At 32.2% G+C, this 57,671-nt stretch carries 39 protein-coding genes (1 of these 39 running past the window's edge); 24 read left to right on the plus strand and 15 right to left on the minus strand.

The window, feature by feature from the left end:
- From KQA_RS0205935 to KQA_RS0205945, 3 genes are all read left to right on the plus strand, one after another.
- Positions 1-4,232: T9SS type B sorting domain-containing protein (locus KQA_RS0205935; protein WP_010179071.1), on the plus strand; the 4,232-nt coding region annotated here is incomplete at its 5' end.
- Between the two features lie 57 nt (positions 4,233-4,289).
- A complete protein-coding gene (locus KQA_RS0205940) occupies positions 4,290-5,243 on the plus strand; it encodes a PorP/SprF family type IX secretion system membrane protein (RefSeq protein ID WP_029209478.1) in 954 nt (317 codons plus the stop codon).
- A gap of 13 nt (positions 5,244-5,256) precedes the next feature.
- Entirely contained in the window at positions 5,257-7,239 is a 1,983-nt protein-coding gene (locus KQA_RS0205945; protein WP_010179076.1) for an OmpA family protein, read from the plus strand.
- Between the two features lie 281 nt (positions 7,240-7,520).
- On the opposite strand, the gene KQA_RS0205950 is transcribed toward KQA_RS0205945, so the two are convergent.
- The 7 genes from KQA_RS0205950 to KQA_RS0205980 form a co-directional block, all read right to left on the minus strand.
- Positions 7,521-9,005, minus strand: a complete 1,485-nt coding sequence (locus tag KQA_RS0205950; RefSeq protein ID WP_010179078.1) for a cryptochrome/deoxyribodipyrimidine photo-lyase family protein — start codon at positions 9,003-9,005, stop codon at positions 7,521-7,523.
- Entirely contained in the window at positions 8,995-10,527 is a 1,533-nt protein-coding gene (locus KQA_RS0205955; RefSeq protein ID WP_010179080.1) for a cryptochrome/photolyase family protein, read from the minus strand. The genes KQA_RS0205950 and KQA_RS0205955 overlap by 11 nt, the downstream gene beginning before the upstream one ends.
- A gap of 4 nt (positions 10,528-10,531) precedes the next feature.
- The gene (locus tag KQA_RS0205960; RefSeq protein WP_010179082.1) at positions 10,532-11,830 is read right to left on the minus strand and encodes a DASH family cryptochrome; all 1,299 of its coding nucleotides are present in this window, start codon (positions 11,828-11,830) and stop codon (positions 10,532-10,534) included.
- A 5-nt stretch (positions 11,831-11,835) separates the two neighbouring features.
- Positions 11,836-11,964, minus strand: a complete 129-nt coding sequence (locus KQA_RS19855) for a DUF2256 domain-containing protein (protein ID WP_010179084.1) — start codon at positions 11,962-11,964, stop codon at positions 11,836-11,838.
- Complete coding sequence (locus KQA_RS0205970; protein WP_010179086.1) at positions 11,961-12,599, minus strand: flavin reductase family protein; 639 nt, start codon at positions 12,597-12,599, stop codon at positions 11,961-11,963. Before KQA_RS0205970 ends, KQA_RS19855 begins: the two co-directional genes overlap by 4 nt.
- 94 nt (positions 12,600-12,693) lie before the next feature.
- A complete protein-coding gene (locus KQA_RS0205975) occupies positions 12,694-12,978 on the minus strand; it encodes a TIGR03643 family protein (RefSeq protein ID WP_010179088.1) in 285 nt (94 codons plus the stop codon).
- 188 nt (positions 12,979-13,166) lie between these two features.
- Complete coding sequence (locus KQA_RS0205980; RefSeq protein ID WP_010179090.1) at positions 13,167-13,754, minus strand: acyl carrier protein phosphodiesterase; 588 nt, start codon at positions 13,752-13,754, stop codon at positions 13,167-13,169.
- A 197-nt stretch (positions 13,755-13,951) separates the two neighbouring features.
- Here KQA_RS0205980 and glmM point away from each other — a divergent pair, with 197 nt between their 5' ends.
- Positions 13,952-15,340: a phosphoglucosamine mutase gene (glmM, locus tag KQA_RS0205985; protein WP_010179092.1), complete on the plus strand. Its 1,389-nt coding sequence runs from the start codon at positions 13,952-13,954 to the stop codon at positions 15,338-15,340.
- Positions 15,341-15,419: 79 nt separating this feature from the next.
- Here glmM and panB read toward each other — a convergent pair whose 3' ends face one another.
- The 3 genes from panB to KQA_RS0206000 form a co-directional block, all read right to left on the minus strand.
- Entirely contained in the window at positions 15,420-16,238 is an 819-nt protein-coding gene (gene panB, locus KQA_RS0205990) for a 3-methyl-2-oxobutanoate hydroxymethyltransferase (RefSeq protein WP_010179094.1), read from the minus strand.
- A 204-nt stretch (positions 16,239-16,442) separates the two neighbouring features.
- Positions 16,443-17,120 carry a tRNA (guanosine(37)-N1)-methyltransferase TrmD gene (trmD, locus tag KQA_RS0205995; RefSeq protein ID WP_010179097.1) on the minus strand — a complete coding sequence of 226 codons (678 nt, stop codon included), beginning with the start codon at positions 17,118-17,120 and terminating at the stop codon, positions 16,443-16,445.
- A gap of 73 nt (positions 17,121-17,193) precedes the next feature.
- The gene (locus tag KQA_RS0206000; protein ID WP_010179099.1) at positions 17,194-17,781 is read right to left on the minus strand and encodes a hypothetical protein; all 588 of its coding nucleotides are present in this window, start codon (positions 17,779-17,781) and stop codon (positions 17,194-17,196) included.
- A 242-nt stretch (positions 17,782-18,023) separates the two neighbouring features.
- On the opposite strand from KQA_RS0206000, the gene KQA_RS0206005 reads away from it, so the two are divergent.
- The 3 genes from KQA_RS0206005 (at position 18,024) to KQA_RS0206015 (ending at position 24,488) form a co-directional block, all read left to right on the plus strand.
- Positions 18,024-19,079, plus strand: a complete 1,056-nt coding sequence (locus tag KQA_RS0206005) for a Ca2+-dependent phosphoinositide-specific phospholipase C (RefSeq protein WP_010179101.1) — start codon at positions 18,024-18,026, stop codon at positions 19,077-19,079.
- A 433-nt stretch (positions 19,080-19,512) separates the two neighbouring features.
- Positions 19,513-23,034, plus strand: a complete 3,522-nt coding sequence (locus KQA_RS0206010) for a nitrate reductase (protein WP_010179103.1) — start codon at positions 19,513-19,515, stop codon at positions 23,032-23,034.
- Positions 23,035-23,036: 2 nt separating this feature from the next.
- Positions 23,037-24,488 carry a rubredoxin gene (locus tag KQA_RS0206015; RefSeq protein WP_010179105.1) on the plus strand — a complete coding sequence of 484 codons (1,452 nt, stop codon included), beginning with the start codon at positions 23,037-23,039 and terminating at the stop codon, positions 24,486-24,488.
- A gap of 103 nt (positions 24,489-24,591) precedes the next feature.
- On the opposite strand, the gene KQA_RS0206020 is transcribed toward KQA_RS0206015, so the two are convergent.
- Together KQA_RS0206020 and KQA_RS0206025 are read right to left on the minus strand one after the other, a co-directional pair.
- Positions 24,592-25,284, minus strand: coding sequence for a hypothetical protein (locus KQA_RS0206020; protein ID WP_010179107.1), 693 nt, complete (start codon positions 25,282-25,284; stop codon positions 24,592-24,594).
- A gap of 135 nt (positions 25,285-25,419) precedes the next feature.
- Positions 25,420-26,550: a pentapeptide repeat-containing protein gene (locus tag KQA_RS0206025; RefSeq protein WP_010179110.1), complete on the minus strand. Its 1,131-nt coding sequence runs from the start codon at positions 26,548-26,550 to the stop codon at positions 25,420-25,422.
- Positions 26,551-26,791: 241 nt separating this feature from the next.
- Here KQA_RS0206025 and KQA_RS0206030 point away from each other — a divergent pair, with 241 nt between their 5' ends.
- Both KQA_RS0206030 and KQA_RS0206035 read left to right on the plus strand, forming a co-directional pair.
- A complete protein-coding gene (locus KQA_RS0206030; RefSeq protein WP_010179112.1) occupies positions 26,792-27,553 on the plus strand; it encodes a lipopolysaccharide kinase InaA family protein in 762 nt (253 codons plus the stop codon).
- 56 nt (positions 27,554-27,609) lie between these two features.
- Positions 27,610-28,437: a glycosyltransferase family 2 protein gene (locus tag KQA_RS0206035; RefSeq protein WP_010179114.1), complete on the plus strand. Its 828-nt coding sequence runs from the start codon at positions 27,610-27,612 to the stop codon at positions 28,435-28,437.
- Here the strand turns inward: KQA_RS0206035 and KQA_RS0206040 are convergent.
- Positions 28,432-29,499, minus strand: coding sequence for a glycosyltransferase family 9 protein (locus tag KQA_RS0206040; RefSeq protein ID WP_010179116.1), 1,068 nt, complete (start codon positions 29,497-29,499; stop codon positions 28,432-28,434). The two genes, KQA_RS0206035 and KQA_RS0206040, sit on opposite strands and share 6 nt — an antisense overlap.
- Positions 29,500-29,754: 255 nt before the next feature.
- Between KQA_RS0206040 and KQA_RS0206050 the strand changes: the two genes are divergently transcribed.
- The 3 genes from KQA_RS0206050 to KQA_RS0206060 all read left to right on the plus strand — a co-directional run bounded on the left by KQA_RS0206050 (position 29,755) and on the right by KQA_RS0206060 (position 32,890).
- Entirely contained in the window at positions 29,755-30,300 is a 546-nt protein-coding gene (locus KQA_RS0206050; RefSeq protein WP_010179117.1) for a helix-turn-helix domain-containing protein, read from the plus strand.
- Positions 30,301-30,397: 97 nt separating this feature from the next.
- On the plus strand, positions 30,398-31,843 hold the full coding sequence (locus tag KQA_RS18610) for a serine hydrolase (RefSeq protein ID WP_010179119.1): 1,446 nt from the start codon (positions 30,398-30,400) through the stop codon (positions 31,841-31,843).
- Between the two features lie 69 nt (positions 31,844-31,912).
- Entirely contained in the window at positions 31,913-32,890 is a 978-nt protein-coding gene (locus KQA_RS0206060) for a Gfo/Idh/MocA family protein (RefSeq protein ID WP_010179121.1), read from the plus strand.
- A 3-nt stretch (positions 32,891-32,893) separates the two neighbouring features.
- Here the strand turns inward: KQA_RS0206060 and KQA_RS0206065 are convergent, their stop codons facing one another.
- Both KQA_RS0206065 and KQA_RS0206070 read right to left on the minus strand, forming a co-directional pair.
- The gene (locus KQA_RS0206065) at positions 32,894-34,852 is read right to left on the minus strand and encodes a tetratricopeptide repeat-containing sensor histidine kinase (protein ID WP_010179123.1); all 1,959 of its coding nucleotides are present in this window, start codon (positions 34,850-34,852) and stop codon (positions 32,894-32,896) included.
- 178 nt (positions 34,853-35,030) lie between these two features.
- Complete coding sequence (locus KQA_RS0206070) at positions 35,031-36,680, minus strand: tetratricopeptide repeat protein (protein WP_010179124.1); 1,650 nt, start codon at positions 36,678-36,680, stop codon at positions 35,031-35,033.
- Positions 36,681-36,845: 165 nt separating this feature from the next.
- On the opposite strand from KQA_RS0206070, the gene KQA_RS0206075 reads away from it, so the two are divergent.
- The 12 genes from KQA_RS0206075 to KQA_RS0206130 all read left to right on the plus strand — a co-directional run.
- Complete coding sequence (locus tag KQA_RS0206075) at positions 36,846-40,106, plus strand: DUF1553 domain-containing protein (protein ID WP_010179126.1); 3,261 nt, start codon at positions 36,846-36,848, stop codon at positions 40,104-40,106.
- A 5-nt stretch (positions 40,107-40,111) separates the two neighbouring features.
- Positions 40,112-41,662, plus strand: a complete 1,551-nt coding sequence (locus KQA_RS0206080; protein ID WP_029209479.1) for a DUF1501 domain-containing protein — start codon at positions 40,112-40,114, stop codon at positions 41,660-41,662.
- Positions 41,663-41,670: 8 nt separating this feature from the next.
- Positions 41,671-42,786 carry a twin-arginine translocation signal domain-containing protein gene (locus KQA_RS0206085; RefSeq protein ID WP_010179131.1) on the plus strand — a complete coding sequence of 372 codons (1,116 nt, stop codon included), beginning with the start codon at positions 41,671-41,673 and terminating at the stop codon, positions 42,784-42,786.
- Positions 42,787-42,802: 16 nt separating this feature from the next.
- Entirely contained in the window at positions 42,803-44,179 is a 1,377-nt protein-coding gene (locus KQA_RS0206090) for a c-type cytochrome domain-containing protein (RefSeq protein ID WP_010179133.1), read from the plus strand.
- Between the two features lie 310 nt (positions 44,180-44,489).
- Positions 44,490-45,686 (plus strand): HYR domain-containing protein, encoded by a 1,197-nt coding sequence (locus tag KQA_RS0206095; RefSeq protein WP_010179135.1) that lies wholly within the window; start codon positions 44,490-44,492, stop codon positions 45,684-45,686.
- Between the two features lie 320 nt (positions 45,687-46,006).
- Complete coding sequence (locus KQA_RS0206100; RefSeq protein WP_010179137.1) at positions 46,007-49,303, plus strand: toxin-antitoxin system YwqK family antitoxin; 3,297 nt, start codon at positions 46,007-46,009, stop codon at positions 49,301-49,303.
- Position 49,304: 1 nt separating this feature from the next.
- Positions 49,305-51,239: a DUF3857 domain-containing protein gene (locus KQA_RS0206105; RefSeq protein WP_010179139.1), complete on the plus strand. Its 1,935-nt coding sequence runs from the start codon at positions 49,305-49,307 to the stop codon at positions 51,237-51,239.
- 71 nt (positions 51,240-51,310) lie between these two features.
- A complete protein-coding gene (locus tag KQA_RS0206110; RefSeq protein ID WP_232285859.1) occupies positions 51,311-53,272 on the plus strand; it encodes a DUF3857 domain-containing protein in 1,962 nt (653 codons plus the stop codon).
- A 358-nt stretch (positions 53,273-53,630) separates the two neighbouring features.
- Complete coding sequence (locus tag KQA_RS0206115) at positions 53,631-54,938, plus strand: MFS transporter (RefSeq protein WP_010179142.1); 1,308 nt, start codon at positions 53,631-53,633, stop codon at positions 54,936-54,938.
- Entirely contained in the window at positions 54,935-56,089 is a 1,155-nt protein-coding gene (locus KQA_RS0206120) for a mandelate racemase/muconate lactonizing enzyme family protein (RefSeq protein ID WP_010179144.1), read from the plus strand. Before KQA_RS0206115 ends, KQA_RS0206120 begins: the two co-directional genes overlap by 4 nt.
- Before the next feature lie 12 nt (positions 56,090-56,101).
- The gene (locus KQA_RS0206125) at positions 56,102-57,109 is read left to right on the plus strand and encodes a sugar kinase (RefSeq protein WP_010179146.1); all 1,008 of its coding nucleotides are present in this window, start codon (positions 56,102-56,104) and stop codon (positions 57,107-57,109) included.
- Positions 57,106-57,671 carry the 5' portion of a bifunctional 4-hydroxy-2-oxoglutarate aldolase/2-dehydro-3-deoxy-phosphogluconate aldolase gene (locus KQA_RS0206130; protein ID WP_010179148.1) on the plus strand. 70 nt of this gene lie beyond the right edge of the window, so the window shows 566 of its 636 coding nt (coding positions 1-566); it begins with the start codon at positions 57,106-57,108; its stop codon lies beyond the right edge, outside the window. The genes KQA_RS0206125 and KQA_RS0206130 overlap by 4 nt, the downstream gene beginning before the upstream one ends.

Here is a 57,671-nt window from a genome sequence, read left to right on the forward strand (position 1 = left end):
CAGGTCAACCAGACTTCTTGGATATCGATAGTGATGATGATGGAATTCCAGACAATGTAGAAGCGCAACCAACAGTAGGATATGTTGAACCTACAAATAATGACGATGATGGAGATGGTATTGACAATGCATACGATCCTGATTTTGCAGGTAGTACACCATTAAATAATCCTGAGGATACAAATACGGATGGTGTTCCAGATTTCCAAGAGGAGGATAGTGATGGCGATGGAGTTCCTGATACCATAGAAGCATTTGATATGAATAAAGATGGTCAACCAGATATTGTATTATCAGGAAATGATCAAGATGGAGATGGATTAGATGATGCTTTTGAGGATGGTACTCCAAATGATGGTTTTGATGTTAATGATGGATTAAATGATGGAAGTGAAGAAACAGAAAATACGGATGGTACTGATGAAGTAGATTATAGAGATACTGATGATGATAATGACGGAGTGGACACCATAGCAGAAATGACCGATGTTGATGGTGACCCTAATACAATTGATCCTTCAGATCAAGATGGAAATGGTATTCCTGATTACTTAGATATGAATGATAATGATGGGGACGGTATTCAAGATAATGTAGATATAGATGATGATAATGATGGTATTTTAGATCAAAATGAAGTACCAGTAGGGACAACATTAAGTCCTGTGGCTGATGATGATAATGACACGATTCTAAATTATCAAGATACAGATCTAGGACCAGATGCGAATGCAGATGGAATAGTAGATATATTTGACGCAGATGGAGATGGTATTCCAGATTTCCAAGATTTGGATTCGGATAATGATGGTATTCCAGATAATGTAGAAGCTCAGCCAACAATAGGTTATATAGCACCTCTTGCAGGAAATGTGGATGCAGATATGGATGGATTAAATGATGCTTATGATATGGATACAACTTCAACTGATCCAACTTCATCAGCAGGATTAACTCCAGTGGATAGTGAAGTTGATCAAGCGGGTACTAGTATTCCAGACGGTATTCCAGATTATTTAGATACGGATTCGGATAATGATAATGTGAACGATACCGATGATGCTGGTTTGACTACAGCAAATGATGCTGGTGATCAGGATATGGATGGTATATTAGATGATTATGAAAATGGAACAATTAATGACGGGTATACAGATGTTAATGAAGGTTTAGATACAGGAGCAATAGGAACAGATGATACAGATGGGACTGAAGATGTAAACTTCCGTGATGTAGACGATGATGGTGATGGATTATTGACAAGTACAGAAGCTTACGGACCAAATGGACCAGTAAACCCTGGTGATCCTAGTAATCCTCAAGCAGAAGACACTGATATGGATGGTATTCCTGATTATCGAGATGATGATGATGATAACGATGGTCTTCCAACAGCAACTGAACAGCCAGATAACAATGGTGACGGTACCCCAGATGACGCTGTTGATACTGATGGAGATGGTACACCAGATTATAGAGATGTAGATGATAATGACGGTGATGGGATTCCTGATAGTGCAGATTTAGATGATGATAATGATGGTATTTTAGATGTAAATGAAACTCCAGGTTTGGATGAGTTTGCAGATGTAGACGGAGATGGTATACCAGCTTATCTAGACGACGACGACAATGATCCTGTAATAGGCAATGATGATGGAGAGGTTGAGGATGCATTTGATGTGGATAATGATGGTATTCCTAATTTCCAAGATATTGACAGTGATAATGATGGTATTCCAGATAATGTAGAAGTGCAACCAACAGTTGGCTATGTGGCACCAAGTGGACTTGATGTAGATATGAATGGTGTTGATGATGTATATGATGCCACTCCTTTAGGAACTCCAGTAGATAGTGGAGATACTACCGATGGTATTCCAGATTACTTAAATACAGATGCGGATGGTGACGGAGTATTGGATGTAGTTGAATCAGGAAATGTGCCGACAACATCAATGACAGATACTGATGGCGATGGGTTGTTAGATGTATATGAAGGTGATGATCCTAATGATGGTTTTGATGTTAACGATGAGTTAGATAATGGATCGGTTGATACACCAAATTCAGATACTACCGACGAGGTTGATTATCGAGATACAGATGATGATAATGATGGAGTAGCTACAGTTCTTGAAAACTACGATCCAACAAATACGGACCCTACAGATCAAGATACTGATGCAGATGGTATTCCAGATTATTTAGATGTGGATGATGATAATGATGGTGTGTTAACTGAAAATGAGAATCCTGATCCTAATAATGACGGAGATATTAGTGACGCTCAAAATACAGATGGCACAACACCAACTAATAACCCAGATTATCCAACGGATACCATTCCAGATTATTTAGATGTGGATGATGATAATGATGGGGTAGATACAGAGTTTGAAAATCCAGATCCAGCAGGTAATGTACCAGCATCTCAAGATACAGATATGGATGGTATACCAGATTACTTAGACAACGATGATGATGATGATGGATTGTTTACTGTATTTGAAGAATCAAATCCAGATAATGATAGTAATCCAAATACAGGAACTCCACCAAGAGACACTGATGGTGATGGTACACCAGATTATTTAGAAGCTGATGATGATAATGACGGTATACCTACTGTAGATGAAAATCCAGATCCAGATGGAAATGGTGATCCAAATACGGGAATACCTCCAGTAGATGGTGATAATGACATGGTTCCTGATTATCTTGATATTGATGACAGAGATAACGATGGTATTCCAGATAGTGCAGATATTGATGATGATAATGATGGTATTATAGATGAAGTAGAATTAGGGTTCTCTCCAGAAAGAGATACTGATGGTGATGGTATCCCAGATTTTATTGATACTGATTTTGGTTCTGATGCGAATGGAGATGGAGTTGTAGATCAATTTGATACCGATAGTGATGGAATTCCTGATTTCCAAGATATGGATGCAGATAATGATGGATTACCAGATAACATAGAAGCACAAACTACTGCAGATTACATTTTACCAGGAGCAAATGATGTAGATATGGACGGATTAAATGATGCTTATGATGCTGATATTACATCAACTGATCCAAGTGCGTCAGCAGGCTTAACACCTGTTGATACAAGTGATGCGGATAATACAGGTCAACCAGATTACTTAGACACGGATTCAGATGATGATGGAGTAGTTGATACTATTGATGCAGGGTTAATGTTAGCGGATATGAACGGTGGTGATGATGATATGGATGGATTACTAGATGATTATGAAGGAGCAGTATTGGATGATGGTTATTCAGATGTAAATGAATCATTTAATTTAGGAGCAAGAAGTACTCTAGATACAGATGGTACCGAAGATGTTAACTTCCGTGATGTAGATGATGATGGTGATGGAGTGTTGACTTCTAGTGAGAATTATAATGGAGGAGATCCTTCGGATGATGATACAGATGGAGATGGTATTCCAGATTTCTTAGATACGGATGATGATGGAGACGGGGTATTAACAACAGACGAAAACCCTGATCCAGCCGGTAACGTACCTGCATCACAAAATACTGATGGTGATGGCTTGCCAGATTATTTAGATGTGGATGATGATGGTGATGGTGTTGAGACTTTATTAGAATTACCTGAAGGTGATACAGATGATGATACCATTCCTAATTATCTTGATGTAGATGATGACAATGATGGAATATTGACTGAATTTGAAGATGTAGATGATGACGGAGATTCTTTGGGCGATGATACAGATGGCGATGGTATTCCAAACTTTTTAGATGACGATGATGATGGCGACGAGATACTTACTATTGATGAAAATCCTGATCCAAATGGAGATGGTAATCCTAATGATGCTTCAGATGCAGATGCAAATGGTATCCCAGATTACTTAGAACCTAATGGAGTTAGTAATGATAATGCTGATGGTATTGGAGTATTCAACGCGGTTTCACCTAATGGTGATGGTGAAAATGATACGTTAATAATCACCGGTTTAGATAAAGCATCATCTAATGATATTACCATTTATAATAGATGGGGTGTTAAAGTTTTTGAAACCCAAGATTATAATACTAAAGGAAATGTATTTAGAGGCTTCTCTAACGGTAGAACTACCATAAGTGAAGAAGATAGATTACCAACAGGTACTTACTATTATATATTAAATTATACTCTAGAAAGTACAGGAAAATCAGTAAGTAGAGCAGGTTACTTATATATCAATTAAAAGTGAGTTTAAAGTCAGGGCTCTGTCATGAGCCCTGAAAAACTAAATATTTTAGATATGAAAAAATATTATTTAAAAGCAGTGATCCTAATTTTGTTGATATGCACGGGTACTAGCCTGTTCGCTCAGCAAGATGCACAATACACTCAGTATATGTATAATACGATTTCAATTAATCCAGCTTATGCAGGTTCAAGAGGTGTGCTTAGTGTGGTTGGGCTACACAGAAGTCAATGGGTGGGATTACCTGGTGCTCCAAGGACACAAACATTAGCATTACATTCACCAATTGGATTAGGACGTGTTGGTTTAGGTGGATCGGTAATTCAAGATGAATTAGGTCCAGCGGAAGAAACTTATATGAATATTGATTTTTCATATACCATACCCACTTCTCAGGATGGAAAGTTAAGTTTTGGTTTAAAAGCAGGGGCACACTTATTAAATGTAGATTTTAATAAATTAAATAAATTTACTGAAAATGATACTCGATTTGAAACCAACATTGATAATAAGTTTAGTCCAAATGTTGGTATAGGATTATATTACCATACTCCAAAATATTACTTAGGTCTAAGTGTTCCTAATCTTTTAGAAACAAATCATTTTGATGAAACTAACGTTAATGTGTCAAATAATGCTAGTTTTTTAGCAGAGGAACGTATCAACTATTACTTGATGACGGGATATACTTTTACGATTTCTGAGAATGTTTTATTTAAACCCGCTTTATTAACAAAATTAGTATTTGGAACACCCTTGCAAGTAGATATTTCAGCAAATTTCTTATTATACGAAAAGCTTACTTTAGGAGCTGCTTATCGTTGGAGTGCAGCCTTTAGTGGTTTGGTAGGCTTTCAGTTATCCGATAGTTTAATGGTCGGTTTTGCATATGATAGAGAAACCACAGAACTAGGAAATACAAAGTTTAATGACGGAAGTTATGAGCTTTTACTAAGGTTTGAATTATTTAAAAAGTATTCTCGTATAATTACCCCAAGATTCTTTTAAAATTAACTGTCTTATGAAAAAAATATACATATATAAAGGTATTCTTATTCTAAGTTTATTGTTTAGTGCAAGCTTAGTTGGTCAAGAAAAACAACTGTTAAAGGCAGATAAAGAGTATGATCAATTATCTTATATTGATGCAAGAAAAATATATATTGATGTGGTAAATAATGGGTATAAGTCTCAAGATATTTATCAAAAAATAGGAGATTCTTATTATTTTAATGCTCAATTGGCAGATGCATCTGTTTGGTATGAAAAATTATATAATGAGTACAAAGAATCCTTAGATCCAGAGTATTTATTCCGTTATAGTCAAACTTTAAAAAATTTAAGAAACTATGATAGGGCCGACAAAATAATGGTAGATTTTGATCAAGCTACTGGTAGGTCTGAAAGTAGAGTGAAACTTTTTAAAAAAGAGCGTAATTATTTAGATTTGATTGAATTACAATCTGGAAAGTTTGATATCGTAAACTTACCAATAAATTCAGCTGGATCGGATTTTGGACCAAGTTTTTATCAGGATGATCAGATTATTTTTGCTTCTTCCAGAGCTTCGGGAGGTTCACGAATAGTACATGAATGGAATGAAGCTCCTTTCTTAGATTTATTTAGAACTTTTAGAGAAGGTAAAGAATCCATAGCGGTAGAAGGTTTAGAAGAGCTTAAAGGGGGAATAAATACAAAATTACACGAATCATCAACAGTAGTTACCAAAGATGGAAGTACAATGTATTTCACTCGTAATAATTACACTAATAAACAACGTAAAGCGGATGCTAGTGGTACAACAAAGTTAAAATTGTATAAGGCTTCATTTAAAAAAAATAAGTGGACAGATATAAAAGAACTTCCTTTTAATAGTGATGAATATTCAGTAGCACATCCAGCCTTATCGGTAGATGAGAAAAAACTATATTTTGCTAGTGATATGCCTGGAACCAAAGGAATGTCGGATCTTTTTGTAGTAGATATAACAGGTAAGGATACTTATAGCGAGCCAAAGAATTTAGGAGATAAAATAAATACCGAAGGGAGAGAGACTTTTCCTTTTATATCTAAAAGTGGGAAATTATTTTTTGCCAGTGATGGTCATGTTGGTTTAGGAGGTTTAGATGTATTTGTATCTGAACCAAATGAAGTTAGACGCAAATTTTTAGATCCATTTAATGTTGGGAAACCTATAAATAGTTCTGATGATGATTTTACATTTATTATTGATGAAGAAACTAAAATAGGTTTTTTTACCAGTAATCGTTATGGAGGAATGGGGGACGATGATATATATAGTTTTGTACAAACTGGAGAGTTAATTACAAGTTGTAATCAGTATTTGAGCGGAATTGTTACAGATGCAGAAACTAGAGCGTTACTGCCAAATGCAAAAGTGACATTGTTTAATGCTAACATGGAAAAAATTACAAGTACAACAGCAGATTCTGATGCTAAATATACATTGCCAATTGAATGTGATAGAAAATATGTGATAAGAGCAGTAAGTGATGACTACGAATTTACAGAAGTTGATTTTGCCTCTACAACTGCATTTGAATTTAAACATAATCAACCAATTCAGTTACGTAAAGGTGAGCCAGAGTTAGGAATAATCAAAGCTAAAGTAGGAGATGATTTAGCGAAACTGTTACAATTGAACCCCATATACTTTGATTTTGATAAATCATTCATAAGAGCCGATGCTGAAATTGAATTGCAAAAGGTATTATCTGTAATGAAAGAATATCCAAATATGTATATTGATGTAAGAAGTCACACAGATAGTCGAGCACCTTTTGATTATAATATGCGTTTAAGTACAAGGCGTAATAAAAGTACAATTAAGTATTTAGTAGATAAAGGTATTAATTCTAAGCGATTAACTGGTAGAGGTTATGGTGAAGCCGTGTTAACCAATGCTTGTGCAGATGGAGTAGAGTGTACCGAAGAACAACACCAATTAAATAGACGTAGCGAGTTTATTATTCTAAAACAATAAGTAGAGAGTGTATTTAAATTAATTGTATAGTAGTAAGTAGAGTTTTTTTTAAGCCTTATCAATTTTAGAATTGATAGGGCTTTTTTACGGGTAGTACTACATAATACGATTTGTTGATAATAATTTCGTATAAATATGCTGAATTATTTTTTGTTAGTCTAAGGCAAAAAAATCAAGCATAGCCTTAGTTACGATTGCTTTTTTTAACGCCAGAATAGTGAAAAAGAAACAGCATATATACGAAATTTTTGTTAGTATATCGTATAATACACAGGTTAAAATCAGTCAAAGTTATTGCGATCTGATAACGTGTGCTTGTTCAAAATCCGAAAACTTTCTGATTTTACAGTGGGGTCATCCTTTAATTCCCATAAAGTATCGCTAGCTTTTTGTCTTGTTTTATGTAATTCTATTATTGGAAGTGGATAATCGGTACCTATTTCAAAATTTAAAAATTGCTGCTCCAATGGAGGTATTAAATAAGGTTCATGTATATATTGGACAGGGATATCTTTTAACTCTGGAACCCATTTTTTTATAAAAACACCATCAGGATCATGTGCTTTACTATTTTTAATAGGATTATAAATCCGAAGCATATTAATCCCAGTTTCACCAGCTTGCATTTGAAGTTGAGGGAAATGAATACCAGGCTCAAAATCTAAAAATTGTTGTGATAAATGTGTGGTAGCTCCTTGCCAAGGTTGCCATAAATTATGTGTATAAAAAGAAACAACAAGCGCACGCATTCTAAAATTTAAATATCCTGTGGTATTTAAACAACGTATACAAGCATCTACAATGGGATAACCAGTGGTTCCAGAAACCCAAGCTTGATGGTAAAGTTCAGAAATGTTTTTTTTAAGTTTATGATAACCTCTATTAATACTTTCAAACTCCATCCGATCTTCCATTTCAAATTTTTGAATAAAATGTGCTTGCCAGCGTAAACGTGACGTAAAACCATCAATGCAACGTTTGTTGCTAGCTTCAATTCTAAAAACTTTAGCATGCTGCCAAACTTGGCGTATGGATAAGTTTCCCCATGCTAAATAAGGAGACAAACGGCTACAACTTTTTCTAGCCAATGTAGGTTTCGAAATATGAGAATTGTAATTTTTGTATCGACCATCATTAAAAAATGAATGTAGGTATTTTATACCCATGTTAGTGCCACCTTTTTGAAAAAGGCTTTTTTCGGGTGTTTTTAAACAAGGGATTTTAAAGTAAGTTGAAATAGTTGTAAGTGTTTTTTTCGAAATAAAGTTTGAAGGACTTGGGTCAAAATCATATTTGGGCTGCAGCATGTATGCAGTCCATTTATCACTCCAGTTGTTTCTATTTTGCAAACCTCTTTCAACACCGTTTGTAATACTTTCTTCCCAACGTATTAGGTTGTTTTTGCAAAAACGTTTTACAGACTTATCCCTTTCATAGGTTACTCTTAGTCCGGTTTCTTGATGAGAGTATAGGTGTTTAATAGTCCAAAATTGTTGTAGTTTACTCAAGGTAGGAATGAACTCATTGGTTATAGCCAATAGTTGTGTGTTAAATTCATTCAATTCACTATTCATATCACTAATGGATTCTTTAATAAAATTCCAATGGCGTTCACTATAATGCGGGTCATTTAATAAAGAAGGTTCAAAAGTATATAACAATAAGGTGGGTAAACCATTGGTGATAGCTTTATGTAAAGGTTCATGATCTAGTAAGCGTAAATCGCGTTTAAACCATACGATATTTATAGTTGGTTTAGTAGTCATTTGGATTGGCTATTATATGTTGAGCTCTTTTTTTATGTGCAACTAAGGTCTCACTATCCATTTTATCAAGTAAGCGATACATCATACTCATTCGCTGGTTTTTATTTAAAAATAAGCGTTTTTCATCTAAAAAATTCCAGTATAAAGAATTAAAAGGACAGGCATTTTCAGTTGTTTTTTGAGATACTTTATAATGACAACCTTTGCAATAGTTGCTCATTTTATTAATGTAGCTTCCGCTAGAAATGTAAGGCTTGGTGGCAACAACACCACCATCGGCAAATTGACTCATACCTCTGGTATTAGTAATTTCGACCCATTCAATAGCATCATTATAAATACCCAAATACCATTGATCAACTTGATCAGGATGAGTTTGAGTCAGTAATGCATAATTACCAGTAATCATTAAACGTTGAATGTGATGAGCGTAACCTGTTTTTAAACTTTGGGTAATACAATGTTTTAAACAATTCATTTTAGTAGTACCGGTCCAATAAAAATCGGGTAATGGATTATGGTTTGCTAATTCATTAAGTTGAGCATAATTGGGCATTTTAAGCCAATAAATCCCACGCATGTATTCGCGCCATCCAATAATTTGACGTACAAAACCTTCAATTTGACTTATTGTTATGATGTCTTTATTTTTTCTCCAGTAATGGATCGCTTTATCGACCACTTCTTTTGGATGCAATTGCTTTGTATTTAGAGCAAATGAAAGATTACTATGAAACAGATAGTACTCATTGGTATGCATGGCATCTTGATAATCACCAAAATGAATTAATAAATTTTTACAAAAATAGTCCAAGGTTTCAAGACACTCTTTTCTGTTGGTTGGCCATGTGAAATTTTTGGAATCAACGCTTCCAATAGTTTTTATATTGTTTTCTTTTACTAGGTTTTCAATAGGAGTAACATTAGTAAAAAAGTCTTTTTTGATAGGAATTAAATGTGCTCCTTTCCATTTGTTACGATTGTTATGATCAAAATTCCATTTACCACCTTCGGGATCTTTGTCGTTAACCATCATTATATGAAATCGTTTCCGCATGTAGCGGTAAAAAAACTCCATAGTGTATTGTTTTTTACCTTCAAAAAAGTGAGCAAGATCAGTGCGATTCGTTAAAAAATGTTCCGTATCACAAACACTACTGGATATTTTTATGCTATTACAAAATTTTTGTAATTGTTGGTCTAATCGATATTCATCGGGGAGTTGATATTCAAAGTGTTTGACTTGATTTTCTTTAATAAGTTGTGCTAAATTATCGGTGAGTGATTGCTTATTTTTGGGATGGTCAAGAGAATAATAAATTACATGATGGCCTTGTTTTTGTAGGTGCTCACTAAAATTACGCATGCTTTTAAAAAAAGCCACTATTTTTTGAATGTGATGAGTCACATAATCAGTTTCCTGACGCATTTCTGCCATAAAATAAATAACATTAGCATCAACAGTTGTAAACCATGAATGATTATAGTTAAGTTGATCACCAAGTAAAAGTCGTAATTTCATATTTTTAAAATAATGTTGGTTGTAGCCATAAGCGTTGGAATTTATAATTGGGATCGTAGCGTTTTGCTTGTAAATCCACATTAAATTTGCGATCTCTTGGATCATTACCTACGCCTGCTACATACATCCAATTGCCATAATTGCTGTGTACATCGTAGTCAATAAGTTGCGCTTCAAAATAAGCAGCACCAATTCGCCAATCCAATAGTAAATCCTTTGCAAAATAGGAGGCTACATTTTGTCTACCGCGGTTACTCATCCATCCTGTGTGCTGTAATTCAAGCATATTAGCATCAACAAATGTTTTACCTGTAGTTCCGTTAATCCATTCATTTACTGGTTTTAAATCGGTAGACCAAGCATATTCTTTATTTAAAATTCCCCCTATTTTAAAAATAGCATTTTGATGTTTAAGTGATATATATTTAAAGTAATCACGCCAAATAAGTTCAAAAATTAACCAATAGGTAGAGTCATTTTTTTGGACTTCTTTCTCGTATTTTTTTATTTCAAAATAAATGGTTTTGGCAGAAATACTACCGTTAGCTAACCATGCCGAAAATTTTGAACTGTAATCACTGCCGAGTAAACCATTTCGTGTTTTTTTGTAATATGATATTTTTTTGGAGACCCAAATATAGTTGTGTAATCGATCAAGGGCAGCGTTTTCGCCACCTTTAAAAGGAAAGGCAGAATGACTAGGGGTTTCAAAGTTATCAAAACCTAAATCAGTTAATTTAGGAATAGTTGAGTTGTTCTCAATCGGTTGTTGTTTAAAGCTCGAACTAATTTTAGCAATAGGTAAAACAAGAGTTTGTTTTTCAATACTTTTCCTAAAATGAGTAAAAATTTGAGGTGTTTTTTCAACACTAAAAGGGATACTATCGGGATGAAACAAAAATTGATCGTAGCTTTCCACCCAAGCAATTAGCTTGGGAATTAAGGCTTTTTTTACGGCAGTAGTTACCTGTAATTCTTCGGCTGTCCACTCTTTTTGGCAATAAATATGGGTACAGTTATGTGTAGTAACAATTTCTGGAAGCATCGTTTCGGGAGTGGCGCTGTAAACAAATAAAGGGATATTGTATTTGGCTAAATTCAATTTTAGTTGAGTTACAGTTTCAATTAAAAATTGAGTTCTAAACTTTTCTGTTTTTTTAAACCCAAAAACCGAAGTTGAAAATTGCCTAGGATCAAAACAGTACACACCAATTACTTTATGGTGTTTTTGTGTTGATAAGGCTAATGATTGTTGGTCATTAATTCTCAAATCATTCCTAAACCAAATTAAACCTGTACTCATTGCTGCTATTTATTTCTTCTACATTTTTCACTACAATATTTTACATTTTCCCATTCCTTTGCCCATTTTTTTCTCCATGTAAATGCTTTGTTACAAACGACACATACTTTTGTGGGCAAATGTTGTTTTTTCATAGTGATTTAATTTTACTAAAATCGGGGATATCCTTAGTTCTCACATATGGGAATTCTGCAATTTTATGCAGCTTGTAATAATTATTAAGTCCCGATATACCAATGGAATCCATAGCATCTAAATTTACGGATGGATCCATGTCATCAGGTACTATCAAATGTTCTACTTCACCAATTACTAATTTGGTTCCGTTTAAAGGAATTTCAATAGTTTCTTTATGCTTCATTCCTAGTTTAAAATTACTTTCGGCTACAAAAGGGGCGGGATAATCAGTAACATAAGCTTCGGTTAATCCGCAATTGTTAAATTCAGAATCTGTTTTATCTAACTTGGCCGAGGTGTAATGTGCGTTTTTAACAAACGAAGAATGAATATGATTTATAGTATAATAACCTGTTTCCAGAATATTTTCATAAGTATGACGGGGTACTTCTCCAGTAGGGCGTAAAATAAAACCAAACAAAGCCGGATCACTGCCTAAATGTACCACCGAGCTAAAAATAGCTAAGTTGGTTATTCCACTTTTTGAAATACTACCAATTAAATTGCCCGGTTTAATACCCGAGGCACTATTCATGGTAATTATTTTAGTGGTTTTATCCATTTGATCAATATCTTGTTTGGTATAATGCATATATCAGATTATTTGTAATATTCACTTTTGTGAGAAGTTTAAATGCACACTATAAAAATAGCTGCGTTATATGATATGGGTAATAAAAAAACGCTTAACGTTTACTTATACGATTACCAGAAATGGCACGTTGTCTAGAGCATTTGAAACGTTTTATATCTGGATTTCTTTTTTTAGCATGCTTTTGGCTCACACCGCTATTTACTCTTTTTCGCCAGCGTTTAAAGCTACTTTCCTTTAAGTTTGAACGCATCAATTTGATCACTTCCTTTTCAGGAATACCAAATTGAAATTCAATGGCTTCAAAAGGAGTTCTGTCTTCCCAAGCCATTTCTATAATTCGATCTAGTTGACGTTCATTAAATTGGGGAATTGTCATATACATTTTTTTGTAAATATACATTTGTTTAATGTTTTATGTAAAATACTAAACAAAAAATAATGTTAAATCATTTTATAATTAATGGAAGAGGTGTATTTCGGAATTTTTAAGAGTCTCTAAAAGCAGGCTTGGAATATTAAACCCGAATTGTATATTTAACCTTCGTTATGAGTATTGAAAGCACACTACAACGAAGAAACTTGAGTTTCCGAAACAACGTAAGCTTCTAATTCCTTGAAAAATTGTGTAAATTGATTTTCCAGATAGTTATAATTCTCATTAAGTTCAATAACCGCATAGTTCATTTTCGAAATATTTTTGGTACGTCTATTCATTTGATAAAGAATATCACTAATTCCCCCTACCGTGCGATAGTTGTATATCCAGTTTTCTGCAATCATTACAGGTAAAAAAAACTGAACACGTTTAGGTAAGGTATCGTAATTTTTTTGAAGTAATCTGTAAAAATCAAGGGTATATTTTTCGAGTGGGCTTGAGTGATAATTAGCCCAATTTTTAGCTAAAAAATGGTCAAAAATAATATCAGTAATCACTCCAGCATAATGACCATAACTAGAAAATACTTTTTTGCATTGCTTGGTTATCAAATGTTGGTCAGTGAATGTATCAATGGAACGGTGAATGATAATTCCTTTTTTTATTTCATCGGAGTAGTTCAGATACTTGTTTCCTTTAACGGAATCCGCTATAAAATTTCCAATTTGTACTTGGGGGTTATTATATGAAAGATAAATGTGAGCTAAATAATTCATTGAGATGAAAGATAAACCTAAAAAATAAGATACGCTAATGATGGATAAATAGGAGTCTTATTTTTTATGTAATCTACTGAAATTTAATTAGGTGTTTTTTGTGTGTTTTTTCTTTCGATTTTTTTATGTAATGACTTTCCTACTTAGTGTTAAGAACTATTATATTTGTTCAAAACCTAATTTAAATATAATTACAAATGACATTAATAAAATCAATTTCTGGAATACGTGGAACTATAGGGGGGGCAGTAAATGATAATTTAACGCCTGTTGATGCCGTAAAATTTGCATCTGCTTATGGGACATGGATTAAAACAGCTTCTGGAAAAACAGCTCCTAAAGTAGTGGTAGGTCGTGATGCTCGTTTATCTGGAAACATGATTCAGCAATTAGTAATGAATAGTTTGGTCGGTTTAGGAATTGAAGTTGTTGACTTAGGCTTATCCACAACACCCACTGTTGAAATAGCAGTGCCTTTGGAAAAAGCAGATGGAGGAATTATCCTTACAGCAAGTCATAATCCTAAGCAATGGAATGCTTTAAAATTATTAAATAATAAAGGAGAATTTTTAAATGCTGCTAATGGAGCAGAAATTTTAAAAATTGCAGCTTCGGATAGTTATATTTTTAGTGAGGTAGATGATTTAGGTGCTATTTCAATTAACGATAGTTATATAGAAAAGCATATTGACTCGGTTTTAAAACTTTCATTAGTTGATATTGAAAAGGTAAAACAAGCAAAATTTAAAGTAGTTGTGGATGCAGTGAATTCTACTGGAGGAATTTCTATTCCACCATTATTAAAAAGAATGGGAGTAGAAGTAGTCGAGCTTTATTGTGACCCAACAGGTCATTTTCCTCATAATCCAGAACCTTTAAAAGAACATTTAGGAGATTTAGCGGCAAAAGTAGTAAGCGAAAAAGCAGATTTAGGAATAACTGTGGATCCCGATGTAGATCGCTTAGCCTTTATGAGCGAAGATGGAGAAATGTTTGGTGAAGAATATACTTTGGTAGCTTGTGCCGATTTTGTTTTAGGTAAAACACCAGGGAATACCGTATCAAACTTATCATCGAGTAGGGCTTTACGTGATGTAACAGAAAAGCACGGAGGGAAATATACTGCAGCTAATGTAGGTGAGGTAAATGTGGTGACTACCATGAAAGCAGAAAACGCAATTATAGGCGGTGAAGGTAATGGTGGAATTATCTATCCAGAATCTCATTACGGACGAGATTCACTGGTAGGAGTAGCCTTATTTTTGACTCATTTAGCGGAAAAGAAAATGAAAGTAAGCGAGCTTAGGGCTTCGTATCCAGCATATTTTATGAGTAAAAATAAAATTACCTTAACACCAAGTTTAGATGTTGATGGAATTTTAGCCGCTATGGCTAAAAAATATGAGAACGAAGACGTGACTACAACGGATGGTGTTAAAGTAGACTTTGCCGAAAATTGGTTCCACCTAAGAAAAAGTAATACAGAACCTATTATTAGAATTTATACAGAAGCAAAATCACAACAAGCGGCTGATGAATTAGCAGAAAAAACAATTAGTGAAATCAAAGTAATTGCAGGACTATAATTTGAAATAATAGTTTCAGAAAAAAATGAGCCCCTTGTATTTTTACAAGGGGCTCATTTTTATAATGTGTTTAAAATTATTAATATTGTTCGGATTCGTTAGGGAAATCAACAGCCTTTACATCTTTTACGTAATTGCCAACAGCTTCTGTCATTAAACCATGTAAATCTAAGTAACGGCGCAAAAAACGAGGGTTAAATTCGTGAGTCATACCTAATAGATCGTGAAGGACTAATACTTGACCATCAACTCCATTTCCTGCACCAATTCCAATCACAGGAATAGTTAATTTTTCGGCAACTTTTTTGGCTAGTTTAGCAGGTACTTTTTCTAATACAATAGCAAAACAACCTGACTTTTGTAAAAATAAAGCATCTTCAATTAATTTTTCAGCTTCTTCTTCTTCTTTAGCTCTTACGGTGTAGGTTCCAAATTTATAAATAGATTGAGGGGTTAAGCCTAAATGCCCCATAACAGGTATTCCGGCATTTAGAATCTTTTTTATAGAATCTTTAATTTCTTTACCACCTTCTAATTTTACGGCGTGTCCTCCGGATTCTTTCATTATACGTATCGAAGATCGTAGGGCTTCTTTTGCATCACTTTGGTAACTTCCAAAAGGTAAATCAACTACAATTAAAGCGCGTCTAGCTGCTCGCACTACACCACTAGCATGATATATCATTTGATCTAGTGTAATAGGGAGTGTAGTTTCGTGACCTGCCATTACATTTGAAGCAGAATCACCAACTAAAATTACATCAATACCAGCACTATCAACAATTTTAGCCATAGTATAATCGTAAGCTGTTAACATTGAAATCTTTTCATTGTTGGATTTCATTTCAACCAGACTTTTAACGGTTACTCTTTTGTATTCTTTACTTGCTGCGGACATAAAATTATTTTAAAAGTAAAATTAAGGAAAAACAGGTGTTATTTTTTTGTAATTATTGAACAAATTAAGAAAAATAATACCAGTTCAGATATAAAAATTAAAGTAATACTATTTGTTCTAGTAATTATCAAATGGATAAAGACTAAGATTGTATTTAAGTTAACCTATAGCAATATCTTGTTTTAGAAAAAAGTATAATATAGATTATTCCTCTAATAAATCGGGACGACGTTCTTTGGTTCTTTGGTAAGCTTGTTCTTCTCGCCAAGCTTCAATTTTTGGAAAATTACCCGAGGTAAGTATTTCTGGAACTTTCCAACCTTTATAATCTGCAGGTCTAGTATATATGGGTGGAGCAAGTAAATTATCTTGAAAGGAATCAGTTAATGCACTAGTTTCATTACCTAAAACTCCTGGAATTAATCGGATAACTGCATCACATAAAATAACAGCTCCCAATTCGCCACCAGAGAGGACGTAATCCCCAATTGAGATTTCTTTAGTAACAAATTGATCCCTTACACGTTGATCTACCCCTTTGTAGTGCCCGCAAAGAATAATAATATTTTCTTGTAATGAAATAGTGTTGGCCATACCCTGATGTAGTGTTTCACCATCAGGAGTCATATAAATGACATCATCATAATCTCTTTCCGACTTTAATTGACTAATGCATTTATCAATAGGTTCAATCATCATAACCATTCCCGCACCACCACCAAATTGATAATCATCAATTTGTTTGTAATTATCGGTTACATAATCTCGTAAATTATGAAAATGTACTTCAACTAATCCTTTTTCAATAGAACGCTTCATAATTGAAGCTTCAAAAGGACTTCTCATAATTTCTGGAACTACGGTAATAATGTCTATTCGCATTCGGATAATATTATTTTATGCAAATATGAAAAGAAATACGCAGTAAGCCTAACAAACACTAGGCTATAAAGATTTATTTGTGCTTGTTAATCTCGTCTTGTAATTTACGCATAACTACTTGTTCTCTTTCCAAAGCACGTCTTCTGTGTTCTTCAAATTCTTTTTCCACATCATCTAAGGATGCCAAAGCATTTGTAGTAACTGCATTACTCTTTTTAAATTTATAAATAAAAAAGGCAAGTAAAGCTAATAAGCCAAGGAAAATACCACCTGTAATAGATTTAAATGATTGTTTGGTAATTTGTTGTCCTAAAAAAGAAATAGAATCAATTTCATTAGTGGCAGCAACTAATTTTTCATTTGTAGAGTTTAATGATGTATTAGTGTTGGCAACTTGCTCTTTTAATTTTAAAATTGATGATTGCGCTTCGTTTAGCTTTTGCTCAACTATTTTTAAACTATCTAGAGTGTTCTTCTTTAAATTTAAAAAACGTGACCGCTTAATTACTTTAAATTCTTTGTAGTTGTTAGAGGAAGTTAATAATTCTTCGAATTGTCCTTTTATGGTGTTATCCTTTTTTTGAGGAACTTCGGTGTTCGTTTGAGCTACAGCAGATAGTATATAGGATACTACTAATAGTATAGTAAATTGAATTCTCATTAGATAGGCTTGAGTAATTTGTGTTTCTTTCTGCAACGAAATTAAAAAAAAGATATCGTTTTTTTACATAATTGAGAGTGTTTTCTTAACAAAGTATAAATGATTACAAAAACAAAGATATATACAGTTAATATAAATTTAAAGTTAGGGTTTATTTAATGAGCTAAGCTTTATTTTAATTTAATCATTATGGGAAAAGCTAGTGGTAATTTGTAGGTATTATTAACTAACATTTTAACATAATGAAACATCTAAAAACAGTAGCTTTAATTGCTATTTCATTTCTTTTTTTTCAATGTGAAAAAGAAACAAATCAAGAGCTTAATGAAGTTCCAGTTGTAGTAAACGAAACAGAATCAGAAACTTTTAACGAAGCGTTTGTAATTCCCGAACCTTCGATTGAGGAGGAAGGGGGTAATTTAGGAGCAAAATCGGGTCCTGCAAATAGGAATGTTCCTTATAATAAAATAACGTTTAAAGGTTCTCATAATTCCTATGAACGCAGAGAGTCAATTGCACGTCAACTAACCCATTATAAAAAAAATGGAAAAACCAGTTATAATGGTAATTGTATGGGATTGGAATTTGATATTTGGAGACATACAAAACCAATAAGGAATGGAAGAGTTGATTCTGGGTTATGGACCGTAAATCATTTTGTAAATACAGGACCAAAACTATCCGTTTATTTAAAGCAATTGCTTGAATGGCATGACAAAACACCTAATCATCACCCTATAATGGTAAAATTAGATGTGAAAAGTAAAAATGGTGGCTATCAAAATTTTCATGATCAAATTGATGTTTATCTTAAAAATTATTTTAGAGAAAGTTTGATTTATAAGCCAAGAGCGATGTTTAAAAATAACAGAATATCATTGGTTGAAAATATTACTGCATATGGTTGGCCTACGGTAAATGCTTTAAAAGGTAAATTTATTTTTGTTTTAACTGGAAATTTTAGTTGGGGAGATCAATATTCTCGCACAAATTTAAGAACTCAGCGATTAGCTTTTAGTATGAAAGAAATGCCAGCCGATAGAACAAATGTTTATCCTCCAACAACAGGAAATATAGCCTTTTTTAATTTTCATATTTATGCTAGAAATACAGATAAGTGGGAAAAGGTAATCCCTAGATTTGCAAATAAAAAGTTGATTACTCGTGTTTATATAGCAAATTCGGATAAGAATTTTAACAATAGTATTGACGCTAAAGTAAATTGTATTTCAACAGACAAAATAAATAATCATAAATGGGCTGTAGTAAATACAAATGGTAAATTTTTAAGTAGGTAACTATAAGCTATTTTATCTTAACATAAAAGCATCCTTTTACAGTGTTTTTTACTGTTAAAAGGATGCTTTTATTACTTGGTACAGACAATAAATTAAAGGGATAAAATAGGTTTAGTGGGTTTAAAATTTTATTTAGGTATGAAGTAATTTTGTTCAAATTATTTGAAAAGTCTTTGCTATTTAGTGGATGGGACTTGAATATTTATTCCTAGAGAATGGATTTTGATTACTAATTTTTATAAATAAAGGTGTTTTTTTTTAACTATTTATTAGATAGTAATACGTAGTTTGATGAATTGATAAAAACACTGTAAATTTTTGTTAAAATGTCAATGTTCTCAATATTTGTAAGTTATTTTTATCAAAAAAGAAATTCAAAAAGTAAGTTTGTTTAAGTATTAATACGTAGTTTTGGGGAAATTAAATATTCCCTATGTCGTTAATAACTTCTCATAAAACAACTTGCTCATACTGTGGTGTTGGTTGCGGTATTGTTGCCAGCAAAGATGCTAATGGTGCGATAACCGTTGAAGGAGATAAAGATCATCCAGTAAATAAAGGAAAGCTTTGTTCAAAAGGGATGAATTTACATCATGTAGTTCAAGATAAATCAGATCGATTAGTTGAACCGCAAATGCGTTGGAGTCGTAATCACGATTTACAAGATGTTAGCTGGGATACAGCTTTGGATAGAGCAGCTGCTGTTTTTGGATCAATTATAAAAAAATATGGACCTAATAGTGTTGGTTTTTATGTTTCGGGCCAATGTTTAACCGAAGAGTATTATTTGTTTAATAAGCTTACTAAAGGTTTTATTGGTACAAATAATATAGATACCAATTCTCGTTTATGTATGAGTTCTGCTGTGGTAGGGTACAAACAAGCTCTAGGAGAGGATAGTGTACCTATTGCTTATGCAGATATTGAAGAGGCAGACCTATTTATGGTAGCTGGAGCAAATCCAGCTTGGTGTCATCCCATATTGTGGCGTAGAGTAGAAGCACACAAAGAAGCTAATCCAAATGTTAAATTAATAGTAGTTGATCCTCGTAAAACTCAAACTTGTGATTTAGCGGATTTACATTTGCAACTTTTGCCTGGTACAGATGTTGTTTTGTATAATGCGATAGCTAATCGCTTAATTGATCGAAAAAAAATTGATAAATCATTTATAGAGAATCATACAGATAATTTTGAGGCGGTTAAAGAACAGGTAAAACAAAAAAGTCTTAAAGAAGCTTCAAAAATATGTGGCGTATCCGTTGATGATATAAAGAAAGCAGCTGATATGATTTCAGATGCGAAAGGTTTTATGACACTTTGGGCTATGGGGTTAAACCAGAGTTCAATTGGGGTGAATAAAAATAATGCACTTTTAAACTTGTCGTTAATGACAGGTCATATAGGGAAACCAGGTTCTGGTCCTTTCTCATTAACAGGGCAGCCTAATGCAATGGGAGGTCGTGAAGTAGGTGGAATGGCTAATTTATTAGCAGTTCATAAGGATTTAGGTAATGAGCAGCATCGTAATGAAGTTGCTAATTTTTGGGGTGGTAAACAAATTTCTGGGAAGCCGGGATATACTGCTACCCAAATGTTTGATGCTTTGGAAAGTGGGGAATTAAAAGCAATTTGGATTGCTTGTACGAATCCATTAGTAAGTCTTCCTAATTCAAATAAAATAGAGAGAGCTTTAAAAAAGGCAAAGTTTGTTGTTGTTCAAGAAATTTCGAGCAATGCAGAAACTTTAGAATATGCCGATTTGATTTTACCAGCAGCAGCTTGGGCAGAAAAAGAAGGGACAATGACTAATAGTGAGCGAAGAATTTCTCACTTAAGTAAAGTTGTTGATGCACCAGGAAATGCATTGCCAGATGTTGAAATTATTTGGCGATTTGCTCAAAAAATGGGGTACGAAAGTTTTAATTATTCGAGTGCCTCAGAAGTGTATGCGGAGTATGTTCGAATGACAGAAGGAACTTCCATAGATATTTCGGGTTTAAGTTACGAACGTTTACAAGAAGAAGGTACGTTTCAGTGGCCAGTTCCCGTAGCTGGTCATCCAGGAACCCCTCGTTTATTTACAGATAAAAAATTTTATACAGATAATGGTAGGGCTAAATTCATATTACCAGAATTTATTATGCCAACTTCTGAGCAAACAACCGAAGATTTTCCATTAGTATTAACCTCTGGTCGAATTAGAGATCAGTGGCATACACGAACCAAAACAGGTAAAGTAAATAGACTGCTTACTCATATTCAGGACCCTTATGTGGAAATGAATCAGGTAGATACATTTATTAGAGGACTTAAAGAAGGGGATATTGTAAATGTAACTAGTAAGCGCGGGACCACTCAAGTTAAAGTTCAAATTTCAGAAAATATTGGAAAAGGAGTGGTGTTTATGCCTATCCATTGGGGAAAAGTATTTGGTAATGATTATGCACGTGTAAATAATTTAACAACAAGTATTGTTGACCCAATTTCCAAAGAACCAGATTTTAAATTTTCAGCCGTACAAGTCGCTAAGTTTGAAAAGAAAAAACAAAAAATATGTATCATAGGAGCTGGAACTGCAGCATTCCGATTTATACAAACTTACAGAGAGCATAATCAAGAAGATGAAATTGTGGTTTTCTGTAAAGAACCTTACCCATTTTATAATAGAGTATTGTTGCCAGAATACGTTTCGGAAGAATTAACATGGGAACAATTACAAAAACTTCGTGAAGGAGAATTAGAGCGTTTTAACATTCAGTTGGAAATGAGTAATCCTGCCGAAGAAATAAATAGAGAAGAACAATACATATTAGATAGTAAAGGTGTAAAGCATACTTATGATATTGTGTTAATGGCAACTGGTAGTCGTGCTTTTGTACCCAAAGAAGTGCCTATCCATTTACCAGGTCGTTTTACAATGCGTGATCGAGGAGATGCCGATAAACTGAAGGATTATTTGGATGATTCTGGATTACCAGTGGAAAACCAACACGTAGTTATTGTTGGAGGTGGGTTATTAGGTTTAGAATTAGCTGCGGCATTGCGTAAAAAGAATGTAGCAATAACAATTATTCAACGTGGTAACCGATTAATGGAGCGTCAGTTAGACGTTGTAGCAAGTAGGTTACTGGCAGAAGATGTTAAGGATAAAGGAATTCAAATTTATTTTGATAATGAAGTAGATACCGTGTTTAATGAATCTGACTACCAATTAAGTGTTGTTTTAAAAACAGGGAAAGAGTTAAATTGTAATGCAGTAGTATATTCAATAGGAACAATCCCAAATATAGAACTGGCGCGTAATGTTGGTTTAACTTGTAAGCGTGGAATTGTAGTAAATCATTATTTACAAACTTCTGATCCATCAATATTTGCCGTAGGTGAAATTGCTGATTTTAATGGCAGTTTATATGGAATTACTGCTGCGGCTGAACAACAAGCAGATATTGTAGCTAAGTTTTTATTAGGAGATTATTCAGCTATATATAAAGGCTCTGTCTTTATGAATATTCTAAAGTTCGAAGATTTAGATTTATGTAGTATAGGAACCTTAGATTTCCCTCAAAATGATCCTGCTTATCAAGAAATTATTCTAATGGATGTTTCTAAACGCTTTTATAAAAAATGTATCGTTTACAATGATTGGTTGATTGGTGCGATTTTAATGGGTGATAAAAGTGAATTTGCAGAATTTAAGCGCTTAATAGAGGAAAAAATTGAACTTTCTGAAAAACGAGAAGAATTATTACGTTCAAGTAAGGTTGATGAGCCTATCATAGGGAAATTAGTATGCTCATGTAGTCAAGTAGGAGAGGGGAACTTAGAAGCTGCTATAAAAAATGGATGCACAGATTTTGCAAAATTATGTGAGCAAACAGGAGCTGGTTTAGGCTGCGGTAGCTGTAAAAGTGAAGTAAAACAAATAATGGAAAATACATTACAACCTGCATAATTATGGATAAGTACTTACAAAGAATACAGGTTAAGGGAGGAATTATATCACCGGGTGAATTACAAAAAGTAATTTCAATGGCGGAGTCAATAGGTTTAGATGCATTGCATTTTGGATCACGACAAGATATTTTATTTCCCGATACAAATGATCAGAAAGAGCTAACTGCAGATCATGAAAATTTTGACATATCATTATTTTCAAAACCAGAGGAGCAAAATATAATGAGTTCTTATGTGTGTATTGATATATTTCCATCTACAGTTTGGCTAAGAGGAACTACTTATTTATATATTTTAGAAGAGTTTAGGCATGCGCCTAATTTGAAAATTAATATTGTTGATCCTAAGCAACAAATGGTGCCTTTGTTTTCGGGAGAGTTAAATTTTATAGCCTCGGAGTACGAAGATTATTGGTTTTTATATACTAAATTACCCGGATTAGATCAAGAATATTACCCAGTATTAGTATACACTTGGGATATAGCCCATATTACGGAATTAATTGAGGATACTTACAAGACCGTAAATTCTGTTCAAGAGTTGTTTGAAGCATTAAACAAAACGACTTCGCTCAATAGTAAAACGATTAAGAAACGACTAAAGGTTGATTTTTTTCCTTTCCCTTATTACGAAGGAATGAATAAAATGAATACCAATCAATATTGGTTAGGTTTGTATTGGAGAGATAACCGTTACACGATGTCATTTTTAAAGGCTTTATGTGCTTTTTGTGTAGAGTATCGTATCGGTAAAATATGTTTAACTCCATGGAAATCTTTTATAGTAAAAGGGATTCAGGCCGATTATAAGCTTCCGTTAGAAAAATTATTAGGTCAATATGGAATTAATGTTAGACATTCGGCTTTGGAACTTAATTGGCATTTACCAGTTGATGATCAATCAGCGCTTGATTTGAAAAAGAATCTAGTTCTTAATTTTGATCAAAACGATATCAGTACCTATGGACTAACGTTTGCAATAACTTCAAATCAGGATAGAAATAAGTATTTTACATCGATAGTTATTGAAACAAATCCATTACCAGATATTAATAATTCCGAATTTGTAGTGCGACCAACATTTAATGTGGTTTATGCTAAAAATTTCAATCCCAATACGCGTAGCTACGTAGTATATGCGCAAGATATTGACAAAATGGATTTGCCTAATTTGTTAATGGAATTGACTAAAATTTATTTTCAAAATTTAGATAGCGTAAAGCAAGAGGTTGTAAAACCGGGCTCATTAAATTTAGAAGAAGAAAAAATTGTTTTGGAAGTATACCAATGTAGTAGTTGTTTTACTATTTATGATCCTTCAGTAGGTGATGAAGAAGCAGGTATAGCATCGGGAACATTTTTTGAAGATCTACCAAGTACTTATTCTTGTTCGGTTTGTGATGCACCAATTAGTGAGTTTGAACCTACCGAAATGGAATTTATAGAAAAGTAGTTAAAACTAATTTAATTATAAAGTCACAAAAAGAGGCTGTCTAAAAATTAGACAACCTCTTTTTTGATTGATTAAATAAAAAACGGTGGTTACTATTGTATTATTAATTGTAACATTCGTTAAAAAGTTGATGAAGCTCTTTTCCGTTATTAACAACTATTGGCGTATTTTTTGAAATAATTTTCATAGGAAATACTGGAGTAAAAAATTCAGGTTCTTGTAAGCTTTTTATTAAAGCTACTCCTTCATTGTTGTTGTTAATTAATTTTGTATTTCCATTAGGTAAATTTACTTCCATTGGAAATATTATTTTAAAGCAATTGGTTTGGCAATCTTTGCATTCTTCTTTAGTTTCCTTTTTTAAAGAACAATTTTTAAGCATTGATTTAAAGTCCTCCTCAGATTTTAATACTTTTTCAGTGCCATCTTTTAAAGTGATGTTTTTTGGATATAATTGACTGTAAGATTTTACGTCGTTACCAAATAGGATGCTACTAAGTTCATCATCATTCGTAACTTCAACATTTTTCTGACCATTATTGATACTTAAAGTAGCAGGGTATTCAAAAATGAAGCAATCATCATTTTGATTAAATAGGTTTAATAGATTGTAGTTGTCATCATTTTTTGATGCTAAATCTGTATAATTGGCAAAGCCCTTTTTTATTCCTTTTGAAGTTTCTAAATTAAGAGCTGAAGCTTCTTGCTGTGTGTCATTATTGGTGTCATCTTTTTCACATGAAAACACAAGAATTGATGCTAGTAAGGCTACTGCTATTTGACAGATACGTTTCATAATTTTTTTCTTTTTTAAGTAATTATTATTGTTGTATGTAAAACAACACATAGATTAAATACCCTAAAAAATTTATAAATTAATTTTAACGATTAGATTACTGTGCTTTTATCGTTTTTTAATTAATGGGCAGTTTTATTTAGCTACCAATACTCCTTTTTTATTATGCACTTTTATTTTGTAATGATCTTCTAAATATTCAAAATTATTACTATCCAATTTTTCTTCTTGAACATCCATCCAGTCAGGGGTTACATTTGCATTGTCAAATTTTGCATCAAGTATAGTGGTATTTTTAAAATTTACTTGTATTAGATCAGCCCCTGAAAAATTAACATTAGATAAATTAGCATTTTCAAAATCAACAATTTTTAAGGTGGCTCCTTTAAAATTAGCTTTGCTTAAGTCGGATCCAACAAAGCTTGATTCAATAATATCTGTACGCGAAAAATTGGTGTTTTTCAGACTAGTATTATTAAGTTCACTTTTATGAATATAAGATTTCATAAAGTTGGAACCATTCATTTTTGCAAAATTGAGATGTAGGTTTTTTAAATTGATATCAGTAATACTAGCATTTGTAAGTTCGGCATATTCAAAATTGAGTAATGACGACAGAGTTTGTTTGGTATTTTGATCGATCATTTTATCTAAATCAATATTGCTTTCTAACATTGACATTAACAAATAACCTCTTTCGGGGCTAACGGGTTTGGTGATTAATGTGTCTTTATCTAAATACCTGTAAGGTTTTAAAATTTTACTCATTGCAATAATTCGGGTGCTATTGGCTTTTGATATTTTACCGCTATTTCGATATCCATCAGTAGTTACATCTTTAATCATTTGATCTAAAACAAAAAGCATAGAACTACGTCGATCTGCTTCTTGTAAGTTGGTTTGTTGTCCTAAACGTTCATTTTGACCTGTAATTAATTCGTTTTGATTTCGTAAATAATATACTTGAATGAGTAAAAATAGCGTAGGTAAAAAAGAAGTTAGTATTAAAAATACTCCAATTCGGGTAACACGCATGAATAGGGCAGAAAGTAAATCTGAAACCGTATCTTTTGAAACACTTCTTTTTTCTTCAAGTTCTGTAAAAAAATTACTAATTGCATTTTTTAAATTAACACCTAAAAAACTAGCTGAAATTTTTTTGGTGAGTTTAGCACGTTTAGCCCATTTTTCTTTTTTTTGAGTATCTCGTTTATTGAGTTCAGCTTTTAAGCGTTTATTTTCTTCTTCTAAATTAGTGTAATCCATAAGTTGTTGGGGTTTATGGTAAAATACTAAAAACTGATAGTTTAAAAAATATTTATGAGTCATAAATAACGAACATTTTAATTTAATAAAAGGATATGATATGAAATTACAAGTATTGAAAAGTGAAAAACTACTATCTTCGTAATACCTAAACTTAAGTTTACATTTATTTTATTAAAGTGATAAATTTTATGAAAAATAAAAGATTCATAAGAATAGCTAAGGAATTGTAATATTTGATATGAAAAAAAAATGTATTCATTCTTCATTTGAAAATCAAAGCCAACTATTAGAAAAAACAGTAGCTGATTTTGATACTATTGGGAGCGTTTTTGGGAATCAAAATAGAAACACAATAAGAGTAGTTTCTTTTGGAGATTTATCACTTAACATAAAATCATTTAAAGCTCCCGGTTTAATTAAAAAGATTATTTACGGGAATTTTAGAAAAACGAAAGCTGAACGTTCTTATAATTATGCAAATAATTTATTGGATAAAAATATAGGAACACCAAAACCTATTGCATATTTCGAAAATTTTGACACTTTAGGTCTAACTACAAGTTTTTATATAAGTGAACATCTTGAGGTAGATCTAACCTTTCGAGAATTGGTTGAGCAACCTAATTTTCCTGATCATGAACTAATATTGCGACAATTCGTAAGGTTTACTCATAAATTACATGAGGCTGAAATTTTGTTTAAAGATCATTCCCCTGGAAATACATTAATCAAAAAAGAACAAAATCAATATTATTTTTATTTGGTAGATTTAAACAGAATGGATTTTAAATCGCTTTCTTTTAAAGAACGTATGGGGAATTTTTCACGCTTGACACCCAAAAAAGAAATGATTGCTGTAATGAGTGATGAGTATGCGCAAATTACAGGTATGGATTATGAACTTGTATTTATGGAAATGTGGAAGCAAACTTCAAAATTTCAAGAGAAATTTTTTAGAAAAAGAAGGTTGAAAAAAAAGTTGTTTTTTTGGAGGAAATAATGAAGAAATATGGTGTTTTCTGTAAAAGTGAGTGCATTTACTATATAATTTAGACTATGAATATTATTTTACCAGAAATATCTGTGGTAATCAGTACATATAATTCTCCCAAATGGTTAGAGAAAGTTTTAATCAGTTATCAATACCAAGATTTTAAAAAATTTGAAATTGTAATTGCCGACGATGGTTCTACAAATGAAACTAAAAAACTAATTACTAAGATTGGAGCTACTGTTGATTTCAAAATTACGCATGTTTGGCATGAGGATTTAGGTTTTAGAAAAACAGAAATTTTGAATAAAGCAATTTTAAAATGTAAAGCCGATTATTTATTATTTACAGATGGAGATTGTTTAGCCCGGAAAGACTTTTTAGAAACTCACATGATCCATAGAAAAAAAGGTTTTTTTCTTTCTGGGGGGTATTTAAAATTACCAATGTCTACGTCCGAATCAATAACTTTTGATGATATAAAGCAACAAAATTGTTTTAATGTAAATTGGTTATCAACTAAAGGTTTGCCTTCTTCATTTAAAAATAATAAAATTACGGCATCAAAAAGTAAAGCTAAATTATTAAATAGACTAACACCAACTAAAGCTACATGGAATGGTCATAATGCTTCGGGGTGGAAAAAAGATATTTTAGCAGTAAATGGTTTTGATGAACGTATGCAGTATGGAGGTGAAGATCGAGAAATGGGAGAACGTTTATTTAATTTAGGAATAAAAGCTAAACAAATAAGATATAGCGCTATTTGTGTTCATTTAGATCATAAAAGAGGCTATGTAACTCCTGAAATGATAGAAAAAAATAATAAAATAAGAAAGAATACAAAAAAAGATAAAATAACGAGAACTCCCTTTGGAATTGAAAAGTTATAGTGCTACGTTTTCTAAATAAGTATTTAAATGAGGCAAAATTAATTCGGGAGTAAATTCTTCATACAATTCATAAGCAGTTTTTTTTAATTGTGAGCTAGATTTGTTGAGGTATAGCTCCGGTTTAAACTCATTTAAATGAATAGATTTGTGCTTTTTACCATCTTCAAATAAATTCCAACCATGTTGTAAAATCCATGGTGAAAAAATTGTGAATGTAGGTTTATCTAATGCTTTGGCCATATTTACGGCTCCTCCCTCGTTTCCTACTAATAAATTACAATGATGTAAAATAGCTAAAAATTCTCGAAGGCTTTTTCCAAACACATCAAACCTAGTTTTAGCTTGTGTTTTGGACTCTGTTAAATCATAAATTGTTTTAGCATCTTCTTTTTGGGGAGGTATATAATTATACAATACCGTGCTTTCCGTTTTTTTGGTGAGGGTGTCTATTACTTTTGCCATGTATTTAGGAGGTAATGTTTTTCGTTTTTCACTACCTAAAACACTAATCATAACCAAAGGCTTATCTAGGTTAATACCTTCATTTTCTAGATATAATTTAGCATTTTCAATTTCTGTTGGCGTTAAATATATTTTTGGAGCAATGATATTATTTTCAATTTCATTTTCAGAAAAAATTAAGCGCAATCGATTTTCTATAGCTAACCCGGCATTAGTTTTTACTTTTAATTGAGGTTGAATGTGCTCGTTATAAATAAATGAAGTATACCATTTTTTATATGAAGTTTTTCGTTGGGCTTTAGAAAAAAGACTAATTAAATTACTTTCTATTTTTCCATAAACATCAATAACCCAATCATAGTTTTCATTTTTTATAGTTTTTAAAAATGAATAGAATGAAGATTTATTTTGTTGATACTCTTTCTTAAATTCAATAATACGATCAATAGTTGGGTTTTGGTCAACCACAGCAATTGTATTTGTATTTACTAAATAATGGATTTGTGCTTTAGGGTATCTTTTTTTTAAACCATCACAAATTATAGTACTGGTAAGGACATCACCTATCATTTTTTGTTGAATCACTAAAATCTTTTTCATCCCTCTTATACTTATAATATTTTTCGAAAATATTGTTTTTTGAGAAGGAATACTATTTTTAATTAAAAATTCGATGATGTATACATCATCTCAATAAACAGGTCTAATTATGGAGGTTTTATATGGAAGAATAGCAATTTTTATTACTTTGCATTTAAAAGTTAAACCTATAAAATATGATGCATACGCAAAGTGATAGGCTTTGTGCTTGTACATAGTTATACCTGTAAGATTTTAGTTATAAAAAAAAGAACATTGAACAAGTTACTTAAATACCGTGAAGAATTAAATTTAACACAACAGCAATTATCGGATAAAGCGAATATATCCGTTAGGACAATTCAGCGTATAGAAGCAGGGCAACAGTTAAAAGGACATACTTTAAATGCCTTATCCGAAGCTTTGAATGTTGATAAGAATAAACTTTTGGGTATTGAAGAAGCATCAGAACCGACACAAAATAATTTGTTACAGCTTAAATTAATAAACCTTTCTTCTTTACTAGTATTGATTGTTCCTTTGGGGAGTATTCTTTTTCCTTTAATAATTATGTATTGGAAAAAAGAAGTTAATAAAATAACAAAACAAATTGTTTCCATTCAAATTATATGGACGCTTGCTTTTCCTACAATTGTATTACTTGTTGTTTTTTTAGGAAATATAATTCAGATAAATAGGCAAATAGTTCCATTGAGTATGTTGTTGATGTTAATGATTAATGTGTACATAATTCTTAAAAATACCGCTTCTTTAGATAAAAAAGGTGAATTGTCTATTTTTCTTAATTTCAGTATATTATAAGCGTGTCGTGAGATTGTCATGTTATTGTCGGCTATATTTTTAGTCTTTTTTAATGGATAGCGAGTACTATTGTACTCGAACAAAAATCTGTTATACAATGAAAACGTACTTACTTAAAACACTTTTATTTTTTTGCATTTTACCATTGATGTCTCAAAGTAAAGAACATCAAGAAATGATAAAATATTTACAAGAAAATAATATTCCTGTATTAGGAATAATAGAGAATGCTGAATTAAAAAAAATAGAAGTTTTTGGTAAGCTTTCTGCCAATAAAAAAGCGCCTTATAATACCATTTTTAATGTTGCTTCTATAACAAAACCAGTTACAGCTTTGGTTGCATTAAAATTAGTAAGCCAAGGTAAATGGGGTTTGGATGAACCTTTATGCAAATATTGGATTGATTCGGATGTGAAAAATGACCCCAATGCAAAACTGCTAACTACGCGTCATGTATTAAGTCATCAAACGGGTTTTCCAAACTGGCGAAATGGAAAATTGAATTTTGAATTTGTACCAGGAACAAAATATGTATATTCCGGAGAAGGTTTTGAATATTTAAGAAAGGCATTGGAAAGCAAGTTTAAAAAGTCGCTAAATGATTTAGCTACTCAACTTATTTTTGATCCTTTACAAATGACAGATACACAGTACATTTGGAACGAAAAAATAGATAGTTCTAGAGTTGCTTTAGGTTATGCGGCAGACGGAACAACTTATCCGGTATTTAAACGGAAAATACCCAACGGAGCAGATGACATGCTAACAACTATAAAAGATTATGGTACTTTTTTAATAAGTGTAATGAATGGCGAAGGTCTGTCTGATGAAGTTGTAAAAGAAATGCATTCAAATCAAGTAGCTTCAACAAATGGGAAATATTTTGGATTGGGTTTTGAAAAATATCTTTTTAAAGATGGGAATTATGCTTTAGCACATGGTGGCTCAGATAATGGTGTTAAAGCATTAACATTTATGTTTCCTAAAACCAAACAAGGCTTTTTAGTATTCACTAATTCAGACAATGGAACTAAAATATTTGAAAAAGTATTAACAAAGTATTTAGGTATTTATGGAGAAGAAATTATTGAAACAGAAATTGGGAAAAAGAAAGTTAGGAGTACTATAAACGTATTGAAAAGAGAAGCTGTACAGAAAATTGAAAATAAAGAACTATATAATGAAATACTTAAAATGGATAGTATTTTTTTTGAAGCCTATAATAATTGTGATTTAAAAAAACAGGATGCATTATATGCCGATGATATTGAGTTTTTTCATGATAAAGGAGGTTTTATGAATTCTAAAAAAGATATTATAGAAGCGACTAAAAGAAATATTTGCGGCAAAGTAACTAGAACCTTGTTGAAAGAACAGCTAGAAATATACCCGATTAAAGATTATGGGGCTATACAAATAGGTTATCACAAATTTTATAATAATCAAGAACCTAAAGAAGAGTCAATTACAGTAAAATTTATAGTGGTGTGGAAGAATGATAATGGAAACTGGAAGCTTAAAAAAGTGATAAGTTTACATTGATGTTATTTAAATATTTCTTAGCATGAAAAATATATAAAAAGCTTAAATTGGTTCAAATTAATAGTAAATATGAGTGTTAAAGTTTATAAATGGGGAATTATAGGATGTGGTAACGTTACTGAAGTAAAAAGTGGTCCAGCATATCAAAAAGTAGAAGGCTTTGAATTGAAAGCTGTGATGCGTCGTGATATTGAAAAAGCTGAAGATTATGCAAATCGGCATGGAGTTTCGAAATTTTATGGAAATGCAGATGACTTAATTAATGACCCGGAGATTAATGCTATATATATTGCAACACCACCAGATAGTCACTTGCACTACGCACTCAAAGTAGCAAAAGCAGGTAAAGTATGTTGTATTGAAAAGCCTATGGCACCTAGTTACAAGGAATGTGAGCAGATAGTAAGAGTGTTTAAAGAGAAGGAATTACCATTATTTGTTGCTTATTATCGTAGGAGTTTACCTCGTTTTGAAAAAATTAAAGCATTATTGGATGCCAGTGCCATAGGATCTGTTAGACATATAAATTGGCATTATTCTAGAGGACCAAAACCAATTGACTTGTTAGAAGCCTATGATTGGCGAACCGATGTTAAAATTGCCTATGGAGGCTATTTTGATGATTTAGCTAGTCATGGCTTGGATTTATTTATCTATTTGCTAGGGAATATTACTGAAGCTAAAGGCTTAGCTGTTAATCAGCAAGATTTATATAGCTCTAAAGATGCTATTGTTGGAAGTTGGTTACATCATTCGGGAATTACGGGTAGCGGAAGTTGGAATTTTGGAACAGAAAGCGTTGAAGATAAAGTTGAAATTTATGGATCAAATGGAAAAATAACATTTTCTGTTTTTAAAGGAGCTCCTATTGTTTTAAAAAATGATACCCTTGAAAAAAGTTTTGATATAGCGCATCCAGAAAATATTCAATTATATCATGTTGAAAATATGAAAAAGCAATTATTTTCTGAAATTCCACACCCTTCAACGGGCGAAACTGGAGCACATACCTCGTGGGTAATGGATAAAATATTAGATAAAAATTAAGGGTTACACACTATCAATAGCTACGTCAATTGCATCTTTTTTTATTTCAATTTTGAATAATGTTCCTCTTTTGGGATGAGAATCAATAATGATTGATCCCGATAGTTGATCTATTCTGTTTTTAATATTGGTAATACCAATACCTTTATTATTTTTTAAAGAGTCCATGGAAAAACCTTTTCCATCATCCTCATAAGTAAGGTGAATAGTATCTAAAATACATTCTATTCTAATATCTATATGCTTTGCTTTAGCATGCTTTAAGGTATTTGTGATTAATTCTTGTTGTATGATAAAGATTTCATTTTGAATGGAAACATCTATTTGATTAATAATTTCTTCTTCCGAGGCTTCAAAGTTGATTTTTAGATCGGTAGCTTCATCAATATTTTTTACATATTCTTTTAAGATTTCTATATAATCATTATGTCTATTTTTTTTAGGAATGGTGTTGTGAGACATTTCTCGAACTTTTTGATAAGTCCGATCCATATGATTTTGAATCTTTTTTATTTCAGAAGTTTTAATTTCCCCTATTAGTAATTTTATAGTAGCTATATCATTCCCAATAGAATCGTGAAGTCCCTGTGCTAATTTTTTACGTTCTCTATCTTGTCCTTCGATAGTAGCTTTTATTAATTTTAATTCCTGTTCTTTCATTAAGGAATTAATTTGTTCATTGGATACTTGTTTTAAAGTTTCATTAAGTTTTTTTTGCGTTTTTAGTTTTTTATAATACCCTAACGCAAGGAGTAATATAAAAGCAAACAGAATTGTTGAAGCTATTAAAATTAAGTTTTTAATATAGATTTGCTTTTCTTTATCCTTTTTTAATTGATCATTTTCTTGTTCTTTTTGAAGCGTTTCAAACTTAATTTCCAATTCGTTAATTTCTTGTGCTTTTTGAATTTTATTAATTGAATCTTGAATTATTAGAAATTCTTCGGTGTAACCTAATGCTTGTTTGTAATCATCTTTATTAAGAGCATTTTCTTTTAATTTATCATAGCAAAACAACAATTCGATTAAGTTACCTTCTTGTTTTCTTTCCTTTACCAAGGGGAGGAGCATAGCTTCTACTTGATCGAATTTTTTTCTAGCTAAGTACTCATTGATTAGTTCTTTTTTTGCTTGATTTTTAAGGTGAGATATTTCCATTGCTTCCCCTCTTTTAATAATTTTTTTAAGTTGAGGAATTATTTCATTTTTCCGACCTGTATATTTTAAATTTTTAGTCATGTAAAAACTTACTGCTAAATCATAGTAGGGGTTTTCATTAACTTCAAGAGCTTGATTGTAATACTTATTTGATTTTTTGTAATCCTTTAAATCATGATAAATGCGGCCAAGTGACATCATTGATCCTACTGCAACGTCAATATCAATACTATGAATTATTTTTTGAAATAAATTAATGGCTGTATTAAACTTCTTTTCATAGGAATATATATCTCCTAGGTATAATATAAATCGATCATGTTCTTCAATAAAATTCCATTTACCAGCCTTCTCTTGTCCTTCAATAGCTACTTTTTTAGCTTTTTTGAATAAGCCTTTACTTAAAAATGTACTGGCTAAGCTCATGTTTCCCATTAGGGTTCGCATTCTCATTATTGAGTCATTTGAGAATGTAGTATAGCTTAAAGTTTTTTTGGAATAAAATAAAGCGGAATCAGTATCTCTTTTTAGTTCTAAAAAATAGCATGAAATTAAATGATCCAGTCTAGATTTACTGGCATCGGTTTTGAGTCTTTTTAAAAGTTGATGCGATAACTTATAAGCAGCTTCTTTGTCATTTTCTAAATAGAATAAATTTTCCGCATCATTCAAAGATTTTCGTTCCTTGCTTTCAAGCAATTTTAATTCTAATAGTTCATTTTTAGAAAGCAGTTGTTGAGGAAAAATAGTATGCACATAAAAAATGAAAAAAAGAAAATAGAAGGTTTTTAAAGTCGCTCCCATATATTAATTGATAAATAAGTGTGTGTTTGTTAGAGCTAAGATAATTTTACATTGTTAAAATCAAGAAATAAAAACAATAACTTTATAGAAGTTTTATGAAATTAAAATAGTTCTAACCTGATTTTAGACTAAAAACTCAAGGTTTTTGTTTAAAAAAAGTAAACACAAGAACTATGAGTTATATATCATTAATAAATTCTACTAAATTCACATTCTTATCTAAGTTGATTTTTTTTCTAAGTCTATAGCGAGAGGTGTTAGCACTTTCGTGTGAAATCCCCATTACTTTTGCCATTTCTTTGCCCGAAAAGCCAAGTTTAATTAAAGCACATACCTTTAAATCATATTGACTTAAGTCTGGGTATTTCTTTTTTAAACGACTGTAAAAGCCTTGATTTACCATAGTAAATCTACTTTCAAATTCTGACCAATTTTCTTTTGAGTTTACAGAAATAGTTTTAATCAATTTTTTGACACTATGTGAATTCGGTTGCTCACTAATTTCTTTAAGGTTAGTTTTTACTTCATTTAGTAATTCATCTTTGGCCATTAATCTTAGAGTGGATTCTGTAAGTTCTTTATTTTTGATTTCTAGGATTTCCTCAGATTTTTTTGTTTCTAATTCCTTTTTTTGAAGGAGCATCTTCTTTTCATTTCTAAGTTTAGTAGTAGTGTAACGATAAATAACAACACCTAGTACTACCAAAAATAGGGCACTAATAAGCATAATAATATAGCGTAACCTCCATAATGATTCTGTATGTAGTAATTGTTCCAGTTGTTGTTCAGCAGCTAATTTATCCAGTCGTTCTTTTTCTAACATAAACTGATCTTTAATTTCTAGTAAATATTGGTTATTGGGACTACGACTACTATATAAATATTGATTTATTTCAAGGGAGGTTAGTAAATTTTTTAAAGCTTTAGATTCATTATTCATCTGTTGATACACCTCGGACAGCTTTTTATAGGTGTCAGGTATAAAATTCAGGTGATTTTTATATTGATAACCAATTGCATTTGATTTTTCATAATAGAATATCGCTTTTTTATATTCTTTTAATCCAAAATAACTATCACCCAACATGGCGTATAAAACAACTAAATAACTAGGTTTTTCATTTAAAAAATAATTTTCATGTGGTAATAATTGTTTAATAGCTTTGGCATAATTTTTTTCTAAAAGTGATAAATAACCAAAGTGGACTTTTAAAAAATTGATATATGGATTGTTGAGAGTTGTTATTAATTCAGCAGTTTCTAAATAACTTCGCATAGTTTCGGGATCATTATTATAAAAATAATGAGTAGCTAAAGGGAGGTAGTTTTTTATTAGTGCAGTAGCCTTTAGTTCATTTTTTTTAACCAAAAGTTTATTGATCTCTAATGATTTTAAATAGTATTTTAATGCTTCTGGTCTACGGTTATATAAACTATATAATATTCCAATTCCAGTATAACTAGTTGCCATTGCAGCTGGATTATTAGTCTTTTCGGCAAGTAATAAAGCTTTCCAATAGCTATCATATGATTTTTCATAATTAATACGATTACAATAAAGTTCGCCAAGATTATTAAGTACGTTAATTTGAGCTATCGTATCCTTGGTAAAGTTATGTCTAGCTAATTTAGTCTCCCATTCAATATGAGAACTATCATTTTTAGTCAAACGTTCAATATGCCATTTTTTTTGAGGGAATGAAATATCTGAAATATGCTTTTTTTGCGCATTTAGGGTATAGACATTAATACAAAATAGTATTAATAAGAGTGGAGTGAAAAATCTATAAATAAAAAGCATTGTTATTTCGTTTAATACTGTAAACATAGTAAATACAATGTTTTTAAAAGAGTTTTTTAGTTAAAATCTATATAGAATTTAGTGTAAGTCTATATGGAGTCTATATAGATTTTGAAATTTTAAAGGGATAATAAGTTAATTTTACGAAAACGATAAAGTGTTTAATTCATTCTATTGTATTTGTTTTAAATTATGAGAAATTATTTAAAAAAGAGCGGTTTATTTATAGCTACTATAATAGGTGTTACCTTACAAATTTCGTGTGGGCCAAATATACCGGATAGTATTGCTGAAGATTATGAAGCACTTCCTGATAAATTAGATTTTAATATACATGTTAAACCTATTTTGTCGGATAAATGTTATGCATGTCATGGACCAGATAAAGCCAAACAAAAAGCAGGTCTTCAACTTGATGTTGCAGATGCTGCCTATGGAGAGTTACCCGAAACTCCGGGAAAATATGCCATTGTTCCTGGGGATATAGAATCATCCGAAGCTATAAGACGTATACTGTCTAGCGATCCGACACAAATAATGCCAACCCCCGAATTTAATGTGCCTTTATCAAATTACGAGAAAGCGGTTCTGGTTAAGTGGGTTAATGAAGGAGCGGAGTATAAACCTCACTGGGCATTTATAAAACCTCAAAAATATGAGGTGCCAAAAGTGAAAGGAAAACACAAGGACTTTGTTAATAATGACATTGATAATTTTATAGTAAAAACCTTAGAAGAAAAAAAACTAACTCCTTCTAAAGAAGCAGATAAAGAATTGTTGTTAAGAAGACTTTCTTTGGATTTGACTGGCTTACCACCAACGCCTGAAGAAATAAAGTCATTTTTAGCAGATACTTCAAAAGATGCTTATGATAAACAAGTAGACCGATTATTAAATTCAATTCATTATGCAGAAAAAATTGCAACAGATTGGATGGATTTATCTCGTTATTCTGATACTTATGGATATCAAGTTGATCGATACAGAGATATGAGTCCTTGGAGGGATTGGGTAGTTAAGGCATTTGATAAAAATATGCCTTATGATGAGTTTATTAAATGGCAATTAGCAGGGGATTTACTTCCAGATCCAACAAGAGAACAAATTTTAGCTACTGGTTTTAATCGTTTACATCCTCAAAATATGGAGGGAGGAATTGTTGATGAGGAGTTTAGATCGGAATACGTGTCCGACAGAGCTTCATTGGTTGGTGAAGCATTTATGGGCCTTACTGTGGCTTGTGCAAAATGTCATGATCATAAATATGATCCAATTTCTCAAAAAGAATTCTTTCAATTATATAGTTTTTTCAATAATGTGAATGAAACCGGTCAAATTTCATGGGATAATAGCTTACCTGTTCCCACAATGATGATCCCAACGGAAAAGCAAGAAAATTTCTTAAAAGAAACAGATTCTAAAATTGATCAAAAGGAAAAATTATTAGCCGAGGTAACAAATAAGGAACAAATAGCTTTTGAAAAATGGTTAAAAACAGGTGCTTATAAGAATGCTATTAAAAGAGTTTCTTCAGACAAAAAGACGGCTCATTATACGTTAAATAGCAGTCCTGTAAAAAATAGTTTGAATCCATCTTTAAAGGTGGAGCACCGAATGGAATTTTCAAAAAATGAAAAACTAAATTTTGTTCAAGGACATAACGGTCGTGCTTTACAAATGAATGGGGATGCATGGCTAGATTTAAAAGGAGTAGGTATTTTTAAAAGGGATCATTCATTTAGTATTGGTTTGTGGGTAAATATTCCTGAAGAATTGAAAGAAGGCGTAATTTTTCATAAAAACAAAGGATCTCGATTACATAGTTATAAAGGTTATCATTTATACTTAAAAGATAATAAGTTAGAATGGATGCTAGCACATACTTGGCCCGAAAATGCGATTATTGAGCACACTAAAGTGGATGTGCCTAGAGATCAATGGGTGCACTTAATGGTAACTTATGATGGTTCAAGTACAGCAGCAGGAGGTAAGATTTACATGAATGGTAAAGAGGTTGAAACCGAAGTGGAAATTGATAATTTAACTAAGGATATTATTTTCCATAATTTAACAGACGAAATTTACAATGGCCCCGTAGAACCAAATTTACAGATAGGTGCTCGCTGGAGAGGCGTAGGAACTAAAGATGCCAAATATGATGATATTGAGGTGTATAAACGTAAGTTGAGCGCTGTTGAGGTATTGAAATTAGCTAAAGCAGAAGAGGTAAAAGAGATAGCGACTACGGAGCTTGAAAATTTAACACCAGTTCAAAAATCCTTATTAAAAGAATATTATTTAACAAACGTATCTAAACCTTATAAAGAGGTTTCACAAGCTTTAGCAGAAGTAAGAAGTATCTACGTAGATTCAGTTGAAAGAGTACAGGAGGTAATGATCATGAAGGAAATGGAAAAACCTCGAGATGCTTTTGTATTAGAACGAGGTGTTTACGATGCCTACGGAGAACAAGTATACCCAAATACTCCAAAAAGTGTATTGGAAATGCCTGAAGGTTTACCTAAAAATAGATTAGGTTTAGCAGAATGGTTAACCTTAGAGGAGCATCCTTTAACAGCTCGTGTTGCTGTAAATAGGTATTGGCAAAATTACTTTGGAAGAGGGATAGTTAAATCCACAGCCGATTTTGGAAATCAAGGGGATTTACCATCACATCCAGAGTTGTTGGATTGGTTAGCATTAAAATTTGTTGATTCTGGCTGGGATGTAAAAGCCTTACAAAAGTTAATTGTTAGTTCAGCAACATACAAACAAAGTTCATTTACCTCAAATGAATTAAGAGATATTGATAGCGAAAATGTTTGGTTAGCTCGAGGGCCAAGTACACGTTTAACAAGTGAAATGATGCGTGACAATGCATTACTAGCAGCGGGTTTATTGAATAAGAAAGTAGGTGGAGAAAGCGTAAAGCCTTACCAGCCCGAAGGACTATATGCAATGACATCGGGTACTTATGAGCAAGATGAGGGAGATGCCCTTTACAGGAGAAGTTTTTATACGTACTGGAGACGTACGGTGCCTAATCCAACACTAGCCACTTTTGATCAACCCGAACGAAGTGTATGTACTGTAAAAAGACAAAAAACAAACACACCATTACAAGCCTTGGTGTTGTTAAATGATCCAACATATTTAGAGGCAGCCAAGGTTATGGGGGAGCGTATGACTAAAATGAGCGATTCTCTGGAAGGGATTAAAATGGCTTATACACGCTTTACAGGACGAAGCCCAAAAGAAAAGGAATTACAAGTATTAGCAGAATTGCTAGCCAAAGAATATGAAAAATTTAAAGCCAATCCCGAAAAAGCTAAAGGTTGGCTAGAGGCAGGAGCATATGAAATAGATCAAAGTTTAGATGCAAGTTTATTGGCTTCAAATGCCATTGTAGCTAGTGTGATTCTAAATGGAGATGTAACAATTACAAAAAGATAGAAATTATGAGCGGACACCATCACCATGATCATGATATACTAAGATCTAACGTACATGATTTTAAAAAGATAGAAGCAAACATAGATAGAAGGCAATTCCTAACAAAAACATCAATGGGTCTAGGAGCGATGGCTTTAGGTTCTCTTATGGGAGCCGATAAGTTATTGGCTAACAATACTAAGGGTACTGTTAAAGGACCTGGAAAGCCAATTGGTGACCCCAATGCCAATCCAATTTCGGGTCCAAATGGTATTCCAGGATTACCACATTTTTTACCAAAGGCAAAAAGAGTAGTTTATTTATTTCAAAGTGGAGGACCTTCACAATTTGAAACCTATGATTATAAGCCAAAATTAACAGATATGTTTGGTCAGGATTTGCCACCTTCGGTTCGTAAAGGGCAACGTTTAACAAGTATGAGTGCTTCTCAATCTTCGTTGCCAATTGCACCTTCAAAGTACAAGTTTAAACAATATGGTGAAAGTCGTGCCTGGGTAAGTGAATTGATGCCACATACGGCTAAAATGGTCGATGATATATGTTTTATAAAATCGATGCATACTGAGCAAATTAATCATGATCCCGCAATCACTTTTTTTCAAACAGGTCATCAATTAGCAGGTAGACCTTCAATTGGAGCTTGGACAAGTTATGGTTTGGGTTCCGATAATCAAAACTTACCTACGTTTATTACTCTTGTATCTAAAAATGGGGGTGGGCAACCCTTATATTCTAGATTATGGGGGAATGGTTTTTTACCAACGGAACACCAAGGAGTACAATTTAGATCTGGTAAAGACCCCGTATTGTTTTTGAATAATCCTGAAAATTATGATGGTCATGATCGTGCCGAAATGCTCGCTTATTTAAAACAACTGAATGATATTCAGAATGATGCTTATGGTGATCCAGAAATAAAGGCGCGTATTGCTCAATATGAAATGGCTTTCCGTATGCAAACATCAGTGCCCGAGGTGACTGATATGTCCGATGAGTCGGAAGAAACATTTGAAATGTACGGAAAAGAAAGTCGTGATCCAGGGACATATGCTGCAAACTGTTTAATGGCACGTCGCTTATTAGAAAAAGGAGTGAAATTTGTTCAGTTGTATCAACGTGGTTGGGATCACCATATTGGTTTGCCGGGTAATATGAAAAGGCAATGTGAAATGACAGATCAGCCTACTGCAGCTTTGTTACAAGATTTAAAGCAACGAGGAATGCTTGAAGATACATTAGTAATTTGGGGAGGAGAATTCGGAAGAACTGCTTATTCCCAAGGTCGATTAACCAAAGAGGATTACGGTCGTGATCATCATCCTAGAGCATTTACGATGTGGATGGCTGGAGCTGGTGTAAAACCGGGAATGTCTTATGGGGAAACAGATGACTTTAGCTACAATGTAATTAAAGACCCAGTACATGTTCATGATTTTCATGCTACATTAATGCATTTAATGGGGGTTGATCATGAACGATTAACGTATAAGCATCAAGGTAGACGTTACCGTTTAACAGACGTTCATGGACATGTTGTAAAAGATATTTTAAGCTAAAGAGTTGTATGAAAACACGTAGGAATTTTTTAAAAACTACTGCTGTAGCTTCATTAGCTACTGTAGCTACTCCAACTTTTGGAGCCAATATTATTACAGGTAAAAAAGAAAGAAATGATGATACTATTTATGGTCATGGAGATTATAAATATAAATTAGATAAAAACTGGGGGAAAGTTAGTTCGGCCAGGACTCCATTATTGAATTGCCATGAAATGGTAATGGATAGTAAAGGAAGATTAATAATGCTGGGTGATAATCCTAAAAATAATATATTAATTTTTGATAAATCAGGTAAGTTGTTGGACTATTGGGGAACAGCGTACCCAGGAGGTCATGGATTAACCTTATCAAAAGAAGGAGGAGAGGATTTTTTATACTTGACTGATTCAGGATGGTATTTGAATCGAAGAGGGGAATTACTTCAGCATAATGGTAGAGTAAGTAAAACAACTCTTGATGGAAAAGTGGTTTTTGATATTGGACACCCCCAAACTATAGGAGTTTATGAAGTTGGAGATCATTTTTGTCCAACTGAAGTTGCTGTAGGACCTAATGGGGATATTTATGTAGCCGATGGCTATGGCAAAGATTATATTTTACAGTATGACGCCAAAGGACAGTTTATACGTAAATGGGGAGGTCATGATAATGAAGACAAAAATTATAACCTACATAATGCTCATGGAGTAACTGTAGATTATAGGGATAAGAATAACCCTGTTCTTATTTGTAGTTCAAGGGCAGAAAATGTTTACAAATTCTTCACACTGGATGGTAAATACATAAGGACCCTACATTTGACAAACATGTATGCTTGTCGAGCGGTAATTGATGACAATAATTTATACGCAGGAGTATGTTGGTCTATTCCCAAAGGAGAAACAAAATTTGATTGGTTAGCCCATACTGGTTTTGTAACAGTGTTAGAGGGAGATAAAGTAGTTTCTAACCCAGGAGGTACAGCACCCGAATATAAAAATGGAAAGTTATTGCCTTCATATCAATTAGCGCATAAACCCATATGGCATGGACATGATGTGTGTGTAGATGAAGATAAAAATTTATATGTATGTCAATGGAATGCAGGACATTCTGCACCATATAAATTAGAAAGAGTTTAAAAAGTAATCCCAATTTATGGAAGAATCTAATATCATATTATTCTTTGGTCGTTTTCACCCGTTATTGGTGCATTTGCCCATAGGTTTTTTAATTTTTACAGCTATTATTGAAGTTACTGAACGTTTTTCATTGACTAATGGATTGAAAAAAGTAGTTCCTTTTTCATTGTTGTTAGGGACATTAAGTGCAATTGCAGCAAGTATTCTTGGATTAATGTTAGCTACTAGCGGGGATTATAATCACGAAGCGCTAGATGATCATAAATGGGCTGGAATAATAACTACTCTAATTGCTCTTATTGCTTACTTATTAAGTTTGGATTTGACATTTTTTAAAACTGTTAAAAATAAATTGTATTTAATTGTGGTAGTTGCTATGATTGGTGGTTTATCTGCAACAGGGCACTTGGGAGGTAATTTAACTCATGGAGAGGATTATTTAACCCATTACATGCCTTTTAAAAAGGACGTTGTAGATCCTTTAAAGCGTCCAGAGGTAACAGAGATAGCTCAAGCTCAATTTTTTGGAGATGTAGTACATCCAATTATAAAAGCAAAGTGTTTTTCGTGTCATAATTCAAGCAAACAAAAGGGGCAACTTTCTTTTGAAAGTATTGAAATGTACATGAAGGGTGGAAAGCATGGGAGTACGATAGTTCCAGGAAATGCCAATGAAAGTGAATTAATGCTTCGTGTAAATTTATCCGAAGATGATAAGTTGTTTATGCCACCAAAAGGAAAAACTCCATTGACGGATGAAGAAAAATTGATTATTGAATACTGGATTAACAAAGGTGAAGCTAATTATACTACAAATTTTGTGACTACAGAACCCGATGAAGATATGCTTGGTTTAGTTTCTAATTATTTAAAATTAGAAGGTCATGCTAGTGGTGACATGATTAGTTTTTCAAATGTAGCTAATGAAACCATTGAAAAATTAAGAGAACAAGGTTTTTCGATTAGAGAATTAGCAGCTGGTTCTTTTGCATATGATGTAGTATTGCTTACAGGTAAAAGTGATGAAAAATCGATATCAGAAAAATTAGAAACGTTACAATCAATTAAAGATAATATTTTATGGTTGTCATTGGAAAATAGTGGTTTAAATGACGCTCAAGTTGGACAATTAAGTTCGTTTTCGAATTTAAGAAAACTGAATATTTCTAAAAATAAAGGATTAACAGATAGTGGTTTAAAGAAACTTACGGAATTGAAAAACTTAGAAAGTTTGAGTATATACGCCACACAAGCTGATGTTGCGAGTATTGAAGCACTTTCCGTAATATCCAAATTGAAAAACATTTATGTATGGAAAACTAATTTGGATGAAAAAGAAATTGCTGCTATGCAGCATAAACACAAACAGCTAAAGTTGGTTTCGGGAATTTAATTCCTTTTTAAGGATTAGTAACTGAAATAACGATACTTTTTTAAGTATTTAGTAGTCATAACCTACTATTTAGTCTGTTTACACAAAAGTGGTTTTTTGTGGTTTTGTTGGCCTGATTCTTTTTGAATCAGGCTTTTTTTTAGTTATTAAAATAACAGAAGAAGTTTGATTAATTTTATTAATCTTGGATTCTGCTAAATGTTATAATGAATTGATATACCTAGTAAATAAACTGTTTTAGTTACATATAAAACCATATGATCTGCATTACTAAATAAGTTGAAGTTATTTTTGTAAAAAAAATAAATTTATGTTAAAAAATAGAAAAGCATATATGCTATTAATGTCATTTATTTTATTCGTAGTGGCCTGTAGTAGTAATGAAAATGACGATGAAGTAGTAAAAGAAAAAGACACCATAGCGCCTACTATTGTTTGTATGGATCCTATTCGTTTTATAGCAAAGCCTAATGAGAATAAGGCAAAAGTGATTTATGATACACCAGTTGGAATGGATAATGTGGCAGGTGCTAAAACCAAACAAACAGAAGGTTTAGCATCAGGGGAGTTGTTTCCGTTAGGAACAACAACAAATACATTTGTAGTAACTGATATTGAAGGGAATCAGAGCTCATGTAGTTTTGATGTAGTGGTTACTCAAGCTAGCCTCACTGGTACTGAACCATATTTTTTTGGAGAAGATCCGACACCTAAAGGGAAAAAATGGGTAAAATCTGAAAATAAGTCAGATGAATTTAATAACAATATTTTTGATAATACAAAATGGCATAAGAATCCAGCAACAGACGGTTTTGGTTGGTACGGAAGACCACCTGCTTTATTTGATCCTCAAAATGTAACTGTTAGTGATGGTAATTTAAATGTAACTACATTAAAATACAATACACCTAAAAATGTAAATAATACAAGTTGGACTCATGGAGGAGGTATTGTGCGTTCAAAAGAAACAGTAAGTGTTGGACAGTATTTCGAATGTAAAATGAAGGCAAATAAAACGGTAATGTCATCAACATTTTGGTTGTCTTTTAAACAGAATTGCTCCACAGGACCGTTTAGAAAATTAGAGTTAGATGTTCAGGAATGTGTAGGTAGGGTTCATAGCGGTACAGCGAATTGGGCAAAGGATTTTGATAACATTTATCATTCAAATACTTGGAGGCATAATAGACCATGTGATACTGCTATTGATGCATCTAAACAATCACCAAGTAAAAAAATATTGAGCGAAAAAAATAATTCAAGGTATTTTGTTTATGGGTGTTGGTGGAAATCACCAAATGAAATTTTATTTTATTTAGATGGAGCATATGTATATTCAATAACAAACCCTCCAGCCGAATTTGATTTGGAAGGACATTTAACAATGGCCATTGAAACTTATGATTGGAATCCAATTGATGCGAATAATATATTTGAAACAGCTTCGTATGATGAGCTTACTACAAAATATGATTGGATTAGAACTTGGAGTTTAAAAGATGAGTAATAAATAGTATCATAATGAACTTATTCTAAAATGGGATAGCATTTTTTAGAATTGATAAAAAACCTTTGAACTTAACTTCAAAGGTTTTTTTAGTTGAAAGATCAATGACAAATGATATAATTTATATTTAATAAGAGTAAAATCAACTAAGTAGTGGTTTTATTTCTGAATCATCAGTATTTTCGCACCCGATGTAATTATTTTGGCAATATTTAGTAGCCTTAAACCAGCATTATGCATTAGAACTTCGATAAGGAATAGATTTTATAATGAATAATTCGAGTCAAACATCCAAAACCATATAATAAACATAGAGTCATATGAAAAAAATAATACTTCTTTTATTACTTTCTTTTGTTAGCATATCAATTACAGCTCAAGAGAAGATAACCGATATCACCTATGAAACGATTAGTAATAAGGTGGTTGATCTTGTAGAAAAAGAAAAATATCAAGAAGTTATTGAGGCTTACAATACGATATCAGTAAATGATTCTTCATATGGAGATGCTTTAATAAGTAAGTCATATTATTTATTAGAGCTTAAAAAATATGAGGAAGCCATAAAAGAAACTGATAAAGGCTTAAAAAAAGTAAAAGGAGAATTTAGATATGGCTTGTACCTAAATAAAGGAGTGGCATATGAGTCTTTAGAAAATTATAAGGAATGCATCGAAACTTATAATCAAGCGCTAAAAGAATTTCCTAAACATTTCCAGTTGTATTATAATCGCGGAGTAGCCTTTGAAAAACAAAAGGATTATAAAAATGCAATATCAGATTTTAAACAGTCTATTATTTTAAATCCTTATTATGCGCAATCTCACTTGCAATTAGGTAGTATTTGCTATAAAGAAAAAAAAATGACTCAGGCATTAATGGCACTTAATATGTATTTAGTGTTGGATCCAGACGGAAAAAACTCATTAACAGTATTAAGTTCAATTAATACTTCTTTTTCCAGAGCTAATGATTCAAAACCAACAGGGATTCAAATTTCAAAAGATGATGCCTCTTTTGAAGATATAGATTTGATTTTAAGTAATCGGATTGCTTTAAATAAAGGCTATAAGATTAAGAATAAAATAGATCTTCCTATGGTAAAGCAAAACCATGTATTGTTTGAGCAGTTAAAAGATTATGAAGGTGGGAATGATGGGTTTTGGGATCAAAAATATGTGCCTTTTTATAAATGGATGATAGCGAATGATTTGTTTGATTCGTTTGTGTACACAACAATGTATTCTTTAGAAAAAAGCACATACAAGAAAATTGTTGACAAAAATACTTCAAAAGTAAGGGCATTTATTAGGGATGGATTTACAAAATGGATCACTTTAGTTGGAGAAAATAATGATATGTTATTTCGTGGCAAGCAACAAAAAGTGAGTTGTATGTACGAGGATAAAAAATTATTGGCAATAGGCTTACGTAAAGAAGGTAAGGAAATAGGTATATGGGAGGTTTTTGATGATCATGGTAAATTGAATGCAGAAGGAGCCTTTGATAATGAAGGGAAAAAAACAGGAGAATGGAAGTGGTTTAATAAAGAAGGTAAATTAAATCATACAATAAATTATTTACATGATGAGTTGGAAGGGAAATATACATCATATTATAAAACTGGTGGTGTTGACTTTGAGTATGTGAATAAAAAAGGGAAAGTAGATGGCGTTTATAGAGATTACAATGAATATGGAGCTTTAATTGAAGTTAAGAATTTTATTGACGGAGATTTACAAGGGGAATATAAATCGTATTATAACATAGGAAAGGAAGCCAAAGAATATGTAGGAACCTATAAAAATGGCCAATTTTCAGGGGAATTGATTAATTATTATGATAATGGTCAAGTATGGAATAAGGTAAGTTATGTGGATGGTAAGTTTCATGGAGATAAAGAATTATATCATAATAATGGGGAGTTAAAAGCAAAATATACATACAATCTAGGCAAATTAAGTGGGAAATATGAGGAGTATTATGATGATGGGGTTTTAGAAGAAGAAGGTCAGTTTATAAATGATATGTATGAGGGGCTTTGGAAACTTTATTTTATGGATGGTACTTTATATCGAGAAATGAATTATAGTAAAGATCTACTTAATGGGGAGTATAAAGAATATGATATTGATGGAAAACTACATTATACTTTCATATATAAAAAGGGAGAATTAGTTGCCACGACTCATTTTGATAAAGATGGGAATAGTATACATGAGGTAAAAAAGAAATCGGGGAATATCAATTACGAGGGGTATTCTCCAGTAGGTGTAAAAGAAACAAAAGGACTTTATAATATAAAAGGTGGTAAAGAAGGTGTTTGGGAATATTATGATTATGGAGTGAAAACTAGTTACGGAACTTATAAAGACAATCAAATTGAAGGTGAATACTTTATGTTCTACAATAATGGCAAAAAACGTATTGAAAAAAACTATGAGAATGATAAGCTTAACGGTTATTTTGTAAGCTACCATAAAAATGGAAAAATAAGTGAACAAGGTTATTATAATAGAGGTTTAGTAGTAGGACAATGGAAGTCATATTATTTAGATGGGACATTAAAAAGAGATTATTTTTACCATAAAGATGAAAAACATGGTATTCAAAAAGAGTATGCTACCGATGGTAAGTTGTACGAAGTTTCCAAATATGAGTTTGGGAGATTAATTTCGAGAACCTATTATACTTCTAGCGGAAGCATACATGAAACTATAGATAATACAGATTTTAGTAACAAAAGCCTTACCACTTTTACTCATTTGAATGGAAAACCTTTTACCGTTACAAATTATTTAGGAGGTCAGCGACATGGATCATATAAAAAGTATTATTTTGAGGGACAGTTATCTGAGGAGGGAACATATTTTAATGGAAAACAAAAGGGTAAATGGCAAGGCTATCACGAAAACGGAAAGCTTAAATGGGAAGGCATTTATGTGCAAGGAAAAGCAGAAGGGGAGTGGAAATATTATTTCAAAGATGGTGCTTTAGAAGAAATACGCTCCTACAGGGCAGGTAAGCAAACGGGAACAACTAAGGAGTTTTATGAAGATGGCACACTCCAAAGAGAGAATACTTATAAAAATGGAAAGCCTAATGGAATGCGAAAATTTTATAGCCCTACGGGAAAATTACAATTTGTACGTTATTACAATAATGGTAATTTAATAGGCTACAGTTACAATAATAAAAAAGGTGAATTAAAGCCAATGATCCCTTTAAAATCAGGTACAGGAAATTTACTTGCCTATTTTGATAATGGAATAAAATCGGCCGAAATGCAATTTGAAAATGGATATTTTATTAATGATTATAAGACCTATACTTATCAAGGTAAAATATATAAGGAAATGTCACATATTATGAATGAAAACCATGGGACATACAAGTTATTTTATGCAAATGGCACAGCAAAGGCCAAATACAATTACAATTATGGTGATTTAAATGGCGAATCATTAGAATATTATGCTAATGGAAAATTAAAAGAAAAGTTGAATTACAAGAATGATATTTTGCATGGTGAGGCCTTTTATTATAATAAAAATGGTACACTTATTGAGCAAAGAGTATATTTTAATGGTTTAATAGAAAAACAAACAAAGTATTAGTATGTATAAATTTTCTGCTACATTGATTTCACTATTTTTAGTTGGAGTTTCTTTTTTAGCAAATGCTCAGGAGTTTTCTCCATTATATAAAAAATATAAGGATAAATACCCCAATGCTCATTTTATAAGACTATTAGATGAAATTAAAATTGATGTATCGTTAAATAACAATGATTTAGAAATTAGTCAGCAAGTTCGAGAGGATAATTTATACATGTCCGCAGGAGCGACATTTGGCTCAAAAAAAGCAATTCATTATTCGTCTTTTTTTGAAGTTGATGATGTAAAAGCGGCTTCATTAATTTACGAAGGCGGGAAATATAAAGAAATACCCGTGACAGATTTTGTTCAAAAGGATGATATGAATACTAGTTTTTATGATGATAGTAAGACTATAAATTTCATATATCCACGCTTACAAGAAGGCGCTAAGACGTCATTAAGTTATTCTCAAAAAATTAAAAATCCACGTTTTTTAAATGCATTGTTTTTTGGTTTAAATGCACCAATTGCTAAAAGTAAATTTACATTAAGTGTTGATAATGATATTGAATTAGAATTAAAGGAGTTTAATTTAGAAGGAGTAGCTATTCATTTTTCTAAAACTCAAAAAAAAGGAAGAACCATATATAAATGGGAGACTGAAGAAGTAGCTGCTTATGATATGGATAGTGGAGCTCCAAGTTTTCGAACGATTGTACCGCATATTATTCCCATTTTAACTTCATATAAAATAAAGAAAGAAACCAAACAACTTTCGGGTTCAGTAGGTGATTTATACAATTGGTATTATTCTTTAGTTGAGGATGTGAATACAGCATCATCTAGCCCAGAGTTAGTTGCTTTAGTTGATCAATTAACTAAAGATAAAAAAACAGATCTAGAAAAGGTAAAAGCTATTTATTATTGGACGCAAGAAAACGTAAAATATATTGCCTTTGAATATGCTTTGGGCGGTTTTGTACCCAGAGAAGCCAATGATGTTTTTCGAAAGAAATATGGAGATTGTAAAGACAATTCCAGTATTCTATCCGAAATGTTAAAAATAGCAAAATTAAAAGGGAATTTGACATGGATAGGTACGCGTAGTATACCTTATACTTATACAGAGGTACCCACACCAGCTGTGGATAACCATATGATTTTATCGTATATAGAAGGAGATAATGTATATTATTTAGATGCTACTGGGAGGTATACGCCAATTGATATGCCTTCGTCATTTATTCAAGGAAAAGAAGCTTTGATTGGGATTGATAAAAATGAATTTGTTGTAAAAAAAGTACCTGTGGTTGAAGCTACAAGGAATCGGGTTTCTGACGCTATTTCTATTAGTATCAAAGACAAGAAGCTCGTAGGTAAAGGAAAATTTAAAACCAAGGGTTACCCAAAAACAGATCTGTTTCATGCGTTAGAAAAAATGACGAAGCAAAAAGACTTAAAAGAGTTTTATACTTATCAATTGCGAAAGGGGAGTAATCGTTTTTTAATTGATGATTTTAAAGAAGCTTATAAATTCGAATATGAAAAGGATTTTGAAGTAGATTATACGTTTAATATAGAAAACTATGTGCAGGGCTATGAAAATGAAGTTTATGTAAATTTGAATTTAAATCGAGATTTAAGTAGACTAAAAGAAGATGATAAGCGCAAAAGTGGAAAACAATTTAATTACAAAAGATTTAATGAAATTACAACGATTTTAGAAATCCCTGATACCATGGTATTGGATTATATTCCAGAAAGTTTTGAAATTTCAAATGATTTTTTTGATTGTAAAATTACCTATACGCAAAAGGAGAATAAAGTAATTTATAAACTAATCGCACATCAAAATTTTATTGAGCTTACGCTAGAAGAGCAGAAAGCGTTGAATAAAATGATAAAGAAGATTGAAAAAAATTATAAAGAAGTAGTTATTTTGAAAAAGAAATAACTGTCTTAGGAAAAAAACAATAAAAAATTAATCCAGTTTAAATACATATGATTATAACTAAAAATCTTGTGATGTACCTGTTAATGTGTTTTTCATTAACTGTAATAAATAGCCAAACCACTCCTTTTTATGAAACTTATGATTGGTTAGATGATTCGACAAAAGAATTTGATGTATCATCACATAGTGATAAGGATTTGGTGGCTTTTCAAGAAAAAACTATAAATGAATTTGTATTAACTGATGGAGGCGGTTTTGTTGAGTATTCATTAATTCATAATATTTACTGGTTAAATTCCAATGATAAAATTGAAGAGTATAATAAGGTTTATTTACCCACTTCAGCAACAAAAATAGTAGTAAAAAATAGAGCAAGGGTAATAACAAAAAGCGGGAAAACTATTGAATTAGATGACTCTAAAATACTTGAAGCCAAAAATGAGGAGAGTCAGGTAAATTATAAATACTATGCTTTTGAAGGAGTTGAAAAAGGATCTTTTATAGAGTACTATTATGTGATAAAGCGCTATCCTGCTTATACAGGTGCTAGTATATATTTACAAGACAATTATTACAAGCAAAATGTAAGTTTTGATTTATATGCTCCGAAAAATTTATTGTTCAGCGCCAAAAGCTATAACGGTTTACCGGATATGGAGCGTGATACATTGGTTACAGATAAAAATCGTTGGTTTGTTAAATTAAAAGAGGTGGAAGGCTTGGAAATAGAAAGTCAGGCTCCTTATGATACGGCACTAAAAAAAGTTATTTATAAGCTAGATAAAAATACTGCGAATCCAACAAAGGAATATGTGTCTTATGGTGAGGTTACTCAAAATATATACACTAGTCTTTATCCAGAATTAGACAAAAAAACAGTTAAAAGTATAGCGAAGTATTTGGAATCTGTAATAAAAATAGACAAAGAAGCCACTTTAGATGATATCCGATTAATAGAAGCGCATATAAAATCTACTATTTTTGTTACCAAGGCGAAACAACAAGGGTTGGATGATATACAAAAGATTCTTGAAACTAAAATTGCAGGAGAAACGGGTATGATGCGTTTGTATGCCGCTATTTTTAAAAAAATAGGTGTGAAGCATGAGGTGGTATTGACTTGCCCTCGAAGTGATGTAAAGTTTGATAAAGATTTTGAAGCCTATAATTTTTTAGAAGATTACTTATTTTATTTCCCTAAATTAAAATTATACATGGAGCCTTTAAATACATTATCGCGTGTAGGTTTTCCCAATGGTAATTTAACAGATACCTATGGACTTTTTATAAAACCTGTAAGCATTGGCGAATTTACATCTGGGGTAGGTAAAGTTAAGTTTATTGAACCTATAAATTATGACCAAACGCGCTATGATTTAATTATGAATGTAGCATTTGATCCAGAGGATTTAACAACGACCAATTTGCAAATGGATCGAAAAATGACGGGATACTATGCGCTTAATGTACAACCTTATCTATACCTAGCTAAAGCTGAAGCCAAGAGTGAGGCCATTGATGGAATTATAAAATCAATCAATGAAAATTTAGAAATTAAAGAAAAGGAAGTTTTTAATGATGGGCAGTATGATTTTGGAAAAAAACCATTACACATAAAAGCCAAAATGACTTCCGATGCATTTGTAGAAAAAGTGGGTCGTAAATATTTATTTAAGCTCGGTGATTTGATAGGATTACAGCAAGAGATGTATCAAGAGAAAGCTCGTAAACTTCCTGTGGAAAACTCATTTGAGCGAAGTTATGATCGAAAATTAATTATTGATATTCCCGAAGGATATCAATTTCAAAATTTAGAAACTATAAACATAGATGAATCCTATAAAGAGGATGGAGTGGAACTGTTTATGTTTAAATCTAGTTATGAAATAAACGAAAATCAATTAATTGTTTCGGTGTTGGAATATTACAATCAAAATGTAATACCAGTAGCTATTTATGAGCAATACCGAACGATTATTAACAGCGCAGCTAATTTTAATAAAGTTACATTAGTATTAAACAAGAAAGAGTAGTTTTTTAAGCTAATCCTAATTAAGCGTGACACTATCTCTTAAGGTGTGAAAGGCTTACTATCGCTGTGATTAAACTAAAATCACAGCGATAGTACACCAAAGTTAATAAAGCAGTTGATTTATTCGGATTTCATTATTCACTACATTCATCTTTGATATATTCTATAATAAATTGTATGTTAGTAGGTAACTAAAAGGATTTCGTAAATCCATCGCAAATTGTATTCTTTAATTATTTCATTGTTTAGGGTTAAAAAGGCAATAAAATCAAGTCTTTTAAGTTTCTACATGTTGTAATAGATTTCCTGTAAAAATTTAACTAAGTATACTAATTAGTAGAACTAACTCAAGTTTACAAGTGAATAATAAAAACTCTAACACATCAGTTAATCCAACTAAAAAAAGGTTTGGTATACTAGGTTTAGTATTTATATCAGTAGTAATTAACTACTTAGATCGATCAAATATATCTGTAGCCGCAACGGCTTTATCTAACGAGCTTGATTTAGATAAAGTAAAAATGGGACTCATTTTTTCAGCTTTTGGTTGGACCTATGCTAGTTTGCAAATCCCTGGAGGCGTTATTGTTGACAAAATTCGTGCTCGAATTTTATATACATTAATATTAATTTTATGGTCAATAGCTACGTTATTACAAGGCTTGGTAAGTTCATTTGGAGCATTAGTAGGACTTAGGGCGAGTATAGGGGTGTTTGAGGCTCCTTCATTCCCTATAAATAATGCTATAGCAACTAAGTGGTTTCCCGAAGAAGAACGCGCATCGGCAATAGCATTTTATACTTCGGGACAATACATAGGTTTAGCTTTTCTAACTCCTTTATTAGCTTATATACAAAGTGAATTAGGATGGAGAGGCCTATTTATAATATCGGGAGTTATTGGGGTTATTTGGGCATTAATATGGTATGTGTTTTACAGGGATCCTGAAAATCATAAAGGAGTAAATCAATCCGAATTGAATCATATTCGACAAGGAGAAATTGTAAAGAAAAAAGAAATCAAACCTTTTAAATGGAGTGACCTTAAGCATGCATTTATATATAAAAAATTATGGGGATTGTATTTAGGACAATTTTGTTTAGGATCTACGTTTATATTTTTCTTGACATGGTTTCCTACCTATTTGCAAGAACAAAAAGGGATTGATTTAATGAAGTCTGGAATTATGGGATCCATTCCATTTTTAGGGGCGTTCTTAGGAGTAATTATTTCAGGCTTACTTTCCGATCGTTTAATGAAAAGAGGGATTTCAAAAGAAATTGCCAGAAAAGCTCCGGTATTGACGGGACTCTTTTTGTCATCATCAATTATATTAGCGAATTATACGAATAGTCCCGAATTAACTATTGTTTTTTTAACCCTTGCATTTTTTGGGACAGGTTTTGCAAGTATTTCATGGGTTTTTGTATCGACAATAGCTCCAAAAGAACATATAGGTTTGGTTGGAGGAGTATTTAACTTAATGGGAGGGTTATCGGCAGTTATTGTACCAATAGTTATTGGTATATTGGCTAAAGATGGCAATTTTGAGCCAGCTTTGTTTTTTATTGGAATTATAGCTTTAATTGGTTTCTTTGCGTATGTTTTCCTTGTCGGAAAGGTAGAAAGAATTCAAATAGTTAGTAATGAAAACGAAAACTCATGATTAAGATAACCGCTATAAAAACATACCCAGTACGTGTCGAAAATGGAAATCAGCTTGTGGTAAAAGTTGAAACCAATGAAAATGGCATTTATGGATGGGGAGCCTCAGGCTTAAGTGGCCGGGAGTTAGCAGTTGTAGGGGCGATTAAACATTATGCCCATTTTTTAATAGGTAAAGACCCTAAGCAGATTGGTGCCCTTTGGCAGCAAATGTACAGAAGTCAATATTTTGAAGGCGGCCGTGTATTAACTGCAGCTATTTCTGCTATTGACATAGCCTTGCATGATATAAAAGGAAAATTATTAGGAGTTCCAGTTTATGAGTTATTAGGGGGGAAACAACGTGATTATGTTGAATGCTTTGCATCGTTAAAATTTGAGTCAAAAGAAGAATTAATTACCAAGGCGCAAACCCTAAAAAAGGAGGGTTTTTCGGCTATACGTTTATATGAGGCTAGTGAGGGGACAGCCCCCTATGTAGCCCGAGAATCCATGGCAAATTTGGTCGAATGGTTGCCAGCACTTCGAAAAGAAATGGGAAATGTAATGACTATTGGGATGGATTACCATCACCGGTTAACGGTACCCGAAACAGTTTCTTTTATTAATCGAATGCCAGCAGGAACACTTGATTTTCTAGAAGAACCTATAAGAGATGAAAATCCACAAGTATATCAAGAGCTGAGGAAAATGATAAATGTGCCCTTAGCATTGGGAGAAGAGTTTGCGAGTAAATGGCAATTTTGGCCTTATTTGAAAGATAATATCACTCAATATGCTAGGGTTGATGTGTGTAATGTCGGTGGGCTTACCGAGGCGATGAAAGTAGTCGCTATGGCAGAAACTAATTATATTGATTTAATGCCGCATAATCCTTTGGGGCCTATTTGTACCGCAGCAACAATACATATGTTAGCCGCATCACCTAATGTGGCTTGGTTGGAAGAGATTAATACACCTGTTGAGTGGTGTGGGACAAATAGTGAAACATTTTATCCAACACAACCTAAAATAGATGGGGCGCGTTATAAAATTTCTGATGCGCCTGGATTAGGAGTGGATTTTAATGAGGAATTGGCCATCCAATCAACATTTGAAATTAAAGAAACACCACATTTGTTCAAAAAGGATGGTTCTTTTACAAATTGGTAATTTAAATAGCGTATGAGTTTTGTAACCTTTGGAGAATTAATGCTCCGATTAACACCAGCGTTACACGCTGAAAAACTACAAACAACAAAAGGTTTTGATGTCAATTTTGCAGGCTCGGAATCTAATGTAGCAAGTGCTTTAGCAGTATTAAATAATCAGGTATCTTTTGTAACAAAACTACCCGATCATGCTATAGGGGATAATGCCATCCAGTCTTTAAAAAAATACGGTATTAATACGAATGCTATTTTACGTGGACCAGGGAGAATTGGAACGTATTTTATTGAAATAGGTGCTTCAATTAGACCATCAAGTGTTATTTATGATCGAAAACATGCTGTTTTTAGTGAAATAGGATCCAATGAATTTGATTGGGCTACTATTTTTAAAGGAAAAAAATATTTATTTGTTTCAGGAATCACTGCAGCATTATCAAATCAATGTGCTCAAGAGTTAGTTAAATGTGTACAAGAGGCTAAAAAGCAAGGAATAGTAGTCGCTTTTGATATGAATTACCGAAGAAAGTTATGGGCAAAAGCTTCAGATGCTCAAATTGTATTTGATGAGGTTTTATCAATGACCGATATTCTTTTTGGTAATACAGGAGCTTTAAATGACGTACATGGAATTCAACCCAAGGCAAAAGATTCTTTACAAGCAACTCTAGAAGTTATAGAAATTGCGAAACAGAAATTTGGAATCGAGAACTATGCGTTTACCATAAGGGATCATATTTCGGCAAGTACAAATGAACTCCAAGCTGTTTTTTCTTCTCCAGTAGGGGAAGTAATTTCCAATAAATATACGGTAGGTATTTTGGATCGGTTTGGGACAGGTGATGCTTTTGCAGCGGGCTGTTTACATGGTTTAGGGAAGGGGTGGGATGCGCAACAAGTTATCGAGTTCGGAACAGCGGCTTTTGCGTTAAAACATACTATATACGGTGATCAACATACCAGTACCGAAGCAGAAATTCAATCTATTGTTAATGGACAAACATCAGGACACGTATTACGATGAATAGACAACAAAAATCAGCATTTATAGCTCAAGAAAAATTGATCGCAATTATCAGATCAAAATCGCAATCTAATGTTTCTGTAATAATTGAAGCATTGGTAGATTCGGGTATTAAGGCCTTAGAAGTAACTTCGAATACAGCTGGTTTTTGTGAAGAAATAAAGAAGGCTCGATTAAAATATCCAAATGTGTTAATTGGAGCTGGAACAATTACAAATGTGAGTTTATTAAAAAAGGCAATTGATGCGGGAGCTCAATTTATAGTAACTCCTAATACAAATGCAGAGGTAGTTACCTATGCTCATCAACAGGAATTACCAGTTTTTATGGGAGCATTAACACCTACAGAAATATGTGCAGCTAATGAAGCTGGAGCCGATGTGGTAAAATTATTTCCAGGCAATACTCAAAATATGGGGATTCCTTATTACAAAGCAATAAAAGGTCCGTTAAGCGATATTTCATTATTTGCGGTTGGTGGTATTGGATTGCATAATATTAAAGAATGGTTTGATGCTGGAATTCAAGGTGTTGGTGTAGGAGGTGGCTTAACTTCTTTAAA

This window comes from Aquimarina agarilytica ZC1 (assembly GCF_000255455.1).
Classification (GTDB): Bacteria; Bacteroidota; Bacteroidia; order Flavobacteriales; family Flavobacteriaceae; genus Aquimarina; species Aquimarina agarilytica.

Excerpts from the sequence above, each read along its gene's own strand:
- KQA_RS0205940 (WP_029209478.1), top strand. The coding sequence starts at position 4,290 with ATGAAAAAATATTATTTAAAAGCAGTGATCCTAATTTTGTTGATATGC.
- KQA_RS0205945 (WP_010179076.1), top strand. The coding sequence starts at position 5,257 with ATGAAAAAAATATACATATATAAAGGTATTCTTATTCTAAGTTTATTG.
- KQA_RS0205950 (WP_010179078.1), bottom strand. The coding sequence starts at position 9,005 with ATGACTACTAAACCAACTATAAATATCGTATGGTTTAAACGCGATTTA.
- KQA_RS0205955 (WP_010179080.1), bottom strand. The coding sequence starts at position 10,527 with ATGAAATTACGACTTTTACTTGGTGATCAACTTAACTATAATCATTCA.
- KQA_RS0205960 (WP_010179082.1), bottom strand. The coding sequence starts at position 11,830 with ATGAGTACAGGTTTAATTTGGTTTAGGAATGATTTGAGAATTAATGAC.
- KQA_RS19855 (WP_010179084.1), bottom strand. The coding sequence starts at position 11,964 with ATGAAAAAACAACATTTGCCCACAAAAGTATGTGTCGTTTGTAACAAA.
- KQA_RS0205970 (WP_010179086.1), bottom strand. The coding sequence starts at position 12,599 with ATGCATTATACCAAACAAGATATTGATCAAATGGATAAAACCACTAAA.
- KQA_RS0205975 (WP_010179088.1), bottom strand. The coding sequence starts at position 12,978 with ATGACAATTCCCCAATTTAATGAACGTCAACTAGATCGAATTATAGAA.
- KQA_RS0205980 (WP_010179090.1), bottom strand. The coding sequence starts at position 13,754 with ATGAATTATTTAGCTCACATTTATCTTTCATATAATAACCCCCAAGTA.
- glmM (WP_010179092.1), top strand. The coding sequence starts at position 13,952 with ATGACATTAATAAAATCAATTTCTGGAATACGTGGAACTATAGGGGGG.
- panB (WP_010179094.1), bottom strand. The coding sequence starts at position 16,238 with ATGTCCGCAGCAAGTAAAGAATACAAAAGAGTAACCGTTAAAAGTCTG.
- trmD (WP_010179097.1), bottom strand. The coding sequence starts at position 17,120 with ATGCGAATAGACATTATTACCGTAGTTCCAGAAATTATGAGAAGTCCT.
- KQA_RS0206000 (WP_010179099.1), bottom strand. The coding sequence starts at position 17,781 with ATGAGAATTCAATTTACTATACTATTAGTAGTATCCTATATACTATCT.
- KQA_RS0206005 (WP_010179101.1), top strand. The coding sequence starts at position 18,024 with ATGAAACATCTAAAAACAGTAGCTTTAATTGCTATTTCATTTCTTTTT.
- KQA_RS0206010 (WP_010179103.1), top strand. The coding sequence starts at position 19,513 with ATGTCGTTAATAACTTCTCATAAAACAACTTGCTCATACTGTGGTGTT.
- KQA_RS0206015 (WP_010179105.1), top strand. The coding sequence starts at position 23,037 with ATGGATAAGTACTTACAAAGAATACAGGTTAAGGGAGGAATTATATCA.
- KQA_RS0206020 (WP_010179107.1), bottom strand. The coding sequence starts at position 25,284 with ATGAAACGTATCTGTCAAATAGCAGTAGCCTTACTAGCATCAATTCTT.
- KQA_RS0206025 (WP_010179110.1), bottom strand. The coding sequence starts at position 26,550 with ATGGATTACACTAATTTAGAAGAAGAAAATAAACGCTTAAAAGCTGAA.
- KQA_RS0206030 (WP_010179112.1), top strand. The coding sequence starts at position 26,792 with ATGAAAAAAAAATGTATTCATTCTTCATTTGAAAATCAAAGCCAACTA.
- KQA_RS0206035 (WP_010179114.1), top strand. The coding sequence starts at position 27,610 with ATGAATATTATTTTACCAGAAATATCTGTGGTAATCAGTACATATAAT.
- KQA_RS0206040 (WP_010179116.1), bottom strand. The coding sequence starts at position 29,499 with ATGAAAAAGATTTTAGTGATTCAACAAAAAATGATAGGTGATGTCCTT.
- KQA_RS18610 (WP_010179119.1), top strand. The coding sequence starts at position 30,398 with ATGAAAACGTACTTACTTAAAACACTTTTATTTTTTTGCATTTTACCA.
- KQA_RS0206060 (WP_010179121.1), top strand. The coding sequence starts at position 31,913 with ATGAGTGTTAAAGTTTATAAATGGGGAATTATAGGATGTGGTAACGTT.
- KQA_RS0206065 (WP_010179123.1), bottom strand. The coding sequence starts at position 34,852 with ATGGGAGCGACTTTAAAAACCTTCTATTTTCTTTTTTTCATTTTTTAT.
- KQA_RS0206070 (WP_010179124.1), bottom strand. The coding sequence starts at position 36,680 with ATGTTTACAGTATTAAACGAAATAACAATGCTTTTTATTTATAGATTT.
- KQA_RS0206075 (WP_010179126.1), top strand. The coding sequence starts at position 36,846 with ATGAGAAATTATTTAAAAAAGAGCGGTTTATTTATAGCTACTATAATA.
- KQA_RS0206080 (WP_029209479.1), top strand. The coding sequence starts at position 40,112 with ATGAGCGGACACCATCACCATGATCATGATATACTAAGATCTAACGTA.
- KQA_RS0206085 (WP_010179131.1), top strand. The coding sequence starts at position 41,671 with ATGAAAACACGTAGGAATTTTTTAAAAACTACTGCTGTAGCTTCATTA.
- KQA_RS0206090 (WP_010179133.1), top strand. The coding sequence starts at position 42,803 with ATGGAAGAATCTAATATCATATTATTCTTTGGTCGTTTTCACCCGTTA.
- KQA_RS0206095 (WP_010179135.1), top strand. The coding sequence starts at position 44,490 with ATGTTAAAAAATAGAAAAGCATATATGCTATTAATGTCATTTATTTTA.
- KQA_RS0206100 (WP_010179137.1), top strand. The coding sequence starts at position 46,007 with ATGAAAAAAATAATACTTCTTTTATTACTTTCTTTTGTTAGCATATCA.
- KQA_RS0206105 (WP_010179139.1), top strand. The coding sequence starts at position 49,305 with ATGTATAAATTTTCTGCTACATTGATTTCACTATTTTTAGTTGGAGTT.
- KQA_RS0206110 (WP_232285859.1), top strand. The coding sequence starts at position 51,311 with ATGTACCTGTTAATGTGTTTTTCATTAACTGTAATAAATAGCCAAACC.
- KQA_RS0206120 (WP_010179144.1), top strand. The coding sequence starts at position 54,935 with ATGATTAAGATAACCGCTATAAAAACATACCCAGTACGTGTCGAAAAT.
- KQA_RS0206125 (WP_010179146.1), top strand. The coding sequence starts at position 56,102 with ATGAGTTTTGTAACCTTTGGAGAATTAATGCTCCGATTAACACCAGCG.